This is a genomic window from Streptomyces sp. NPDC007907 (assembly GCF_042959365.1).
In the GTDB taxonomy this organism is placed as follows: Bacteria; Actinomycetota; Actinomycetes; order Streptomycetales; family Streptomycetaceae; genus Streptomyces; species Streptomyces indiaensis.
In genome coordinates, this window is the sequence record NZ_JBIBKR010000001.1 from 1,027,558 (window position 1) to 1,082,863 (window position 55,306).

At 67.8% G+C, this 55,306-nt stretch carries 63 protein-coding genes, 1 tRNA gene and 1 pseudogene (2 of these 65 running past the window's edge); 8 read left to right on the top strand and 57 right to left on the bottom strand.

The window, feature by feature from the left end; all coding sequences use genetic code 11:
* The 3 genes from glmS to ACFZDI_RS04670 all read right to left on the bottom strand — a co-directional run.
* Positions 1-1,249: the 5' portion of a glutamine--fructose-6-phosphate transaminase (isomerizing) gene (gene glmS, locus ACFZDI_RS04660; RefSeq protein ID WP_391247711.1), read on the bottom strand. The gene continues 599 nt to the left of window position 1, outside the view; 1,249 of the gene's 1,848 nt are visible here — the first part of the coding sequence; it begins with the start codon at positions 1,247-1,249; its stop codon lies beyond the left edge, outside the window.
* Between the two features lie 158 nt (positions 1,250-1,407).
* Positions 1,408-2,223, bottom strand: coding sequence for an ABC transporter permease (locus tag ACFZDI_RS04665; protein WP_391247713.1), 816 nt, complete (start codon positions 2,221-2,223; stop codon positions 1,408-1,410).
* Positions 2,220-3,227: an ATP-binding cassette domain-containing protein gene (locus ACFZDI_RS04670; RefSeq protein ID WP_234848882.1), complete on the bottom strand. Its 1,008-nt coding sequence runs from the start codon at positions 3,225-3,227 to the stop codon at positions 2,220-2,222. The genes ACFZDI_RS04665 and ACFZDI_RS04670 overlap by 4 nt, the downstream gene beginning before the upstream one ends.
* 191 nt (positions 3,228-3,418) lie before the next feature.
* Here ACFZDI_RS04670 and coaA point away from each other — a divergent pair, with 191 nt between their 5' ends.
* Both coaA and ACFZDI_RS04680 read left to right on the top strand, forming a co-directional pair.
* On the top strand, positions 3,419-4,387 hold the full coding sequence (gene coaA / locus ACFZDI_RS04675) for a type I pantothenate kinase (RefSeq protein ID WP_234848891.1): 969 nt from the start codon (positions 3,419-3,421) through the stop codon (positions 4,385-4,387).
* Positions 4,388-4,419: 32 nt separating this feature from the next.
* Entirely contained in the window at positions 4,420-5,352 is a 933-nt protein-coding gene (locus ACFZDI_RS04680) for a DUF389 domain-containing protein (RefSeq protein WP_391248045.1), read from the top strand.
* A 97-nt stretch (positions 5,353-5,449) separates the two neighbouring features.
* Here ACFZDI_RS04680 and glmM read toward each other — a convergent pair whose 3' ends face one another.
* The 4 genes from glmM to ACFZDI_RS04700 all read right to left on the bottom strand — a co-directional run bounded on the left by glmM (position 5,450) and on the right by ACFZDI_RS04700 (position 8,501).
* The gene (glmM, locus tag ACFZDI_RS04685; protein WP_391248047.1) at positions 5,450-6,808 is read right to left on the bottom strand and encodes a phosphoglucosamine mutase; all 1,359 of its coding nucleotides are present in this window, start codon (positions 6,806-6,808) and stop codon (positions 5,450-5,452) included.
* Positions 6,809-6,973: 165 nt separating this feature from the next.
* Positions 6,974-7,486 (bottom strand): 30S ribosomal protein S9, encoded by a 513-nt coding sequence (gene rpsI / locus ACFZDI_RS04690; RefSeq protein ID WP_004927169.1) that lies wholly within the window; start codon positions 7,484-7,486, stop codon positions 6,974-6,976.
* A 42-nt stretch (positions 7,487-7,528) separates the two neighbouring features.
* Positions 7,529-7,972 carry a 50S ribosomal protein L13 gene (gene rplM / locus ACFZDI_RS04695; protein WP_010036634.1) on the bottom strand — a complete coding sequence of 148 codons (444 nt, stop codon included), beginning with the start codon at positions 7,970-7,972 and terminating at the stop codon, positions 7,529-7,531.
* A gap of 217 nt (positions 7,973-8,189) precedes the next feature.
* Entirely contained in the window at positions 8,190-8,501 is a 312-nt protein-coding gene (locus tag ACFZDI_RS04700; protein WP_391247716.1) for a hypothetical protein, read from the bottom strand.
* A 74-nt stretch (positions 8,502-8,575) separates the two neighbouring features.
* Between ACFZDI_RS04700 and ACFZDI_RS04705 the strand changes: the two genes are divergently transcribed.
* Positions 8,576-9,442 (top strand): hypothetical protein, encoded by an 867-nt coding sequence (locus tag ACFZDI_RS04705; protein ID WP_391247718.1) that lies wholly within the window; start codon positions 8,576-8,578, stop codon positions 9,440-9,442.
* A gap of 7 nt (positions 9,443-9,449) precedes the next feature.
* Here the strand turns inward: ACFZDI_RS04705 and truA are convergent, their stop codons facing one another.
* The 33 genes from truA to ACFZDI_RS04870 all read right to left on the bottom strand — a co-directional run bounded on the left by truA (position 9,450) and on the right by ACFZDI_RS04870 (position 28,053).
* Complete coding sequence (truA, locus tag ACFZDI_RS04710) at positions 9,450-10,304, bottom strand: tRNA pseudouridine(38-40) synthase TruA (protein ID WP_234848879.1); 855 nt, start codon at positions 10,302-10,304, stop codon at positions 9,450-9,452.
* A 141-nt stretch (positions 10,305-10,445) separates the two neighbouring features.
* Positions 10,446-10,931, bottom strand: a complete 486-nt coding sequence (gene rplQ, locus ACFZDI_RS04715) for a 50S ribosomal protein L17 (protein ID WP_234848878.1) — start codon at positions 10,929-10,931, stop codon at positions 10,446-10,448.
* Positions 10,932-11,100: 169 nt separating this feature from the next.
* Positions 11,101-12,123: a DNA-directed RNA polymerase subunit alpha gene (locus tag ACFZDI_RS04720; protein ID WP_003966937.1), complete on the bottom strand. Its 1,023-nt coding sequence runs from the start codon at positions 12,121-12,123 to the stop codon at positions 11,101-11,103.
* Between the two features lie 154 nt (positions 12,124-12,277).
* Positions 12,278-12,682, bottom strand: coding sequence for a 30S ribosomal protein S11 (gene rpsK, locus ACFZDI_RS04725; protein ID WP_003956432.1), 405 nt, complete (start codon positions 12,680-12,682; stop codon positions 12,278-12,280).
* Between the two features lie 64 nt (positions 12,683-12,746).
* Positions 12,747-13,127 carry a 30S ribosomal protein S13 gene (gene rpsM, locus ACFZDI_RS04730; RefSeq protein ID WP_004984507.1) on the bottom strand — a complete coding sequence of 127 codons (381 nt, stop codon included), beginning with the start codon at positions 13,125-13,127 and terminating at the stop codon, positions 12,747-12,749.
* Between the two features lie 193 nt (positions 13,128-13,320).
* Complete coding sequence (gene rpmJ / locus ACFZDI_RS04735) at positions 13,321-13,434, bottom strand: 50S ribosomal protein L36 (protein WP_003974245.1); 114 nt, start codon at positions 13,432-13,434, stop codon at positions 13,321-13,323.
* Between the two features lie 67 nt (positions 13,435-13,501).
* Complete coding sequence (gene infA / locus ACFZDI_RS04740) at positions 13,502-13,723, bottom strand: translation initiation factor IF-1 (protein WP_003948620.1); 222 nt, start codon at positions 13,721-13,723, stop codon at positions 13,502-13,504.
* Positions 13,724-13,957: 234 nt separating this feature from the next.
* Positions 13,958-14,794, bottom strand: coding sequence for a type I methionyl aminopeptidase (gene map, locus ACFZDI_RS04745; RefSeq protein ID WP_234848877.1), 837 nt, complete (start codon positions 14,792-14,794; stop codon positions 13,958-13,960).
* Between the two features lie 132 nt (positions 14,795-14,926).
* Positions 14,927-15,589 (bottom strand): adenylate kinase, encoded by a 663-nt coding sequence (locus tag ACFZDI_RS04750; protein WP_361109437.1) that lies wholly within the window; start codon positions 15,587-15,589, stop codon positions 14,927-14,929.
* On the bottom strand, positions 15,589-16,902 hold the full coding sequence (gene secY, locus ACFZDI_RS04755; protein WP_234848875.1) for a preprotein translocase subunit SecY: 1,314 nt from the start codon (positions 16,900-16,902) through the stop codon (positions 15,589-15,591). The genes ACFZDI_RS04750 and secY overlap by 1 nt, the downstream gene beginning before the upstream one ends.
* A gap of 244 nt (positions 16,903-17,146) precedes the next feature.
* Positions 17,147-17,602, bottom strand: a complete 456-nt coding sequence (gene rplO, locus ACFZDI_RS04760; RefSeq protein ID WP_023547373.1) for a 50S ribosomal protein L15 — start codon at positions 17,600-17,602, stop codon at positions 17,147-17,149.
* A gap of 2 nt (positions 17,603-17,604) precedes the next feature.
* Positions 17,605-17,787, bottom strand: a complete 183-nt coding sequence (gene rpmD, locus ACFZDI_RS04765; RefSeq protein ID WP_003974250.1) for a 50S ribosomal protein L30 — start codon at positions 17,785-17,787, stop codon at positions 17,605-17,607.
* Positions 17,788-17,789: 2 nt separating this feature from the next.
* The gene (gene rpsE, locus ACFZDI_RS04770; RefSeq protein WP_009190144.1) at positions 17,790-18,395 is read right to left on the bottom strand and encodes a 30S ribosomal protein S5; all 606 of its coding nucleotides are present in this window, start codon (positions 18,393-18,395) and stop codon (positions 17,790-17,792) included.
* A 41-nt stretch (positions 18,396-18,436) separates the two neighbouring features.
* Positions 18,437-18,820, bottom strand: coding sequence for a 50S ribosomal protein L18 (gene rplR, locus ACFZDI_RS04775; RefSeq protein WP_003992369.1), 384 nt, complete (start codon positions 18,818-18,820; stop codon positions 18,437-18,439).
* Between the two features lie 3 nt (positions 18,821-18,823).
* The gene (gene rplF, locus ACFZDI_RS04780) at positions 18,824-19,363 is read right to left on the bottom strand and encodes a 50S ribosomal protein L6 (protein WP_003992368.1); all 540 of its coding nucleotides are present in this window, start codon (positions 19,361-19,363) and stop codon (positions 18,824-18,826) included.
* A gap of 24 nt (positions 19,364-19,387) precedes the next feature.
* Positions 19,388-19,786, bottom strand: a complete 399-nt coding sequence (rpsH, locus tag ACFZDI_RS04785) for a 30S ribosomal protein S8 (RefSeq protein WP_030839654.1) — start codon at positions 19,784-19,786, stop codon at positions 19,388-19,390.
* A 242-nt stretch (positions 19,787-20,028) separates the two neighbouring features.
* Positions 20,029-20,214, bottom strand: a complete 186-nt coding sequence (locus ACFZDI_RS04790; RefSeq protein WP_003948630.1) for a type Z 30S ribosomal protein S14 — start codon at positions 20,212-20,214, stop codon at positions 20,029-20,031.
* 5 nt (positions 20,215-20,219) lie between these two features.
* On the bottom strand, positions 20,220-20,777 hold the full coding sequence (rplE, locus tag ACFZDI_RS04795) for a 50S ribosomal protein L5 (RefSeq protein ID WP_033308965.1): 558 nt from the start codon (positions 20,775-20,777) through the stop codon (positions 20,220-20,222).
* A complete protein-coding gene (gene rplX / locus ACFZDI_RS04800) occupies positions 20,777-21,100 on the bottom strand; it encodes a 50S ribosomal protein L24 (RefSeq protein WP_003992365.1) in 324 nt (107 codons plus the stop codon). The genes rplE and rplX overlap by 1 nt, the downstream gene beginning before the upstream one ends.
* A gap of 2 nt (positions 21,101-21,102) precedes the next feature.
* Positions 21,103-21,471 (bottom strand): 50S ribosomal protein L14, encoded by a 369-nt coding sequence (rplN, locus tag ACFZDI_RS04805; RefSeq protein WP_003998823.1) that lies wholly within the window; start codon positions 21,469-21,471, stop codon positions 21,103-21,105.
* A 107-nt stretch (positions 21,472-21,578) separates the two neighbouring features.
* Positions 21,579-21,866, bottom strand: a complete 288-nt coding sequence (gene rpsQ, locus ACFZDI_RS04810; protein ID WP_030839660.1) for a 30S ribosomal protein S17 — start codon at positions 21,864-21,866, stop codon at positions 21,579-21,581.
* Positions 21,866-22,090: a 50S ribosomal protein L29 gene (gene rpmC / locus ACFZDI_RS04815; RefSeq protein WP_010036720.1), complete on the bottom strand. Its 225-nt coding sequence runs from the start codon at positions 22,088-22,090 to the stop codon at positions 21,866-21,868. Before rpmC ends, rpsQ begins: the two co-directional genes overlap by 1 nt.
* Positions 22,090-22,509, bottom strand: coding sequence for a 50S ribosomal protein L16 (gene rplP, locus ACFZDI_RS04820; RefSeq protein ID WP_003992362.1), 420 nt, complete (start codon positions 22,507-22,509; stop codon positions 22,090-22,092). The genes rpmC and rplP overlap by 1 nt, the downstream gene beginning before the upstream one ends.
* A gap of 5 nt (positions 22,510-22,514) precedes the next feature.
* Positions 22,515-23,339 carry a 30S ribosomal protein S3 gene (rpsC, locus tag ACFZDI_RS04825; RefSeq protein ID WP_086560684.1) on the bottom strand — a complete coding sequence of 275 codons (825 nt, stop codon included), beginning with the start codon at positions 23,337-23,339 and terminating at the stop codon, positions 22,515-22,517.
* A complete protein-coding gene (gene rplV, locus ACFZDI_RS04830) occupies positions 23,339-23,686 on the bottom strand; it encodes a 50S ribosomal protein L22 (protein WP_053674521.1) in 348 nt (115 codons plus the stop codon). Before rplV ends, rpsC begins: the two co-directional genes overlap by 1 nt.
* Positions 23,687-23,728: 42 nt before the next feature.
* Entirely contained in the window at positions 23,729-24,010 is a 282-nt protein-coding gene (rpsS, locus tag ACFZDI_RS04835; protein WP_053759516.1) for a 30S ribosomal protein S19, read from the bottom strand.
* Positions 24,011-24,022: 12 nt separating this feature from the next.
* Positions 24,023-24,859 (bottom strand): 50S ribosomal protein L2, encoded by an 837-nt coding sequence (rplB, locus tag ACFZDI_RS04840; protein WP_142193687.1) that lies wholly within the window; start codon positions 24,857-24,859, stop codon positions 24,023-24,025.
* Between the two features lie 40 nt (positions 24,860-24,899).
* Entirely contained in the window at positions 24,900-25,319 is a 420-nt protein-coding gene (gene rplW / locus ACFZDI_RS04845) for a 50S ribosomal protein L23 (protein WP_010036733.1), read from the bottom strand.
* On the bottom strand, positions 25,319-25,975 hold the full coding sequence (rplD, locus tag ACFZDI_RS04850; RefSeq protein WP_391247727.1) for a 50S ribosomal protein L4: 657 nt from the start codon (positions 25,973-25,975) through the stop codon (positions 25,319-25,321). The genes rplW and rplD overlap by 1 nt, the downstream gene beginning before the upstream one ends.
* Before the next feature lie 8 nt (positions 25,976-25,983).
* Complete coding sequence (rplC, locus tag ACFZDI_RS04855) at positions 25,984-26,628, bottom strand: 50S ribosomal protein L3 (RefSeq protein WP_033308969.1); 645 nt, start codon at positions 26,626-26,628, stop codon at positions 25,984-25,986.
* 17 nt (positions 26,629-26,645) lie between these two features.
* Positions 26,646-26,954, bottom strand: a complete 309-nt coding sequence (rpsJ, locus tag ACFZDI_RS04860; protein WP_003948644.1) for a 30S ribosomal protein S10 — start codon at positions 26,952-26,954, stop codon at positions 26,646-26,648.
* Between the two features lie 412 nt (positions 26,955-27,366).
* Complete coding sequence (locus ACFZDI_RS04865) at positions 27,367-27,768, bottom strand: hypothetical protein (RefSeq protein ID WP_391247729.1); 402 nt, start codon at positions 27,766-27,768, stop codon at positions 27,367-27,369.
* Positions 27,769-27,867: 99 nt separating this feature from the next.
* Positions 27,868-28,053, bottom strand: coding sequence for a hypothetical protein (locus ACFZDI_RS04870; protein ID WP_391247731.1), 186 nt, complete (start codon positions 28,051-28,053; stop codon positions 27,868-27,870).
* 188 nt (positions 28,054-28,241) lie between these two features.
* Between ACFZDI_RS04870 and ACFZDI_RS04875 the strand changes: the two are divergent.
* From ACFZDI_RS04875 to ACFZDI_RS04885, 3 genes and pseudogenes are all read left to right on the top strand, one after another.
* Positions 28,242-29,647, top strand: a pseudogene (locus tag ACFZDI_RS04875) (S41 family peptidase).
* A gap of 35 nt (positions 29,648-29,682) precedes the next feature.
* Positions 29,683-30,351 (top strand): histidine phosphatase family protein, encoded by a 669-nt coding sequence (locus ACFZDI_RS04880; protein ID WP_391247733.1) that lies wholly within the window; start codon positions 29,683-29,685, stop codon positions 30,349-30,351.
* Between the two features lie 98 nt (positions 30,352-30,449).
* Positions 30,450-31,469 (top strand): hypothetical protein, encoded by a 1,020-nt coding sequence (locus ACFZDI_RS04885; protein ID WP_391247735.1) that lies wholly within the window; start codon positions 30,450-30,452, stop codon positions 31,467-31,469.
* Between the two features lie 123 nt (positions 31,470-31,592).
* Here ACFZDI_RS04885 and tuf read toward each other — a convergent pair whose 3' ends face one another.
* From tuf to ACFZDI_RS04965, 16 genes are all read right to left on the bottom strand, one after another.
* Positions 31,593-32,786 (bottom strand): elongation factor Tu, encoded by a 1,194-nt coding sequence (tuf, locus tag ACFZDI_RS04890; protein WP_033308978.1) that lies wholly within the window; start codon positions 32,784-32,786, stop codon positions 31,593-31,595.
* 156 nt (positions 32,787-32,942) lie between these two features.
* On the bottom strand, positions 32,943-35,069 hold the full coding sequence (gene fusA / locus ACFZDI_RS04895) for an elongation factor G (RefSeq protein ID WP_234849657.1): 2,127 nt from the start codon (positions 35,067-35,069) through the stop codon (positions 32,943-32,945).
* A 39-nt stretch (positions 35,070-35,108) separates the two neighbouring features.
* Positions 35,109-35,579, bottom strand: a complete 471-nt coding sequence (gene rpsG, locus ACFZDI_RS04900) for a 30S ribosomal protein S7 (protein ID WP_003998848.1) — start codon at positions 35,577-35,579, stop codon at positions 35,109-35,111.
* A gap of 2 nt (positions 35,580-35,581) precedes the next feature.
* On the bottom strand, positions 35,582-35,953 hold the full coding sequence (gene rpsL, locus ACFZDI_RS04905; protein WP_003948652.1) for a 30S ribosomal protein S12: 372 nt from the start codon (positions 35,951-35,953) through the stop codon (positions 35,582-35,584).
* A 320-nt stretch (positions 35,954-36,273) separates the two neighbouring features.
* Complete coding sequence (locus ACFZDI_RS04910) at positions 36,274-36,795, bottom strand: DUF1707 and DUF4190 domain-containing protein (protein ID WP_234849658.1); 522 nt, start codon at positions 36,793-36,795, stop codon at positions 36,274-36,276.
* 452 nt (positions 36,796-37,247) lie between these two features.
* Complete coding sequence (locus tag ACFZDI_RS04915; protein ID WP_234849659.1) at positions 37,248-41,147, bottom strand: DNA-directed RNA polymerase subunit beta'; 3,900 nt, start codon at positions 41,145-41,147, stop codon at positions 37,248-37,250.
* 94 nt (positions 41,148-41,241) lie between these two features.
* Positions 41,242-44,727, bottom strand: coding sequence for a DNA-directed RNA polymerase subunit beta (rpoB, locus tag ACFZDI_RS04920; protein WP_234849660.1), 3,486 nt, complete (start codon positions 44,725-44,727; stop codon positions 41,242-41,244).
* Positions 44,728-45,299: 572 nt separating this feature from the next.
* A complete protein-coding gene (gene rplL / locus ACFZDI_RS04925) occupies positions 45,300-45,689 on the bottom strand; it encodes a 50S ribosomal protein L7/L12 (protein WP_033308983.1) in 390 nt (129 codons plus the stop codon).
* A gap of 114 nt (positions 45,690-45,803) precedes the next feature.
* Positions 45,804-46,334 (bottom strand): 50S ribosomal protein L10, encoded by a 531-nt coding sequence (gene rplJ / locus ACFZDI_RS04930; protein ID WP_234849661.1) that lies wholly within the window; start codon positions 46,332-46,334, stop codon positions 45,804-45,806.
* 310 nt (positions 46,335-46,644) lie between these two features.
* Positions 46,645-47,472 (bottom strand): DUF1396 domain-containing protein, encoded by an 828-nt coding sequence (locus ACFZDI_RS04935; RefSeq protein WP_234849662.1) that lies wholly within the window; start codon positions 47,470-47,472, stop codon positions 46,645-46,647.
* Between the two features lie 93 nt (positions 47,473-47,565).
* Positions 47,566-48,420 carry a hypothetical protein gene (locus ACFZDI_RS04940; RefSeq protein ID WP_391247739.1) on the bottom strand — a complete coding sequence of 285 codons (855 nt, stop codon included), beginning with the start codon at positions 48,418-48,420 and terminating at the stop codon, positions 47,566-47,568.
* Positions 48,421-48,548: 128 nt separating this feature from the next.
* The gene (rplA, locus tag ACFZDI_RS04945; RefSeq protein ID WP_234849665.1) at positions 48,549-49,274 is read right to left on the bottom strand and encodes a 50S ribosomal protein L1; all 726 of its coding nucleotides are present in this window, start codon (positions 49,272-49,274) and stop codon (positions 48,549-48,551) included.
* A 77-nt stretch (positions 49,275-49,351) separates the two neighbouring features.
* Positions 49,352-49,786 carry a 50S ribosomal protein L11 gene (gene rplK / locus ACFZDI_RS04950; RefSeq protein ID WP_003992325.1) on the bottom strand — a complete coding sequence of 145 codons (435 nt, stop codon included), beginning with the start codon at positions 49,784-49,786 and terminating at the stop codon, positions 49,352-49,354.
* A 166-nt stretch (positions 49,787-49,952) separates the two neighbouring features.
* Positions 49,953-50,777 carry a transcription termination/antitermination protein NusG gene (gene nusG, locus ACFZDI_RS04955; protein ID WP_234849667.1) on the bottom strand — a complete coding sequence of 275 codons (825 nt, stop codon included), beginning with the start codon at positions 50,775-50,777 and terminating at the stop codon, positions 49,953-49,955.
* A gap of 80 nt (positions 50,778-50,857) precedes the next feature.
* Positions 50,858-51,142 carry a preprotein translocase subunit SecE gene (secE, locus tag ACFZDI_RS04960; RefSeq protein WP_030839741.1) on the bottom strand — a complete coding sequence of 95 codons (285 nt, stop codon included), beginning with the start codon at positions 51,140-51,142 and terminating at the stop codon, positions 50,858-50,860.
* A gap of 108 nt (positions 51,143-51,250) precedes the next feature.
* Positions 51,251-51,323: transfer RNA gene (locus tag ACFZDI_RS04965), tRNA-Trp, on the bottom strand.
* Between the two features lie 306 nt (positions 51,324-51,629).
* Here ACFZDI_RS04965 and ACFZDI_RS04970 point away from each other — a divergent pair.
* Entirely contained in the window at positions 51,630-52,856 is a 1,227-nt protein-coding gene (locus ACFZDI_RS04970) for an aminotransferase class I/II-fold pyridoxal phosphate-dependent enzyme (RefSeq protein ID WP_391247741.1), read from the top strand.
* A 121-nt stretch (positions 52,857-52,977) separates the two neighbouring features.
* Positions 52,978-54,009 (top strand): adenosine deaminase, encoded by a 1,032-nt coding sequence (locus ACFZDI_RS04975; protein WP_391247743.1) that lies wholly within the window; start codon positions 52,978-52,980, stop codon positions 54,007-54,009.
* A 409-nt stretch (positions 54,010-54,418) separates the two neighbouring features.
* Here the strand turns inward: ACFZDI_RS04975 and ACFZDI_RS04980 are convergent, their stop codons facing one another.
* Positions 54,419-55,306: the 3' portion of a UDP-N-acetylmuramate dehydrogenase gene (locus ACFZDI_RS04980; protein ID WP_234849671.1), read on the bottom strand. 168 nt of this gene lie beyond the right edge of the window; 888 of the gene's 1,056 nt are visible here — the last part of the coding sequence; its start codon lies beyond the right edge, outside the window; the stop codon is at positions 54,419-54,421.

Sequence of the window (55,306 nt, forward strand, 5' to 3'; positions counted from 1 at the left end):
CCAGGTAGCAGGCCACGAGCTGCGTGAGGAACGCCTTGGTCGAGGCGACGGCCACCTCGGGCCCGGCGTGTGTGTACAGCACCGCGTCCGACTCGCGCGGAATCGTCGAGCCGTTGGTGTTGCAGATCGCCAGCACCTTGGAGCCCTGCTCACGGGCGTGCCGCAGCGCCATCAGCGTGTCCATGGTCTCGCCCGACTGGGAGATGGCGATCACCAGCGTCTGCGCGTCCAGGATCGGGTCCCGGTAGCGGAACTCGCTGGCCAGCTCCACCTCGCACGGCAGCCGCGTCCAGTGCTCGATCGCGTACTTGGCGATCAGCCCGGCGTGGAAGGCCGTACCGCAGGCGATGATGACGACCTTGTCGATCTCCCGCAGCACGCCCGGCGGGATCCGCACCTCGTCCAGCGTCAGCGAACCGGACCCGTCGATCCGGCCGAGGAGCGTGTCCGCGACCGCCTTGGGCTGCTCGGCGATCTCCTTGAGCATGAAGTAGTCGTAGCCGCCCTTCTCGGCGGCCGACGCGTCCCAGTCGACGTGGTAGGACCGCACGTCGGCCGGGCGGCCGTCGAAGCCGGTCACGGTCACGCCGTCCCGGCGCAGCTCCACCACCTGGTCCTGCCCGAGTTCGATCGCCGAACGGGTGTGGGCGATGAACGCGGCGACGTCCGAGGCGAGGAAGGCCTCGCCCTCTCCCACCCCGACCACCAGCGGGGAGTTCCGCCGTGCGCCGACCACCACGTCCGGCTCGTCGGCGTGCACCGCGACCAGCGTGAACGCGCCCTCCAGCCGCCGGCACACCAGCCGCATCGCTTCGGCGAGGTCCGCGCAGGAGGAGAACTCCTCGGCGAGCAGATGCGCCACGACCTCGGTGTCGGTCTCGGAGGACAGCTCGTGCCCGCGCTCCGCCAGCTCGGCGCGCAGCAGGGCGAAGTTCTCGATGATGCCGTTGTGCACCACGGCGACCCGGCCCGCGTTGTCGATGTGCGGGTGGGCGTTGGTGTCCGTCGGGGCGCCGTGCGTCGCCCAGCGGGTGTGTCCGATGCCCGTCGCGCCGGTCGGCAGCGGTCTGCCGTCCAGCTCCTTCTCCAGGTTGAGCAGTTTGCCGGCCTTCTTGGCCGTCGCCAGACCCCCGTCGGCCAGGACGGCGACGCCCGCCGAGTCGTATCCCCGGTACTCCAGCCGCTTCAGCCCGGCCATGACGACCTCGAGCGCGGACTGCGGCCCCACGTAACCCACGATTCCACACATGAGCCGCAGCCTACGGTCCGATGCTCTCGGAAAACCCCTGAAGCGTGCCCGGATTCGGAAATAATCCCGGCTTACAGGACCACCGCGACGGCGTCTTTCCGCCCTGACGCCTCCTCATGGGCACGCGCGGTGACGACTGACGGCGAGCTGACCGCGTCTCAGACCTTCGCCCGATAGGCCCGCATGGCCAGGGGATAGAACACCAGCGCGATGCCCGCGGCCCACACCAGCGACCACATCACCGGCTCCGCCACCGCCCCGCCCAGCAGCAGCCCCCGGAACGCATCCGACAGGTGCGTCACCGGATTGACGTCGCTCCATGCCTGGAGCCAGCCCGGCATCGTGTCGACGACGACGAACGCGCTGCTGGTGAAGGTGATCGGGAAGATGAGCGTGAAGGCGAACGCCTGGACCTTCTCGGCGTCACCCGCCAGCATCCCGATCAGCACCGCGCTCCACGACACGGCCGCGGCGAACACCATCACCAGCAGGGTGCCGAGCAGGAACCCGCCGAGCCCGCCGGTGACGCGGAAGCCGAGTGCCAGGCCGAGGCCGATCATCAGCAGCAGCGCCCACAGGTGCTTCGCGAGGTCGGCGGTGATCCGGCCGACGAGCGGGGCGGAGCGGGCGATGGGCAGGCTGCGCAGCCGGTCGAAGACGCCCTTGGTGAGGTCGGTGTTGAGCGCCATCGCCGTGTACATCGTCATGAACAAGGTGTTCTGCACGATGATCCCGGGCAGCGCGTACTTCAGATACGCCTCGGGCGAGCCGGCCATCTGCCCGCCGAGGACATAGGTGAACAGGAACACGAACATGATCGGCGTGATGCTGTAGTCGACCAGTTCGAGCGGGTTGTGCTTGACGGCGACCAGGCTCCGCCAGGCCATCGTGACGGTCTGCCGCAGTCCGGCGAGGGGCGGTACCCGGCCCGACGCGGTGACCGGCGCGTCGAGGGTGCCGGCGTCGGCGGTCATGACCGGCTCACCGCCTTCTCCAGTTCCTCGTCCTCCCGGACGGCCGCACCGCCGTCCCCCTCGGCCTGGCCCGGCTCGGCGCGGTGGCCGGTCAGGGACAGGAAGACCTCGTCGAGCGAGGAGCGGCGCAGGGCCAGCTCCCCGACCGCGATGCCCTCCCGGTCCAGCGCGCGCACCACGGCCGGCATCAGCTCGGGGTCCTTCACTGGGGCGGTGACCGTCTCGCCCTCGATCCGGGCCGCCGGCCCAGCGGCCCCGGCCACCAGCGCGTGCGCCCGCGCCAAGTCCTGCCCGGAGATCGGCCTGAGCTCCAGCACCTGGCCGCCGACCTGCGCCTTCAACTGGTCCGGTGTGCCCTCGGCGATCACCCGCCCCTTGTCGATCACCACGATGTCGTCGGCGAGGACATCGGCCTCGTTCAGATACTGCGTGGTCAGCAGGGCGGTCGCCCCGTCCGCGACCAGACCCCGCAGCAGGTCCCACAGCTCACCCCTGCTGTGCGGATCGAGGCCGGTGGTCGGCTCGTCGAGGAAGAGGATGCTGGGCCGGCCGACGAGGCTGGCCGCGAGGTCCAGACGTCGGCGCATGCCGCCCGAGAAGGTCTTCGCCGCCCGCCCGGCCGCGTGGGTCAGCTGGAACCGCTCCAGCAGTTCACCGGCCCGCGCCTTGGCCTCCCGCCTCGGCAGCCCCAGCAGCCGTCCGATGAGCAGCAGGTTCTCCGTGCCCGTCAGGTTCTCGTCGACCGCCGCGTACTGCCCGGTCAGCCCGACGAGGGAACGGACGACCCCGGCCTCCCGGACCACGTCGTGCCCGGCCACCCGGGCCGTCCCCCGGTCCGGGCGCAGCAGAGTCGCGAAGATCCGCACCGCGGTCGTCTTCCCGGCGCCGTTGGGGCCCAGCAGCCCGAGCACAGTGCCCTTGCGGGCCGCCAGGTCGACACCGGCCAGTGCCTCGGTCTCCCGGAACCGCTTGACCAGGCCTTCCGCCTCTATCGCGTACGTCATGGGTACTCCCGGGCGTTCGTGGACCCCGGACCGGGCCCACCCTTTCCACAACTGTGACGCACGCCACTGACATTCCACCCGAATCAGTTTTTCTCAGTCTGAAGCGGGGCGAACGAATCGCGTGACGGATCCCACCTCACCGTTCGTTCGTACTCCCGTAACAATGGACTGTGATCTCTCCGGTCTCCTCGATGCCCCGGAGCGCCCACCGGCCCCGCCCGGAGGCGACTCCCTACGTCGACCTCACCCGAGCCGAGTGGAGTGCGCTGCGCGACAAGACGCCGCTGCCACTGACGGCCGAGGAGGTCGAGAAGCTGCGCGGTCTCGGCGACGTGATCGACCTCGACGAGGTGCGGGACATCTACCTCCCGCTGTCCAGACTTCTCAACCTCTACGTCGGTGCCACCGACGGCCTCAGAGGCGCCCTGAACACGTTCCTGGGCGAACAGGGCTCCCAGTCGGGCACACCGTTCGTCATAGGAGTCGCCGGTTCGGTCGCCGTGGGCAAGTCGACGGTCGCCCGCCTCCTCCAGGCCCTGCTGTCGCGCTGGCCCGAGCACCCGCGCGTCGAGCTGGTCACCACCGACGGCTTCCTGCTGCCGACGAAGGAACTCCAGGCCCGCGGCCTGATGTCCCGCAAAGGCTTCCCGGAGTCCTACGACCGCCGGGCCCTGACCCGCTTCGTCGCCGACATCAAGGCCGGCAAGAACGAGGTCACCGCGCCCGTCTACTCCCACCTGATCTACGACATCGTCCCCGACAAGAGGCTCACGGTCCGCCGCCCCGACATCCTGATCGTCGAGGGCCTGAACGTCCTCCAGCCGGCCCTGCCCGGCAAGGACGGCCGCACCCGCGTCGGCCTCGCCGACTACTTCGACTTCAGCGTGTACGTCGACGCCCGCGTCGAGGACATCGAGACCTGGTACCTCAACCGCTTCCGCAAGCTGCGCGCGACCGCCTTCCAGAACCCCTCCTCGTACTTCCGCAAGTACACCCAGGTCTCGGAGGAGGAGGCCCTGGACTACGCCCGGACGATGTGGCGCACGATCAACCGGCCCAACCTGGTGGAGAACATCGCCCCCACCCGCGGCCGCGCCACCCTGGTGCTGCGCAAGGGCCCGGACCACAAGGTGCAACGGCTGAGCCTGCGCAAGCTGTGACTCCGAGCCGAAAGGCGGGTTAGATGAGCGCCATGCTCCATCTGCGCCTGATCACACCGTCCGACCGGACCGACGAAGTGGTGCTGCTGATCGAGAAGACGGTCGGCACCACCCACCTCGTCGTGCTGCCGGGCGCCGCCCGCGACCCCGCCGGGGACGTGGTGATGTGCGACGTAGCGCGCGAGGCGGGCGACGAGCTGCTCACCGGCCTGCGAAACCTGGGGATAGACACCACGGGCTCCATCGCCGTCGAGTCCATCGACCTGTCCCTGTCGAAGCGGGCGGACAAGGCCGAGGCGGACGCGCCCGGCGAGGCTTCCGACGCGGTCCTGTGGGAGCACCTGTCCGACGCGACGCACGAGGAATCCACCCTCTCGGTCACGTACCTGGCCTTCATCACGCTCGCCACCATGATCGCGGCCTGCGGCGTGGTCCTGGACAACTCGATTCTGATCGTCGGAGCCATGGCGGTGGGCCCGGAGTTCGGCCCACTCGCGGGAATCAGCACCGCGGTGGTCCGCCGCCAGCCGCGCCTCGCGGCGCGCTCGCTCATCGCCCTGCTGGTGGGCTTCGCGGCGGCGATGGCGGTGACGGTCGGCTTCAGTCTCTTCATGGACGCCGTCGGCCTCTTCACCGAGGCCCAGCTGGAAGCCGACCGCCCCAACACCGGCTTCATCTACGCCCCCGACCGGCTGTCCTTCGTCGTGGCGGTCCTGGCCGGCATCGCCGGCACTCTCTCGCTGACGTCGGCCAAATCGGGCGCCCTGGTGGGCGTGGCCATCTCCGTGACCACGATCCCGGCAGCGGCGAACGCGGCCGTGGCCCTGAGCTACGGCGACACGAAGCAGACCTGGGGATCCACGGAGCAGCTCCTGCTGAACCTGCTGGGCATCATCGTCGCGGGCACGCTGACGCTGCTGGCACAGAAGTGGTTCTGGGCCAGGCAGCCCAAGAACGCACCGTGAGGGCAACGCTCCTCAGGGGCGCGGGGAACTGCGCGACAAGCTACGACGGACGGTCAGCCGGCAGCCAACCGCAGCCCCCACCCCCCTGCCCGTTTCACTACCCGAGCGCGGACTTCACCGCGTCAGCCAGCCGACCCGCAACAGACCGAGCCTGCTCGATGTCGGCCGCCTCCACCATCACACGGACCAACGGCTCGGTCCCGGAGGGCCGCAGCAGCACCCGCCCGGTCTCCCCGAGCTCCCGCTCCGCGTCCGAGACCGCCGCCGACAGCTCCGCGGACGTCCCCACCCGCGTCCTGTCGACGTCCGGCACATTGATCAGCACCTGCGGCAGCCGCTCCATGACGGCGGCGAGATCCGCCAGCGCGCGCCCGCTCTGCGCCACCCGCGCCGCCAGCAGCAGCCCGGTCAGCGTCCCGTCGCCGGTCGTCGCGTGGTCGAGGATGATCACGTGCCCGGACTGCTCGCCCCCGAGGGCGAACCCGTGCTCCTTCATCTCCTCCAGCACGTACCGGTCACCGACGGCGGTCTGCACCAGCCGGATGCCCTCGCGCTCCATGGCGAGCTTGAACCCGAGGTTCGACATCACCGTCGCGACGACGGTGTCGGACCGCAGCGCGGAACGCTCCTGCATCGCCAGCGCGAGCACCGCGAGGATCTGGTCCCCGTCCACCTCCGCACCGGTGTGGTCGACAGCGAGGCACCGGTCGGCGTCACCGTCATGCGCGATGCCGAGGTCGGCCCCGTGCTCCACGACGGCGGCCTTGATCTTGTCCAGGTGCGTCGAACCGTAGCCGTCGTTGATGTTGAGCCCGTCGGGCTCGGCCCCGATCGTGACGACCTGCGCACCGGCCTGCCGGAACGCCTCCGGCGAGACCCGGGCGGCGGCGCCGTGCGCCTCGTCCAGGACGACCTTCAGCCCGTCGAGCCGGTTCGGCAGGACACTCAGCAGATGTGCGACGTACCGGTCGGCGCCCTCCTCGTAGGCGCGTACGCGGCCCACGCCGGACCCGGTCGGACGGTCCCACGGGGCACCGGTGCGGTGCTCCTCGTAGACGGACTCGATCCGGTCCTCCAGCTCGTCGGCGAGCTTGTGCCCGCCGCGGGCGAAGAACTTGATGCCGTTGTCGGGCATGGCGTTGTGGCTCGCGGAGAGCATCACACCGAGGTCGGCGCCGAGCTCCCCGGTCAGGTACGCCACGGCGGGCGTCGGCAGCACACCGACGCGCAGGACGTCCACGCCGGCGCTGGCGAGGCCCGCGACCACGGCGGCTTCCAGGAACTCCCCGGACGCACGGGGGTCACGCCCGACCACGGCCTTGGGCCGGTGTCCCTCGAACGTGCCCGCCTCGGCCAGTACGTGTGCCGCGGCCACGGAGAGGCCCAGGGCCATCTCCGCCGTCAGATCCGCGTTGGCGACACCGCGCACGCCGTCCGTGCCGAAGAGTCGTCCCACAGTGGTGTCCTCCGTATTGCTGAAGAGAATGCGGCTCACATTCCCGCGTACCTTCCCTGAGACTGTCCGGGACCGGTAGGGGTTGTGTAAACGAACCGCCCCGGCAGCACAACCGTGCCGCCGGGGCGATCGAGGCAAAGCCAGTCGCGAGGACGGGCGTCGCGATTAGCGCTTGCTGTACTGCGGCGCCTTGCGGGCCTTCTTCAGACCGGCCTTCTTGCGCTCGACCGCACGGTCGTCGCGCTTGAGGAAGCCGGCCTTCTTCAGCGGGCCGCGGTTGTTGTCGACGTCCGCCTCGTTCAGCGCACGGGCGACACCGAGACGCAGCGCACCGGCCTGGCCGGAGACACCGCCACCGGCGATGCGGGCGATGACGTCGTAGCGGCCCTCGAGCTCGAGAACCTTGAACGGCTCGTTGACTTCCTGCTGGTGCACCTTGTTCGGGAAGTAGTCCTCGAGGGTGCGACCGTTGATCTTCCACTTGCCGGTGCCCGGGACGATCCGGACGCGGGCGATGGCGTTCTTGCGACGGCCCAGGCCGGCGGCCGGCTGGGGCTCACCGAAGCGGGAGGCCATGGACTCCGAGGTGTACTCACCCTCGACGGGGACCTCGGACTCGGTGGTGTAGCTGTCGATGTCAAGCTCTTCGAGCGGCTGCTCGGCAGTGGTCTCGGCCACGATTCTCCTCAGATTCTGTTCAGTCTTAGGGGGTGGCCGGACTTACTGCGCGACCTGGGTGATCTCGTACGGCTGCGGCTGCTGCGCGCCGTGCGGGTGCTGGTCACCCTTGTAGACCTTCAGCTTCGAGAGCATCTGACGGCCCAGCGTGTTCTTGGGGAGCATGCCCTTGACGGCCTTCTCGATGGCCTTCTCGGGGTTCTTGTCGAGCAGCTCGTCGTAACGGACGGAGCGCAGACCACCCGGGTAGCCGGAGTGGCGGTACGCCATCTTCTGGGTCCGCTTGTTGCCGGACAGGTGCACCTTGTCCGCGTTGATGATGATGACGAAGTCACCAGCGTCGACGTGGGGGGCGTAGATCGGCTTGTGCTTGCCGCGGAGGAGCGTCGCGGCAGTGGTGGCGAGACGACCCAGGACAACGTCCTGAGCGTCGATGACGTGCCACTGGCGCGTCACATCGCCGGGCTTGGGGCTGTACGTACGCACGGTTCGTAGCCTTCGCTTCGAGTGAATGGTCCATAACTGGTCACCGAAACGATCACGACAGCCTGGACCGCACTGCGGCGACGCATACCGCGTACGTGGGGTCGCTGGTCATCGGCCCGGTGGACCGGTGTAAGGGCCCGTCCCGTGAGAATGAGCAAGCCAATACACAACGAACAAGCAGAATACCGGGGCTCACCACAAGGGTCAAAACGCGGTATCACCGCAGCCGCTCGGTCACCGACACGTACACGGCGGCACAGAGCGTGACGACCCTCCGCAGCGTCCGCCGCCGCGGTGCTCTTGCATACGGGAACACCGACGACACGACCACGTCCACCGCGACCGCGGCGCACCACCGCAGCACGGATCCACCCCGGCGTGGACGACGGAACGCACCCAGCGCCCCCACCACGACCGACGGCCACAGCCCGGCCGTGAGGACCGGCCAGGACAGCAGACACCACAGCAGCACCACAGCCGGCAGCAGTCGCCCCAACCACCCGCAGATGTCGCCTTTGCCCGTGCGCATGGGAGGAACGCTAGGGGCTCCGGTGCCCAACCGGGCGGACCAGCACGCCCCTTGTCCCGTCTAAGATGCGCCCCATGAGCTTTGGGCAGGGGGGACCTCAGTCCCAGTGGGATCCCTGGAAACCGCAGTCGCAGCAGCCCTGGAACAGCGGGGGCGGCCAGTCTCCGGACTGGGCAGCGCTCGCTGAGGCCTCCGAGGCCCGCCACAAACGACGCCGGGTGCTGCTGATCGGCGGCGGCGCGCTCGCCACCGTCGCGATCGGCACCGCCGTCGCGGTGGCCGTCGTGTCCGCAGGCGGAGACAACAAGGGCAACCCGGCCTCGCTGCCCTCGTCCGAGATCCCGAGCCAGTCCGCCTCGGCGCCGTCCTTCGCCCCGACCAGCGCTCCGCCGCCGCTGGACCCGAAGGACTTCATCGCCAGCGCGAAGAAGGACAAGGCCCCGCTCAGCCCGGAGACGCTCTTCCCGGGCACCCAGCTCACCGTCGGCGAGACGGTCTACAAGAAGGGCCCCACCGCCGACACGAGGAACTGCGCCTCGGCGGCCGGCGGCACCCTCGCCAAGATCCTCACCGGCAACGACTGCACCCGCCTGATACGGGTGACCTACGTCAAGGACGGCATCGCGGTGACGGTCGGCGTGGCCGTCTTCGACACCGAGGCGCAGGCCGCCAAGGCCAAGGGCCAGACCACCAAGAAGAGCTTCGTCAAGTCGCTCTCCGGCGGCGGTGTGAAGGCCTTCTGCGAATCCGGCTTCTGCCGCACGACGAGCAACGCCTACGGCCGCTACGCCTACTTCACCAACGCCGGCTTCACCAGCGGCAAGGACGTGACGACGAAGGACACCGAGGTGTTCGCCACGGGCGACAACCTCCAGCAGTTCACGTTCAACCAGATCCGCCGCCGCGGCGAGGCCCAGGCCTCGGCCGCGGCCGACGAGTGACCGGACGTCAGCAGCAGCCGGCCGACGGCAGCGACCGCTTGTTCCGCGCTTCCCTGCTGCGCGCGGCGAGCAGTTCGTCGGCCGGGTAGCCGACCTCCTCCAGCGTCAGCCCGTGCGGCCGTACGACGTGCACGGCCGAGTCGCGCACACCGGCGGCCAGCACCTTGCCCGGCCAGTCGGCGGGCCGGTGCCCGTCCCCGACGAACAGCAGCGCCCCGATGAGCGAGCGCACCATGTTGTGGCAGAAGGCGTCGGCCCGCACGGTCGCGGTGACGATGCCGTCCTCCCCGCGCACCAGGCTCAGCTCCTGGAGCGTGCGGATGGTGGTCGCCCCCTCCCGCTTCTTGCAGTAGGCGGCGAAGTCGTGCTCGCCCAGCAGCCGCCGCGCGGCCTCGTTCATGGCGTCGACGTCCAGGGGCCAGTCGTGCCACAGCACGTGGTTGCGCAGCAGCGGGTCGACACCCCCGGGATTGTCGGTGACCCGGTACGCGTACCGCCGCCAGACCGCCGAGAAGCGGGCGTTGAAGCCGCTGGGCGCCTCCCTGAGGGCCCAGACCCGTACGTCCCGGGGCAGCCGGCCGGCGAGCCGCTTCAGCAGCTTCTGGTGGTGCTCGGCCCACACCTCACGCGGCAGATCGACGTGGGCGACCTGCCCCCGTGCGTGCACCCCGGCGTCGGTGCGTCCCGCGACGGTCAGTTCGTACGTCTCCCGCGACCGCGTCACTGTCCGCAGGGCGTCCTCGACCTCCCCCTGCACGGTCCGCCGCCCTCCGGCCTGCTTGGCCCACCCGGAGAACTCACTCCCGTCGTACGACAGATCGAGCCGGACACGAACGTAACCCGCTGCTGCTTCATCACTCACGTACAGATCCTCTCAGCAACACAAAAGCGGGCCCGTCCCTGAAAAGGAACGGACCCGCCAACGCCCCTCAGGGGCGCGGGGAACTGCGCGACGAGCCACCACGAACCCGCGGCCGCAAGCGCACAGTCCCCGGCAGAACGCTTACGCGTCCTTGGACTCCTCGGCGTCCTCGGCCTTGGTCGTGTCGACCTGGGCCTCGGCAGCCTCGGCGTCCTTCGCGGCGCGCTTGGTCGCGGCCTCGGCCTCGCCCGTCGCCTCCTGCGCCACCGTCAGCGCCTCGACCAGCTCGATGACAGCCATGGGCGCGTTGTCGCCACGGCGGTTACCGATCTTGGTGATGCGGGTGTAGCCACCCGGACGGTTCTCGTAACGCGGGCCGATCTCGGTGAAGAGCGTGTGCACGATGCTCTTGTCCGTGATGACCTGGAGAACCTGACGGCGGTTGTGAAGGTCGCCCTTCTTCGCCTTGGTGACCAGACGCTCGGCGTACGGCCGCAGACGGCGGGCCTTCGCCTCGGTGGTGGTGATGCGACCGTGCTCGAAGAGCGACTTCGCGAGGTTCGCGAGCATCAGCTTCTCGTGCGCGGCGCTGCCGCCCAGACGGGCACCCTTGGTGGGCTTCGGCATGGTGTTTCTCCTAGGTGTCTGCCCCGGCCGTATCAGGTACCGGGGTCAGTATCTGAGCAGACGGTTGCCTGTCAGAGATCCGGGCGCCCTTTCAGACGCCCGGAAGGATCCGCGCCCCGTCAGGGACGCGGGGAACTGCGCGACCAGCCCCGACGGACCGGCAGCCGAATCAGTACTGCTCGGTCTCCACGAAACCGGCGTCAGCATCGTCATCGGCACCGAACGCGTCGGCAGCGGCGGTCGGGTCGAACCCGGGAGGCGAGTCCTTGAGCGCCAGGCCCATACCCGCCAGCTTCGCCTTGACCTCGTCGATCGACTTCGCACCGAAGTTGCGGATGTCGAGCAGGTCCGCCTCGGAACGGGCGACGAGCTCACCCACGGAGTGGATGCCCTCGCGCTTGAGGCAGTTGTACGACCGAACGGTGAGCTCCAGCTCCTCGATCGGCAGCGCCAGGTCGGCGGCCAGGGCGGCGTCCGTGGGGGACGGGCCCATGTCGATGCCCTCGGCGTCGATGTTGAGCTCGCGGGCCAGACCGAACAGCTCGACCAGGGTCTTACCGGCGGACGCCATGGCGTCACGCGGGCGCATGGCCTGCTTGGTCTCGACGTCGACGATCAGCTTGTCGAAGTCGGTCCGCTGCTCGACACGCGTGGCCTCGACCTTGTACGTGACCTTGAGCACCGGCGAGTAGATCGAGTCGACCGGGATCCGGCCGATCTCCTGGCCGACCTGCTTGTTCTGCACGGCGGAGACGTAACCGCGGCCGCGCTCGACCGTCAGCTCCATCTCCAGCTTGCCCTTGCCGTTGAGCGTGGCGAGGACCAGGTCGGGGTTGTGCACCTCGACACCGGCCGGGGGCGCGATGTCGGCGGCGGTGACCAGACCCGGGCCCTGCTTGCGCAGGTACATCACGACCGGCTCGTCGTGCTCCGAGGAGACGACCAGCTGCTTGATGTTGAGGATCAGGTCGGTGACGTCCTCCTTGACGCCCGGCACGGTGGTGAACTCGTGCAGCACGCCGTCGATGCGGATGGACGTGACCGCCGCACCCGGGATCGAGGAGAGGAGGGTCCGGCGCAGGGAGTTGCCGAGGGTGTAACCGAAGCCCGGCTCCAGCGGCTCGATCACGAACCGGGAGCGGAACTCGTCGACGACCTCTTCGGTCAACGAGGGACGCTGAGCGATCAGCATGTGTGGATCAGATCCTTCTTTCGTGGACGCCCGCTATTTGACGCCCGACGGAAACCGCACCGGGAAAAGCGCGGGTACTGCAAGGGTACGGGCGATACGGCCCTTTTCGGAGCCGTACCGCCCGGAACCATGGTCTGCGAGAAGCAGCCTCGCGTCAGACGCGGCGGCGCTTCGGCGGACGGCAGCCGTTGTGGGGGGTCGGGGTGACGTCCTGGATGGAGCCGACCTCGAGGCCCGTGGCCTGCAGGGAGCGGATCGCGGTCTCACGACCGGAACCCGGGCCCTTCACGAACACGTCGACCTTGCGCATGCCGTGCTCCTGGGCGCGGCGGGCAGCCGACTCGGCGGCCATCTGCGCGGCGAACGGCGTGGACTTCCGGGAGCCCTTGAAGCCGACGTGGCCGGCGGAGGCCCAGGAGATCACGTTGCCGGACGGGTCCGTGATCGAGACGATCGTGTTGTTGAACGTGCTCTTGATGTGCGCGTGGCCGTGAGCGACGTTCTTCTTTTCCTTGCGGCGCACCTTCTTGGCAGCGCCCTGACGACCCTTGGGGGGCATCTATAACTCCTACGGGAGGTGGTCGGTCCTACAGCGAAGACCGTGGACAGGCGTCCGCTGTGGACTACTTCTTGCCCGGCTTCTTCTTGCCGGCGATGGCGCGACGCGGACCCTTGCGGGTACGAGCGTTGGTGCTGGTGCGCTGACCGCGGACGGGCAGACCACGACGGTGACGCAGACCCTGGTAGGTCCCGATCTCGACCTTGCGGCGGATGTCGGCCTGGATCTCGCGACGGAGGTCACCCTCGGTCTTGATGTTGTTGTCGACGTACTCGCGGATCGCGACCAGCTGCTCCTCGGAGAGGTCCCGAACACGGGTGTTCGGGTCCACGCCGGTGGCGGCCAGCGTCTGCTGGGAGAGGGTCCGGCCGATGCCGAACACGTAGGTGAGGGCGATCTCCACGCGCTTTTCGCGCGGGATGTCAACACCGGAAACGCGTGCCATTCAATGGCTCCAGTTACTTGTCGGAGGTCTTCCGCAGAACCGACTCCCAGCCGCCGTACCAGGTACGAACTGGGTCCCCAGCCTCCGAACCGGGGGTGTCAGACGAACGGGGTCCGCCTGGATCCTGCGTATGAACATATTCAGCTCGCGTCGCGCGAATCTCTGCGATGGATGCAGAGGGATCGGTCGTGCGTCAGCCCTGGCGCTGCTTGTGGCGCGGGTTGTCGCAGATGACCATGACCCGACCGTGACGGCGGATCACCCTGCACTTGTCGCAGATCTTCTTGACGCTCGGCTTGACCTTCATGGGTGTGAGGTTCTCCGGGTCAGTGCCGGCAGCCCCACCGCCCAGGGCGGCGGGGCACAGGCAAGATCTACTTGTAGCGGTAGACGATCCGGCCACGGGTCAGGTCGTACGGAGACAGCTCCACCACGACCCGGTCGTCAGGGAGGATGCGGATGTAGTGCATGCGCATCTTGCCGCTGATGTGTGCCAGGACCTGGTGGCCGTTCTGGAGCTCGACCTTGAACATGGCGTTCGGAAGAGACTCGACGACAGTGCCCTCGATCTCGATGGCACCTTGCTTCTTGGCCACGCTTCGCCCTTCGAATCGACTACCTTGATCGACTCTGTGCGGGCGCATGCAGGCATGCGGGTACACAAGAGCCGACGAGTCAGTCTACGTCAGGCCCCTCAGAAACACGAATCGAGGAAGTCTGCCCCAGCGTGCAGATCTTTAAGCGCCCCTCCAGGGGCGCGGGGAACTGCGCGACGGGCGCCCACGCCCCCGCAGCCGCCGTCGGGCAGGACGACCCGCCCCGGAAGGCGCTCAGGCCAGCGGATCCGGCGCAGCGACGATGCCCAGCTCGGCGAGCTTCGCCTTCCCCCCGTCGGGAGACGTCAGCACGAGCGGCCCCTCCTCGGTCAGAGCCACCGAGTGCTCCCAGTGCGAGGACCACGTACCGTCCGTCGTGATGACCGTCCAGTCGTCCTCGAGGACCTCGGTCTTCGGCGTGCCGAGGGACACCATCGGCTCGATCGCCAGGCAGAAACCGGGCACCAGCTTCGGCCCCTTGCCCCGGCGCCGGTCGACGTAGTTCAGCAGGTGCGGGTCCATGTGCATCTCGGTGCCGATGCCGTGGCCGCCGTAGTCCTCGATGATCCCGTACTTGCCGCCGCCGGGCTTCGGCTGGCGGCGGATGTACGTCTCGATGGCCCGGGAGACGTCGACGAGCCGGTTGCCCTGCTTCATCGCGGCGATGCCGGCCCACATCGACTCCTCCGTCACCCGGGAGAGCTCGACGAGCTCCGGGGCGTGACCGGAGCCCACGAACGCCGTGAAGGCCGCGTCGCCGTGCCAGCCGTCGATGATCGCGCCGCAGTCGATGGAGATGACGTCGCCGTCCTTGAGGACGACGTCGTCGGAGGGGATGCCGTGGACGACGACCTCGTTCACGGACGTGCAGATCGTCGCGGGGAAGCCGCCGTAGCCCAGGAAGTTCGGCTTGGCGTTGTGCTCGGCGAGCACCTTGCGCGCCACTTGGTCCAGATCCCTCGTCGTGGCCCCGGGCACGGCTGCCTCGCGGGTCGCCGCGTGGATGGCCGCGACGACCAGCCCCGCCTCACGCATCTTGGCGATCTGCTCGGGGCTCTTGATCTGCACCATGGGAGCTACGGCCTTTCTGGACCTTCGACGACGGCGAACGCCTTCAACGATACGGGGCCGAGCGGCCGGCCCCACCCACACAGCGGCCGCGGCTCCCCGAGGGGAACCGCGGCCGTAGCTGCGTACGGACGACTACTTGTCGCCCTCGCCACGCTTCAGCGCCTCCATGGCGCGGGTCGTGACGTCCTCCACCTTGCCGAGCGCCGAGATCGTGACGACCAGGCCCTGGGCCTTGTAGTAGTCGATGATCGGCTCGGTCTGGGTGTGGTAGACCTCCAGCCGCGTGCGGACCGTCTCCTCGGAGTCGTCGTCCCGCTGGTACAGCTCGCCGCCGCAGACGTCGCAGACGCCTTCCTTGGCCGGCTGCTTGTACGTCACGTGGAAGACGTGCGAGGAGTCGTTGCGGCAGATGCGCCGGCCGGCGATCCGCTTGACGACCTCGTCCTCCGGGACCTCCAGGTCCAGCACCGCGTCCAGCTGCATGTTCTCGGTCTCGAGGAGCTCGTCGAGCGCCTCGGCCTGGGAGACGTTGCGCGGGAAGCCGTCCAGCAGGAAACCGTTCTCGGCGTCCGGCTGCTCCATGCGGTCCTTCGCCATCGCGATGGTGACCTCGTCGGGCACGAGGTTGCCCGCGTCCATGTAGGACTTCGCCAGTTTGCCGAGTTCCGTCTGCCGGCTGATGTTGGCCCGGAACAGGTCGCCCGTGGAGATGTGCGGGATCGACAGGTTCTTGGCCAGGAACGCGGCCTGCGTTCCCTTACCGGCACCCGGCGGCCCGACGAGGACGATACGCATCAGCGGAGGAACCCTTCGTAATTGCGCTGCTGGAGCTGGCTCTCGATCTGCTTCACGGTCTCGAGACCGACACCCACGATGATCAGGATGCTGGTCCCGCCGAACGGGAAGTTCTGGTTTGCCCCGAACCCAACCAACGCCATCGTCGGTACGAGAGCGATCAGTCCCAGATACAGCGAACCCGGCCAGGTGATCCGGTTGAGTACGTAGCTCAGGTACTCAGCGGTCGGTCGGCCAGCCCGGATGCCCGGGATGAAGCCACCATACTTCTTCATGTTGTCGGCGACTTCCTCGGGGTTGAAGGAGATCGCCACATAGAAGAACGCGAAGAAAACGATCAGCAGGAAGTACGAAATGATGTAGTACGGGTGGTCGCCCTTGACGAAGTGTTGCTCGATCCAGGTCTTCCACTCGGACTTGCCACCGGCGAACTGGGCGATCAGCGCCGGGATGTACAGCAGCGACGAGGCGAAGATGACAGGGATCACACCCGCCTGGTTCACCTTGAGCGGGATGTAGGTGGACGTACCGCCGTAGGAACGGCGGCCGATCATGCGCTTGGCGTACTGCACCGGGATGCGGCGCTGGGCCTGCTCGACGAAGACCACCAGGCCGACCATGACGAGGCCCACCAGGATCACGGTGCCGAACTCGATCCAGCCGCCGGCCAGGGAGCCCTGCTTCTTGATGGCCCACAGCGCGGACGGGAAGGTGGCGGCGATCGAGATGAACATCAGGATCGACATGCCGTTGCCGATACCGCGGTCGGTGATGAGCTCACCGAGCCACATCACGGCCGCCGTGCCGGCGGTCATCGTGATGACCATGGTGATGGTGACGAAGATCGACTGGTCGGGGACGATCTGGCTGGCCACCGGGCAGCCCGAGAAGAGGGCGCCGCTGCGGGCGGTGGCGACGAGGCCGGTGCCCTGGAGAATGGCGAGGGCGATCGTCAGGTAGCGGGTGTACTGCGTGATCTTCGCCGTACCGGCCTGGCCCTCCTTCTTCAGGGCTTCCAGGCGCGGGATCACCACGGTCAGCAGCTGCAGGATGATGCTCGCCGTGATGTACGGCATGATGCCCAGCGCGAAGATCGTGATCTGCAGCAGCGCGCCGCCGGAGAACATGTTGACCAGGCCGAAGAGACCCTGGTTGGCCTGGGCGTTGTCGATACAGGTCTGAACGTTCCGGTAGTCGACGCCTGGGATCGGAATGTGCGTGCCGACCCGGTAGACCACGATGATGCCGAGCGTGAAGAGCAGCTTCTTGCGCAGGTCGGGCGTCTTGAACGCCCGGGCGAACGCGGTGAGCACGGTGCCTCCTGCGACCCCCGCGCAACTGCGTCAAGGGTGACGTCTTGAGAGTCCAATAGAACAACGACATGGGTAACGGTCAACTGCCGCCGAGAGTGCCCGAAGTGAAGCACCCTGTGAAAAGTGGGCAGTGCAGGCCACCTTACCGGCGAGACTGCCGCCCTAGGAACGACCAACCGGGGATACCCCATTTGTGGGGCATCCCCGGTCGGGATCGCTCAGGTCATCGAGACGCCTGTGGTGTTCAGACGAGCTCGGTGACAGTACCGCCGGCGGCGGTGATCTTCTCCTTGGCGGAGCCGGAGACGGCGTCGACCGTCACCTGCAGCGCCACGGAGATCTCGCCCTGGCCGAGGACCTTGACGAGGCTGTTCTTGCGAACGGCCCCCTTGGCCACCAGACCCTCGACGGTGACCTCGCCACCCTCGGGGTAGAGCGCGGCCAGCTTGTCGAGGTTCACGACCTGGAACTCGGTCTTGAACGGGTTCTTGAAGCCCTTCAGCTTCGGGAGACGCATGTGGAGGGGCATCTGGCCACCCTCGAAGCGCTCCGGAACCTGGTAACGGGCCTTCGTGCCCTTGGTACCACGACCGGCCGTCTTACCCTTCGACGCCTCACCACGACCGACACGGGTCTTGGCGGTCTTGGCGCCGGGGGCGGGACGGAGGTTGTGGATCTTGAGCGGGTTCTGCTCCGCCATGATCAGTCGACCTCCTCGACCGTCACGAGGTGGCGGACGGTGTGCACCATGCCGCGGAACTCGGGGCGGTCCTCCTTGACGACCTGCGTGTTGATGCCCTTGAGACCAAGGGAACGCAGGGTGTCACGGTGGTTCTGCTTGCTGCCGATGTAGGACTTGACCTGCGTAATCTTGAGCTGCGCCATGATTACGCACCCGCCCCGGCACGCGCACGCAGGAGAGCCGCGGGGGCGACGTCCTCGAGGGGCAGACCACGGCGGGCCGCGATCTCCTCGGGACGCTGCAGGCCCTTCAGGGCCTCCACGGTCGCGTGCACGATGTTGATCGCGTTGTCGGAGCCGAGCGACTTCGACAGCACGTCGTGGATACCGGCGCACTCGAGCACGGCACGCACCGGACCACCGGCGATCACACCGGTACCGGGCGACGCGGGCTTCAGGAGCACGACGCCGGCAGCCTTCTCACCCTGGATGGGGTGCGGGATGGTGCCCTGGATGCGGGGGACCTTGAAGAAGTGCTTCTTGGCCTCCTCAACGCCCTTGGCGATGGCGGCCGGCACCTCCTTGGCCTTGCCGTATCCGACACCCACGGTGCCGTCACCGTCGCCCACCACGACCAGCGCGGTGAAGCTGAAGCGACGACCACCCTTCACAACCTTGGCGACGCGGTTGATCGCGACGACGCGCTCAACGTACGCGGTCTTCTCGGCGGCAGCAGCGCCGCCGTCACGGCCCTTCCGGTCCCGCCGCTCGCCGCCACCGGCACCGCCACCGCGGCGCTGGGGTCCAGCCATTGGAATTACCTCTCTCTGTTTCCGCTAGCTACGGAACCGACTCAGAACTTGAGTCCGGCCTCGCGGGCGGCGTCCGCCAGGGCGGCGATGCGCCCCGCGTACTGGTTACCACCACGGTCGAACACGACGGCCTCGACACCGGCGGCCTTGGCGCGCTCGGCGACCAGGGCGCCGACCTGCTTGGCCTGCGCGGACTTGTCGCCCTCGCCACCGCGGATCGAGCTGTCCAGGGTGGACGCCGACGCAAGGGTGTGACCCTTGATGTCGTCGATCACCTGGGCCACGATGTGGCGGTTCGAGCGGGTAACGACCAGACGCGGACGCTCCGCCGTACCGTTGATGTGCTTACGGATACGGATGTGGCGGCGCTTGATCGCGGCGCGCTTGTAGGCGTCGCCCTTAAGGATCTTCTGCCCGTATGCCATGGCTTACTTACCCGCCTTTCCGACCTTGCGGCGGATGACTTCGCCCTCGTACTTGACGCCCTTGGCCTTGTACGGGTCGGGCTTGCGCAGCTTGCGGATGTTGGCCGCAACCTCGCCGACCTTCTGCTTGTCGATGCCCTCGACCGAGAAACGGGTCGGGGACTCCACCTTGAAGGTGATGCCCTCGGGGGCCTCGACCAGGATCGGGTGGCTGTAGCCCAGGGAGAACTCCAGGTTGGAGCCCTTGGCCACGACACGGTAACCGACACCGCTGATTTCGAGCTTCTTGACGTATCCCTGGGTCACACCGGTGATCATGTTCGCCACCAGCGTGCGGGACAGGCCGTGCAGGGCCTTGCTCTGCCGCTCGTCGTTGGGCCGGAGCACCTGAAGGGTGCCGTCCTCGGCCTTCGCGATGTCGATCGGCGCGATGACGGTGTGGGTCAGTTCGCCCTTGGGGCCCTTGACCGCGACCGTACGGCCGTCGATGGTGACGTCCACGCCGGCGGGAACCGGGATGGGGAGCTTGCCGATACGCGACATTGCTGTCTCTCCTCCGTTCCCGAATTACCAGACGTAGGCGAGGACTTCCCCACCCACGCCCTTCTTCTGCGCCTGCTTGTCGGTCAGGAGCCCGTGGGACGTGGAGATGATCGCCACGCCCAGGCCGCCCAGGACCTTCGGCAGGTTGGTGGACTTCGCGTACACCCGGAGACCGGGCTTCGAGATCCGCTTGATGCCCGCGATGGAGCGCTCACGGTTGGGGCCGAACTTCAGCTCCAGGACGAGGTTCTTGCCGACCTCGGCGTCCTCGACCTTCCAGCCCGTGATGAAGCCCTCCTGCTGGAGGATCTCCGCGATGTGCGACTTGATCTTGGACGCCGGCATCGTCACGGAGTCGTGGTATGCCGAGTTCGCGTTCCGCAGACGCGTCAGCATGTCTGCGATCGGATCAGTCATGGTCATGAATTGGCCTTCGGCCTCTCTCGCCGGGGTTTCCTGGTGCGCCATCCCTCTCCCCGATCCGAGACGGGACGGGTGCGGCGCGGTGGACCTACGGCGTAGTAAGCATGCAATGAGCGGACTGCTGTCCGCGGGCGTAAGGGCGGCGGCAGACGCCCAACCCCACAAGCCTAAGGCATGTGGGCCGGGCGTCCTGCCACCCTTACGTGCTTACCGAGAGCCCTGCGAATCCCTGATTTAGGGGATTACCAGGAGCTCTTGGTCACGCCCGGCAGCTCGCCACGGTGAGCCATCTCACGAAGGCACACGCGGCAGAGGCCGAACTTGCGGTACACGGAGTGCGGGCGGCCGCAGCGCTGGCAGCGGGTGTAGCCACGCACACCGAACTTGGGCTTGCGAGCAGCCTTAGCGATCAGAGCCTTCTTCGCCATCTCGCTCACGCCTCCTTGAAGGGGAAGCCGAGGTGACGAAGGAGCGCGCGGCCCTCAGCGTCGTTGGTCGCCGTGGTCACCACGGTGATGTCCATACCCCGGGTGCGGTCGATCTTGTCCTGGTCGATCTCGTGGAACATGACCTGCTCCGTGAGACCGAAGGTGTAGTTGCCACGGCCGTCGAACTGCTTGGGGGACAGGCCGCGGAAGTCGCGGATGCGCGGCAGCGCGAGCGACAGGGTGCGGTCCAGGAACTCCCACATGCGGTCGCCACGAAGCGTGACGTGGGCACCGATCGGCTGGCCCTCACGCAGCTTGAACTGCGCGATGGACTTGCGAGCCTTGGTGACGGCCGGCTTCTGACCGGTGATCGTGGTGAGGTCGCGAATGGCGCCCTCGATCAGCTTGGAGTCGCGGGCGGCGTCGCCCACACCCATGTTGACCACGATCTTGACGAGACCGGGGATCTGCATGACGTTCTCGTACTTGAACTCGTCACGCAGCTTGCCCGTGATCTCCTCACGGTACTTCTGCTTCAGACGCGGAGTGGTGGTGGTAGCCATCAGATGTCCTCACCCGTCCGCTTGGCAACGCGGATCTTGTTGCCTTCGTCGTCGAAGCGGTAACCGACGCGGGTCACGACCTTGTTGCCGTCCTTCTCCACGACCAGCTGGACGTTGGAGACGTGGATCGGCGCCTCGGTGGTGACGATGCCGCCGGCCTGCGAACCGCGAGCCGTCGGACCGGCCTTGGTGTGCTTCTTGACCCGGTTGACACCCTCGACCAGGACGCGGTCCTCACGGGGGAAGGCCGCGATGACCTTGCCCTGCTTGCCCTTGTCCTTACCGGTGATGACCTGGACCAGGTCGCCCTTCTTGATCTTCATGCTCACAGCACCTCCGGCGCGAGGGAGATGATCTTCATGAACTTCTTCTCGCGCAGCTCACGGCCCACCGGGCCGAAGATACGGGTGCCACGAGGGTCGCCGTCGTTCTTGAGAATGACAGCGGCGTTCTCGTCGAAGCGGATGTACGAGCCGTCCGGACGGCGGCGCTCCTTGACGGTGCGAACGATGACCGCCTTGACGACGTCACCCTTCTTCACGTTGCCACCGGGGATCGCGTCCTTGACGGTGGCGACGATGACGTCACCGATACCCGCGTAGCGGCGACCGGAGCCGCCGAGCACACGGATGCAAAGGATCTCCTTCGCACCAGTGTTGTCGGCGACACGCAGTCGCGACTCCTGCTGGATCACGTCTATCTCCTGATTGTCTGCCGGTTCCCGGGGCGGGCTCGCGCTTGCAGGCGCGATCCCGCCCCGAGCCTGGCGGAACGATGCCTAGGGGGTCCCCCTAGGAGGGATTACTTGGCCTTCTCGAGGATCTCGACGACGCGCCAGCGCTTCGTCGCGGACAGCGGCCGGGTCTCCATGAGGAGGACGCGGTCGCCGACACCCGCGGCGTTCTGCTCGTCGTGGGCCTTGAGCTTGCTCGTACGGCGGATGACCTTGCCGTACAGCGCGTGCTTGACGCGGTCCTCGACGGCGACGACGACGGTCTTGTCCATCTTGTCGCTGACGACCAGACCCTCGCGGGTCTTGCGGAAACCGCGGTCCGTCTTGGTCTCTTCAGTCACGTTGCTCTCGCTCATCAGGCGCTCTCCACCGTCTCGATGCCCAGCTCGCGCTCACGCATCAGGGTGTAGATCCGCGCGATGTCCTTACGGACGGCCTTGAGCCGGCCGTGGTTCTCGAGCTGGCCCGTCGCCGCCTGGAAGCGGAGGTTGAACAGCTCTTCCTTGGCCTCGCGGAGCTTGTTGAGAAGCTCCTCGTTGCCCAGCTCGCGCAGCTCGGACGCCTTGGTACCGGCCGACATCACGCTTCACCTGCCTCGCGCTTGACGATCTTGCACTTCATCGGCAGCTTGTGAGCCGCACGGGTCAGGGCCTCGCGCGCGATCTTCTCGTTGGGGTACGACAGCTCGAACATCACGCGTCCGGGCTTGACGTTGGCGATCCACCACTCAGGAGAACCCTTACCGGAACCCATGCGGGTCTCGGCGGGCTTCTTGGTGAGGGGGCGGTCCGGGTAGATGTTGATCCAGACCTTGCCGCCACGCTTGATGTGGCGGGTCATGGCAATACGGGCGGCCTCGATCTGGCGGTTCGTCACGTACGCCGGGGTCAGCGCCTGGATGCCGTACTCGCCGAACGCGACCTGCGTGCCACCCTTGGACATGCCGTTGCGCTTGGGGTGGTGCTGCTTGCGGTGCTTGACCCTACGGGGGATCAGCATGACGGTCAGGCCTCCGTTCCGGTGCTCTCAGCCGGAGCGGCGGACGCGGGAGCCTCGGCCTTGGGGGCCTCGGCGCCGGCAGCCTGCTGCGGCTTGCGACCGCGCCGCTCGCCACCGCGGCCACCACGGGCCGGGCGGTCGGCACCACCGCGGGCCGGGCGGTTACCCGCACGGGCAGCGGCGTTCTCGGCGCGGACCTCGGCGATGTTCTTGACGTCGCCCTTGTAGATCCAGACCTTCACGCCGATGCGGCCGAAGGTCGTCTTGGCCTCGAAGAAGCCGTAGTCCACGTTCGCGCGGAGCGTGTGCAGGGGCACGCGGCCCTCGCGGTAGAACTCCGAGCGGGACATCTCGGCGCCGCCGAGGCGGCCACCGCACTGGATCTTGATGCCCTTGGCGCCGGCCTTCATCGCCGACTGCATGCTCTTACGCATGGCGCGGCGGAAGGAGACGCGGGAGGAGAGCTGCTCGGCAACGGCCTGGGCAACCAGCTGAGCGTCGGTCTCGGGGTTCTTGACCTCGAGGATGTTCAGCTGGACCTGCTTGCCCGTGAGCTTCTCGAGGTCACCGCGGATGCGGTCGGCCTCGGCGCCACGGCGGCCGATGACGATGCCCGGACGAGCGGTGTGGATGTCCACACGCACGCGGTCACGGGTGCGCTCGATCTCGACCTTGGAGATGCCGGCGCGCTCCATGCCGGACGTCATCATCCGACGGATGGCGACGTCTTCCTTGACGTAGTCCTTGTACAGCTTGTCGGCGTACCAACGCGACTTGAAGTCGGTCGTGACACCGAGCCGGAACCCGTGCGGGTTTACCTTCTGGCCCATTACCGGGTTCCTTCCTTGCTGCTGACGACCACGGTGATGTGGCTGGTCCGCTTGCGGATCCGGTAGGCACGGCCCTGGGCGCGCGGACGGAACCGCTTCAGGGTCGGGCCCTCGTCGACGTAGGCCTCGGAGACGAAGAGGCTGTCGACATCGGTGTGGTCGTAGTTGTGCGCGGCGTTGGCGATGGCGCTGTCCAGCACCTTGCCGACCGGCTGGCTCGCGGCCTGCGGGGCGAAACGCAGGACCGCCTGAGCCTCCGTGGCGTCGAGGCCACGGATGAGGTCCACCACGCGGCGGGCCTTCATGGGCGTGACGCGGATGTACCGCGCCTGGGCCCTGGCTTCCATGGTTGTCCTTCCAGTGTCTGTCATGGTCATTCCACCCCGCGCTTAGCGGCGCTTCGACTTCCGGTCGTCCTTGACGTGACCCCGGAAGGTGCGGGTCGGCGAGAACTCGCCGAGCTTGTGGCCGACCATCGACTCGGTGACGAACACCGGAATGTGGGTCTTGCCGTTGTGCACCGCGAGCGTGTGGCCGAGCATGGCCGGCACGATCATCGAGCGACGGGACCAGGTCTTGATGACGTTCTTGGTGCCGGCTTCGTTCTGGGCGTCCACCTTCTTCATCAGGTGGTCGTCGACGAAGGGCCCCTTCTTCAAGCTACGAGGCATCTCAACCCGTCCTTAGCGCTTCTTGTTCGTCTTGCGGCGGCGGACGATGTACTTGTTCGACGCCTTCTTGGGCGAACGAGTACGGCCTTCCTTCTTGCCCCACGGGGACACCGGGTGGCGACCACCGGAGGTACGGCCCTCACCACCACCGTGCGGGTGGTCCACCGGGTTCATGACCACACCACGCACGGTCGGGCGGACGCCCAGCCAGCGCTTACGGCCCGCCTTACCCCAGTTGATGTTGCTCTGCTCGGCGTTGCCGACCTCGCCGACGGTGGCGCGGCAGCGGACGTCGACCAGGCGGATCTCACCGGACGGCATGCGCAGGTGGGCCATCTGGCCCTCCTTCGCGAGCAGCTGCACCGAGGCGCCGGCGGAGCGGGCGAACTTGGCGCCGCCGCCCGGCCGCAGCTCGATGGCGTGCAGCGTGGTACCGACCGGGATGTTGCGCAGGGCAAGGTTGTTGCCCGGCTTGATGTCGGCCCCGGGACCGTTCTCGACGCGGTCGCCCTGGTTCAGGCCACGCGGCGCGAGGATGTAGCGCTTCTCGCCGTCCGCGTAGTGCAGGAGCGCGATGCGCGCGGTGCGGTTGGGGTCGTACTCGATGTGCGCGACCTTCGCCGGCACGCCGTCCTTGTCGTGACGACGGAAGTCGATCACGCGGTAGGCGCGCTTGTGGCCACCACCCTGGTGGCGGACGGTCACACGACCGGAGTTGTTACGGCCACCCTTGCTGTGCAGGGGGCGGACCAACGACTTCTCCGGCGTGGACCGCGTGACCTCGACGAAGTCGGCAACGCTGGAGCCACGACGGCCCGGCGTAGTCGGCTTGTACTTGCGGATTCCCATTTCTCAGTCCTCGTCCGATATCGGACGATCCGGACCGCCCTTAGGCGGTCGGACCGCCGAAGATGTCGATACGGTCGCCCTCAGCGAGGGTCACGATCGCGCGCTTGGTGGACGCGCGCTGGCCGAAGCCGGTGCGGGTCCGCTTGCGCTTGCCCTGGCGGTTGATCGTGTTGACCCCGGTGACCTTGACCGAGAAGACCGCCTGGACGGCCTGCTTGATCTGGGTCTTGTTGGCGCTCGGGTCCACGATGAACGTGTACTTGCCCTCGTCGAGAAGCGCGTAGCTCTTCTCGGAGACGACCGGCTTGAGCAGCACGTCACGGGGGTCCGTGAAGGACTTGCTCAGCGGGGTCTCGACGGTGTTCTTGCCCTCGGCGGCGTGGCGGCGCGCCTTGGCGACGCGAGCGGCCTTGGCCTTCTTCGCGGCCTTGGAGGCGATTGCGGGGTGACGGATGGCCATCAGACCTCGCTCCCTTCGGTGTCATTGGCCTTCGGGCCGGACACGAAGGACTCGAAGGCGGCCTTGGTGAAGACCACGTCGTCCGAGACGAGAACGTCGTACGTGTTCAGCTGGCCCGGCTCCAGGATGTGGACCTGGGGCAGGTTGCGGGCGGACAGCCACGCGGCCTCGTCGGCGCGGTCGACGACCAGGAGCAGGTTCTTGCGCTCCGAGATCTTGCCGAACAGCGTCTTGGCGGCCTTCGTCGACGGGTTCTCACCCTCGACGACGCCGGAGACGACGTGGATGCGGTTGTGGCGGGCCCGGTCGGTGAGGGCGTGACGCAGGGCGGCAGCCTTCATCTTCTTCGGGGTCCGCTGCGAGTAGTCACGCGGCACGGGACCGTGCACGACGCCACCACCGGCGAACTGCGGCGCGCGGGTCGAACCCTGACGGGCGCGACCGGTGCCCTTCTGGCGGTACGGCTTCTTGCCACCGCCGCGGACCTCGCCACGGGTCTTGGTCTTGTGCGTGCCCTGACGGGCCGCGGCCAGCTGCGCGACGACGACCTGGTGGATCAGCGGGACGCTGACCTTCTCGACGTCGAAGATCTCCGCGGGGAGCTCGACGGAACCGGCCTTGTCGCCCGCCGGCGAAAGGATGTCAACAGTGCTCATCGGTTACCTCAGGCCCCCTTGGCCGCGGTGCGGACCAGGACGAGGCCGCCGTTCGGACCGGGAACCGCGCCCTTGATGAGCAGCAGACCCTTCTCCGCGTCAACGGCGTGGACGGTCAGGTTCTGGGTGGTGACCCGCTCGTTGCCCATGCGACCCGCCATGCGGAGGCCCTTGAACACACGGCCCGGGGTGGCGCAGCCACCGATGGAACCGGGGGAGCGGTGCTTGCGCTGGGTGCCGTGTCCGGCGCCGAGGCCCTTGAAGTTGTGACGCTTCATGACACCGGCGAAGCCCTTGCCCTTGCTCTTGCCGGTCACGTCGACCTTGATGCCGGCCTCGAACACCTCGGCGGTGATCTCCTGGCCGAGGGTGTACTCGCTGGCGTCAGCGGTACGGATCTCGACGAGGTGGCGGCGGGGAGTGACGTCGGCCTTGGCGAAGTGGCCCTTGAGGGGCTTGTTCACCTTGCGCGGGTCGATCTCGCCGAACGCGATCTGGACGGACTCGTAGCCGTCGACGTCGTTCGTGCGGACCTGGGTGACGACGTTGGGGCCGGCCTTGACGACGGTGACCGGAACAACACGGTTGTTCGCGTCCCACACCTGCGTCATGCCGAGCTTCTCGCCCAGGATGCCCTTGATCTGCTTAGCCATCGTTCAGATCACCGGCCTCAGAGCTTGATCTCGATGTCGACACCGGCCGGGAGGTCGAGTCGCATCAGAGAGTCAACGGTCTTGGGGGTCGGGTCGAGGATGTCGATCAGGCGCTTGTGCGTGCGCATCTCGAAGTGCTCGCGCGAGTCCTTGTACTTGTGCGGCGACTTGATGACGCAGTACACGTTCTTCTCAGTGGGCAGCGGCACCGGGCCCGCGACCGACGCACCAGTGCGGGTCACCGTCTCGACGATCTTCTTCGCCGAGGAGTCGATGACCTCGTGGTCGTAGGCCTTGAGCCGGATGCGGATCTTCTGTCCCGCCATGGCTACTCAGTAGTCCTGTCTCTCTTACGCTCTGGAACCCGGTGGATTCCTTCTGCTGCCTTCGTTTCTCCGACCCACGCGGTCGGGCGTGTCGCACTCTCGCTGACACAGATGCCCCTTGTTCGAACATCCCTGCGGGATTGCGCACGGCCCTTCCGGAACCGCAAGCCGAGGACGAAGGCCCACCGGGTGCCTGGCCAGTGCCGCACCGCACTTCCCGAAAGATTCCCGTACGTCCGCCCCAGCGCTGCCGTGTGGCAGTTAGGGCGACGAGTACTGTGGGACTCGCTTCCGGTCCCCCCGGCGGGAGGCGCGCAGCATCAACACTCGACCGAGCAACTCCGACAGTCTGCCATATGGGGCAGGGCCGACGCCAATCGAGCCGGAGAGAATACCCCGGGGGTGATGTAGATCAAACCCGGGCGGTCGAGGGCCCTCCGAAGGACGCCAGGAAGTCGTTGACAACACTCCTGGAGAACGGGTCCGTGCCTGGATCCTCCGGGGTGACGATGCTGACGGCGTAGTACTCGGACAGCAGGAGCCCCGTCCCTTCGACGGCTGCCGCGTCCTCCTGGGAGGAAGCGTGGATCCCGGAAACAGTCGTCGCGTGCAGAGGCTGCGCGTGATGCCGGTAGAAGACGGCGTACGGCCCTTGCCCCTCGGCATCGAGCGCGTAGCCGTGCTCTTCCCAGAAGTCCTCCATCTCCTGGCCGGAGCTGAACGTGACGATGCCCGAGAAGCCGTCGTCCTCCGGTTCGGGCAACCCCCAGTCGGCCGGGGCGCCGGGCGGAAGGGGTTCCCCGTACAGGAACATCCCCGGCCACACGCTGTCTGCCGAGTCGGACGAAACGACGCATGCCCTCGGGGAACGACGCGTCCACGACGAAGTCGGTCGAGTGGCCGGTGAGATCCATCAGAGTGCCTCGCGATGGTGTACGGACATGTCGTCGATGCCGGTGTCCGGGTCCGGCCATTCGTTCTCGACCTGCCGATACCAGGGCGCGAACTGCACCTCCACCAGGCCGTCGCCCTGATTCACGCGTACGCGACGTCCCGACGCCAGGTCATCGTCCGTTTCTTCGCCGGACTCCTGCGTCAACCGCCTACGGAACCCGTCCCGGGGCGTCGCGAGCCGGTTCCGACGTCATGCTCCAGTGTCCCGGCCTGCATTGAGGCGACCCGAACGGGGGCTGCCCCCAACTTGCGTCCACCAGCCCGCCGGATGGCCCACCCCCCGCTCCCCCAGCCACCGTGATGGCACACGACCACACCACGGGGGAACCCACCATGCGCACCATCACAGCCACCGCCCTCGCCCTGGCCCTCGTCACAGCCACGGCGACGGCAGCCGCAGCACCCACCGCCGCGGCCACCGCCGACAGACCCGGCGCCGAGGGCCTCTGGCGTATGGACGGTTACGGCACCGTCCTCTCCCTTCGCGGCGACACCCTGCAGGAGTACCAGACGACGTCCGTCAGCTGCCTCAAGGGTGACAACGCCCGGCGGACCGGCGTCGGTGAGTACACGGACGCGTACGGCACCGTGCAGACCGTGCGCCCGGGCCCCCGCCGGGACCGGGCGACCCTGCGCCCCGAACCCTCCGTCGGGCACCGCACGCTGCGGCGGATCCACGAACTGCCCGCCGACTGCACCCGCCTCGCCCCGGAAGACCCCCGCACCTCCTTCGACGTCTTCTGGCACACCTTCGCCGAGAACTACCCCTTCTTCGCCGCGAAGGGCGTCGACTGGCGAGAGGCCCGGGACCATTACCGGCCCCGGGTGCACAACGACACCACCCGCGAGCAACTCTTCTCGATCTTCAGCGACATGGTGCGGCCCCTCTACGACGCCCACGTCGCCGTCCAGGACGGGAAGCGCGTCTTCGCCCAGGTCCGTCCCGGCACCCAGATGCCCAGCCCTCAACTGGACGAAAGAGCCAAGAAGTTCGTCATCGGCCGGGACCTCGTGGGTGCCCCCTACCGTCGGGACTTCGCAGGCGGCCGCATCACCTACGCCGACCTCCCCGGCCACGCCGACCAGGGCTACCTCCGCATCTCCGGCTTCGCCGGCTACGCCCCCGGCAACGCCCCGTACGCCGCCCACCGCGCCGAGCTCGACAAGGCCCTGGACACCATCCTCACCGAGCACCGCACCGATCGCCTCAAGGGCCTGATCATCGACCTGCGCATCAACGGCGGCGGCTCCGACGCCCTCGGCATCCACATCGCGGAGCGTCTGACGGACAAGGCGTACGTCGCCTACTCCAAGCGGGTCCGGAACCACCCCACCGACCCGGGCCGGCACACCCGCCCCGAGCCGATCCGGTCCTCCCGGCGGACGGGCCCCGCTACACCGGGCCGATCGCCGTACTGACCGGGGGTACGACCGTCAGCGCCGGTGAGACCTTCACGCAGGCCTTGATCGACCGCCCGGGCGGCACCGTCCGCATCGGACAGGCCACCCAGGGCGTCTTCTCCGACGTCATGGAACGCCGCCTGCCCAACGGCATGACCGTGATCCTGCCGAACGAGGAGTTCCTCAACCGCTCCGGCCGGACCTACGACGGCACGGGCATCCCGCCCCACCTGACCGAACCGGTCTTCACCGAGGACGAGTTCGCGAAGAAGCGGGACTCGGCGTTCGACCGCGCGGTCGGCGTTCTGCGGGAACTTGGCGCAGCCGCCGCCCACTGACTCGGACGACGAGCCAGGGTGCCAGAGTGGGGGGCATGCGCCTGCTCCTCATCCGCCACGGCCAGACCCCTTCCAACCTCAAGCACCTCCTGGACACCGCGGCGCCGGGACCGGCGCTGACCCCACTGGGGCAGCAGCAGGCGGCGGCCCTTCCGGCGGCGCTCGCGGGCGAGGAGATCGGCGCCCTCTACGCCTCCACCCTGCTCCGCACGCAGCTCACCGCCGCGCCGCTGGCGGCCCGGACAGGGCTGGAGGTCCGTGTGCGGGACGGCATCCGGGAGCTGTCCGCCGGCGACCTGGAGATGCGCGGCGACGACCTCGCCATCGAGACGTATCTGAACACCGCCTTCGCCTGGTCCGCGGGCGAGACGGAGCTTCGCATGCCGGGCGGGGAGAACGGGGTGGAGGCCCTCGGACGTTTCGACTCCGTGGTCGAGGAGGCCTCGGGTACGGGGGCTGGGACGGTGGCCCTGGTCAGCCATGGTGCGGTCATCCGTATGTGGGTGGCGGCACGAGCCGGGAACATCGACGTCGACTTCGCGTCCACGCACCAGCTACAGAACACCGGAGTCGTCATCCTCACCGGCACTCCTGCCGAGGGCTGGCAGGTACGGGAGTGGGCCGGCCGTTCCATCGGCCCCCAGTCCGGCGCCCCGCAGGAGAGCGGCCCCGCGGGAGAAGCCGTGGATCACACCGAGTTCTAACGCCCCCACTCCGGGACGCCGGAAAGAGCGCTCCCACGGGAGAAGCCCTCGACGACACCGTCGCCCAGCGTCCCAGTTCCAGGACGTACCCTGCGGCCATGCCCCGCACCACCCCACCCCGCCCCCTCGACGTCACCGGTCTCTTCCCCGAGCTGGCCCCGCTCGCCCGCACCGCCGTACGGCTGCACCCCCGGGCCGGTGCGCCGACCGCGAATGACAGTTCCCTCGGCGGGCCCCTGCTATGGCCGGCCGATGAACCCTGGCCCGGCTGCCCCGAGCACACCGGCCCCTGGCACCGCGGGCTCGACCCCGTCGACGTCCGGCTCCGGCGGCGCATCCTCGCGGAGGCCTGGGCCCGCCCGCGCGCGCAGGGAGAGAAGCTGCTGACCGACGAGGAGCGGGTGATCGTCGACCGGGCGACGAAGGAGACCCGCATATCGCAGGACGGGCCCGTCCCCCTGGTGCCCGTCGCCCAGCTGTACGCCCGGGACGTTCCGGGCCTGCCCTGCCCGGAGGGAGCCGACCTGCTGCAGGTGCTGTGGTGCCCCTTCGACCACGCCCCGGACGCTCTGCCGTACACGGAGTTGCGCTGGCGTGCCACGGCCGACGTGGCGGCCTCTCTCACCGACATCCCGCAGCCGTCCGTCATCGGCAACGACGGCTACCTGCCCGAGCCGTGCGTCCTGCATCCCGAGCCGGTCACCGAGTACCCGGCACCGCACGAGCTGCCCGGGGAACTCGCCCACCGGATCAGCGCGTGGGAAGAAGAGAACGAGGAGGAGGCCGACGAGGAAGAGGCCGACGTCTGCTACCAGTACGACCTCGCGGTCGCCCCGGGCAGCAAGGCCGGCGGTCACGCTCCCTGGAGCTTCTCCGATCCGTTCCCGATGTCCTGCCCCGAGTGCGGCGGGCCGGTTCGCCCCCTGCTCACCCTCGACGGCACGGAGTGGGACGGCGGCAGCGGAAGTTGGCGGCCGGTCGAGGACGCGGGCTACGACGGCCACCACTTCCTCGGACCTGCATGCGACACACAGTTGGAGATCGGCCGGAGTTACAGCTTGCAGCTCTATGTCTGCCGGGCGTCCTCGGACCACCCGCACGTCCAGAACATGCAGTGACCGCCGGGAAGCCGCCCGCTCAGTCACCCGGCCCCGGACACGGCAAAGGGACCCGCACGACCGAAGTCGTACGGGCCCCTTCGAGCCACTCAGGTCAGTAGACCCTCAAGCCAGTCCGGAGACTCACTTGTTGATCTTGGTGACCTGGCCGGCGCCCACGGTCCGGCCACCCTCACGGATGGCGAACTTCAGGCCCTCCTCCATGGCGACGGGCTGGATGAGCTCCACCTTCATCTCGGTGTTGTCACCCGGCATGACCATCTCGGTGCCCTCGGGGAGGGTCACCACGCCGGTCACGTCCGTCGTACGGAAGTAGAACTGCGGGCGGTAGTTGTTGAAGAACGGCGTGTGGCGGCCACCCTCGTCCTTGGACAGGATGTAGGCCTGCGCCTCGAACTCGGTGTGCGGGGTGACCGAGCCCGGCTTGATGATGACCTGGCCGCGCTCGACGTCCTCGCGCTTGATGCCACGGAGGAGCAGACCGACGTTCTCACCGGCCTGGCCCTCGTCGAGGAGCTTCCGGAACATCTCGATGCCGGTGACCGTGGTGGTGGTCTTCTCGGTCTTGATGCCGATGATGTCGACGGTCTCGTTGACCTTGAGGACACCACGCTCGATACGGCCGGTGACGACCGTACCGCGACCGGTGATCGTGAAGACGTCCTCGATCGGCATCAGGAACGGCTTGTCGACGTCACGCTCGGGCTCGGGGATCGCCGTGTCGACGGCGTTCATGAGCTCGAGAACCGAGTTGCCCCACTCCTTGTCGCCCTCAAGGGCCTTCAGAGCGGAGACCTTGACGACGGGAACGTCGTCGCCCGGGAACTCGTACTCGGAGAGGAGCTCACGGACCTCGAGCTCGACGAGCTCCAGGATCTCCTCGTCGTCCACCATGTCGGCCTTGTTCAGGGCGACGACGATGTACGGAACGCCGACCTGGCGGGCCAGGAGCACGTGCTCCTTGGTCTGCGGCATCGGGCCGTCGGTGGCGGCGACCACGAGGATGGCGCCGTCCATCTGCGCCGCACCCGTGATCATGTTCTTGATGTAGTCCGCGTGACCGGGGCAGTCGACGTGGGCGTAGTGACGCGTCTCGGTCTGGTACTCGACGTGCGCGATGGAGATGGTGATACCGCGCTGGCGCTCCTCAGGAGCCTTGTCGATCTGGTCGAAGGCCGAGGCCTCGTTCAGGTCCGGGTACGCGTCGTGCAGCACCTTGGTAATGGCGGCCGTGAGGGTCGTCTTACCGTGGTCGATGTGACCGATGGTGCCGATGTTGACGTGCGGCTTAGTCCGCTCGAACTTCGCCTTCGCCACTGGGGTCCTCCTGTGGAGTGGTTCTGGTACGCCTTACTCATCGGCGCCAGGTGATCTTTGCTGGAAAGCCCGGGCCCCGGGGCATTCTCACCGCGATTGCGGCGGAATGCCCCTCAAGGCTCCGGAGTCAAGCCTACGGCGTGTAGACGCGGTGCGTTACTCGCCCTTGGCCTTCGCGATGATCTCCTCGGCGACGTTCCGCGGAACCTCGGCGTAGGAGTCGAACTGCATGGAGTAGCTCGCACGGCCGGACGTCTTGCTGCGCAGGTCGCCGACGTAACCGAACATCTCCGAGAGGGGCACGAGGCCCTTCACGACGCGGGCACCGGCCCGCTCCTCCATGGCCTGGATCTGACCACGGCGGGAGTTGATGTCGCCGATGACCTCACCCATGTAGTCCTCGGGCGTGGTGACCTCGACGGCCATCATCGGCTCGAGCAGCACGGGGCTGGCCTTGCGCGCGGCCTCCTTGAAGGCCTGCGAACCGGCGATCTTGAACGCGAGCTCGGAGGAGTCCACCTCGTGGTAGGCACCGTCGAGCAGCGTCACGCGCACACCGGTCATCTCGTAACCGGCGAGGATGCCGAACTGCATGGCCTCCTGCGCACCGGCGTCCACCGAAGGGATGTACTCCTTCGGCACACGGCCACCGGTCACCTTGTTGATGAACTCGTACGAGGCGTCGCCACCCTCGATGGGCTCGATCGCGATGATGACGCGAGCGAACTGGCCGGTACCACCCGTCTGCTTCTTGTGGGTGAACTCGACCTTCTCGACGGCCTTGCGGATCGTCTCACGGTACGCGACCTGCGGCTTGCCGACGTTGGCCTCGACCTTGAACTCGCGCTTCATGCGGTCCACGAGCACCTCGAGGTGAAGCTCGCCCATACCGCCGATGACGGTCTGGCCGGTCTCCTCGTTGGTGTGCACCTGGAAGGAGGGGTCCTCCTCGGCCAGGCGCTGGATCGCGACGCCGAGCTTCTCCTGGTCGCCCTTCGACTTGGGCTCGATGGCGACCTCGATGACCGGCGCCGGGAAGTCCATGGACTCCAGGATGACCGGGTTCTTCTCGTCCGCCAGCGTCTCACCGGTGGTGGTCTGCTTCAGGCCCATGACGGCGACGATGTCGCCGGCGCCCACCGACTCGATCTCCTCACGCTTGTTGGCGTGCATGCGGTAGATCTTGCCGATGCGCTCCTTGCGGCCCTTGACCGAGTTCAGCACGGCGGTGCCGGACTGCAGACGGCCGGAGTACACGCGGACGAAGGTGAGCTTGCCGAGGTGCGGGTCGCTCATGATCTTGAACGCCAGCGCGGCGAGGGGCTCGTCCTCCGACGGCTTGCGCGCGATGACCTGCTCCGGGTCCTTCACGTCGTGGCCCTCGATGGCCTCGACGTCCAGGGGGGTGGGCAGGTAGCGCACGACCGCGTCGAGCAGGGGCTGAACGCCCTTGTTCTTGAACGCGGTGCCGCAGAACACGGGGGTGACGGTGGTGCCGCCGCCCTTGCCGGACGCGATGGTGATACGACGGATCGCGGCGTAGAGCTGCTCCACGGTGGGCTCGGTGCCCTCCAGGTACAGCTCCATCAGCTCTTCGTCGTTCTCGGCGACGGCCTCGAGCAGCTTGCCGCGGTACTCCTCGGCAGCCTCGGCGTGGGTGTCCGGGATGTCGACGGTGTCGTACATCTCGCCCTTGGTCGCCTCGGCCGACCAGACCAGGGCCTTCATCGTCACGAGGTCGATGACGCCCTTGAAGTCCGCCTCCGCACCGATCGGCAGCTGCATGACCAGCGGCTGCGCGCCCAGGCGGTCCGAGATCATGTCCACGCAGCGGTGGAACTCGGCGCCGGTACGGTCCAGCTTGTTGACGAAGCAGATACGCGGCACGCCGTAGCGGTCGGCCTGACGCCACACCGTCTCGGACTGCGGCTCGACACCGGCGACACCGTCGAACACCGTCACGGCACCGTCGAGCACGCGCAGGGAGCGCTCCACCTCGACGGTGAAGTCGACGTGACCCGGGGTGTCGATGATGTTGATGGTGTAGTCGTTGTCCTCGAGCGGCCAGTGACAGGTGGTCGCAGCAGACGTGATCGTGATGCCACGCTCCTGCTCCTGCTCCATCCAGTCCATGGTGGCGGCGCCGTCGTGGACCTCACCGATCTTGTACGACACGCCGGTGTAGAACAGGATCCGCTCGGTGGTGGTCGTCTTGCCCGCGTCGATGTGGGCCATGATCCCGATGTTGCGGACCTTGGCCAGGTCAAGTGAAGTGGTAGCCATAAGGCTTCAGTCTTCTCTCGGTCTCGATGTGGGTAGCGACTACCAGCGGTAGTGCGCGAAGGCCTTGTTGGACTCGGCCATCTTGTGGGTGTCCTCGCGCTTCTTCACGGCCGCACCGAGGCCGTTGGAGGCGTCGAGAAGCTCGTTGAGGAGACGCTCGGTCATGGTCTTCTCGCGACGGGCGCGGGAGTAACCGACCAGCCAGCGCAGCGCCAGGGTGTTGGCGCGGCCGGGCTTGACCTCGACCGGCACCTGGTAGGTGGCGCCACCGACACGGCGGGACTTGACCTCGAGGGTCGGCTTGATGTTCTCAAGAGCGCGCTTCAGCGTGATGACCGGGTCGTTGCCGGTCTTCTCGCGCAGGCCCTCCATGGCGCCGTAGACGATGCGCTCGGCGGTGGAGCGCTTGCCGTTCAGCAGCACCTTGTTGATGAGCGACGTGACCAGAGGAGAACCGTAGACCGGGTCGATGATGACCGGGCGCTTCGGGGCGGGGCCCTTACGAGGCATTCTTACTTCTCCTTCTTGGCGCCGTAGCGGGAACGGGCCTGCTTGCGGTTCTTGACACCCTGGGTGTCGAGGGAGCCACGGATGATCTTGTAGCGAACACCCGGCAGGTCCTTCACACGGCCGCCGCGCACGAGCACGATGGAGTGCTCCTGCAGGTTGTGTCCCTCACCCGGAATGTAAGCGGTGACCTCGATCCCGCTGGTCAGACGCACACGCGCGACCTTACGCAGGGCCGAGTTCGGCTTCTTCGGGGTGGTCGTGAACACACGCGTGCAGACGCCCCGGCGCTGAGGGGAACCCTCGAGTGCGGGCGTCTTGTTCTTCTCGACCTTGTCCTGCCGGCCCTTACGGACCAGCTGCTGGATCGTAGGCACTACTTCTCCGGTTTCTGTGTGCCGAATGGTGAAGCTAACCTGGAACATCGCCGACCCACGCGGTCGGGTGTGTCGAATCCCGCGGACTCCCGCCGCCAGGCAGAAACAGCGCAGATTGCGGTGGCCGGTGTCAGCTCGCCGTGCGGTTCATGGCACACACGCGAGCCAGGGCACACCCCAGGCACAAGGTCTGAGCGTACCTACCGCATTCGCTGCGGTCAAAACAAATGGGCACCGCCCGCATCGCCATGCGGGACATGTCAAGCCCCCCGGCCGTTGTCGATCTTCAATTCGACGGCGACTGTCCGTTTTGCATACCTTCACGATGCTACGACGGACACCACCGTGAGCAACACCAGAACGAGTGCCCAAGCCGCCGTGGACAACCACCCGAGCACCAGACCGGTCAGCGCGAGCCCGTCCCCCAGCTCGCCCCGGCTGCGGATCTCGGCCCGGGCCACATGCCCCAGCACGACGGCCGGAATGCCGGTCAGCCCCATGGTCGGCACGCACAGCAGCCCGCACACCCCGGCCGCGACGGCCTTCCCGTTGGTCCGGGGCCGCGGCACCGGCAGGAACGTCCCCGGCATGGGCAGGACCGAGGCCGGCTGCGGCAGCGGCCCCTGCGGCAGGTCCGCGACGAGCAGCGCCAGCTCCCCCACCGTCCGCGCCGCGTACGCCCGCCCGACCCGCTTCTCGAACTCGCCCCGCTCCATCCGCCCCTCGCCGTATCCGGCTCTGAGCACGTCCACGGCCCGCTCCCGGTCGGCGTGCGACGCGAGCATCGACGGAGCACCGGAGCCCTGCCAGGGCTGCCAGGACGGATAGTGCGGCTGCGACACGGAGCACCTCCCCGGTGGCCGGAGTCCTTCCATGATGCGCCGAAGCGGCGGTTCCGGCACCGGTGCGTGGGCCACAGGGCGCCGCTATCGGCCAGACGGCCCGCCGCAGCAGGATCAACGACACCGACCCGTCAGGGAGGGGCGCAGCATCAGCCCGGACAGCCGCGCCGAAGCAGGAGCTCCGGTACCGGTTCGCCGGGGGCGGGGCCCTGCATCCGGCCAGGCGGCCGCCAGACGCCCTCCCACACGCGCACGTGCCTCGGTCGCCCAGAGTCGCCCCGCCCGCCCGTCGAAGCCTCGGTGAGGCTGCGTAGCGGGTGCTTCCCACCCGGTCCCCCAGCCGGGAACGCCCAAGAGGCCCTCAGCCCGGGAACGCCGACGAGTCCCCGGCCCGGGAACGCCGAAGGGCGGCCACCCCGCAGGGTGGCCGCCCTTCGACTCAAGCGACTCGCTTACTGGTTGTACGGACCGTAGTCGTAGTCCTCCAGCGGAACGGCCTGGCCGGAGCCCGTGCCGAACGGCGAGTAGTCGATGTCGTCGTAGCCGACGGCCGAGTACATCGCGGCCTTGGCCTCCTCGGTCGGCTCGACCCGGATGTTGCGGTAGCGGGACAGACCCGTACCGGCCGGGATGAGCTTACCGATGATGACGTTCTCCTTGAGGCCGATGAGGCTGTCGGACTTGGCGTTGATCGCCGCGTCCGTCAGGACTCGGGTCGTCTCCTGGAAGGAGGCGGCCGACAGCCAGGACTCCGTCGCCAGCGAGGCCTTGGTGATACCCATGAGCTGCGGACGACCCGAAGCCGGGTGACCGCCCTCCTGGACCACACGACGGTTCTCGTGCTCGAACTTCGAGCGCTCGACCAGCTCACCGGGCAGCAGCTCGGCGTCGCCGGACTCGATGATCGTCACGCGGCGCAGCATCTGCCGGATGATGATCTCGATGTGCTTGTCGTGGATCGACACACCCTGCGAGTTGTAGACCTTCTGGACCTCGCCGACCAGGTGGACCTGGACGGCACGCTGGCCCAGGATGCGCAGCACGTCGTGCGGGTTGGTGGCACCCACGGTGAGCTTCTGGCCCACCTCGACGTGCTCGCCCTCGCTGACCAGGAGACGGGCACGCTTCGAGATCGGGAACGCCGTCTCGTCGCTGCCGTCGTCCGGGGTGACGACGATCTTCTTGGTCTTCTCGGTCTCCTCGATCCGCACGCGGCCCTGGGCCTCGGAGATCGGGGCGACACCCTTCGGGGTACGGGCCTCGAAGAGCTCGACGACACGCGGCAGACCCTGGGTGATGTCGTCACCGGCCACACCACCGGTGTGGAAGGTACGCATCGTCAGCTGGGTACCGGGCTCACCGATGGACTGGGCGGCGATGATGCCGACCGCCTCACCGATGTCGACCAGCTTGCCGGTGGCCAGCGAACGGCCGTAGCACATCGCGCAGGTGCCAACGGCGGACTCGCAGGTCAGGACCGAGCGGGTCTTGACCTCCTCGACACCGCGCTGCACGAGCTCCTCGATGAGGACGTCGCCCAGGTCGGTGCCGGCCGGGGCCAGCACCTGACCGTCGACCACGATGTCCTCGGCGAGGCAGCGCGCGTACACGGACGTCTCGACGTCCTCGGTCTTGACCAGACCACCCTCGGCGTTCCGGTCCGCGATCTTGAGGCGCAGACCGCGCTCGGTGCCGCAGTCCTCCTCGCGGATGATGACGTCCTGGGAGACGTCGACCAGACGACGGGTGAGGTAACCCGAGTCGGCGGTACGCAGAGCGGTGTCCGCCAGACCCTTACGGGCACCGTGCGTGGAGATGAAGTACTCCAGCACGGACAGGCCCTCACGGAAGGACGCCTTGATCGGACGCGGGATCGTCTCGTTCTTCGCGTTCGACACCAGACCACGCATACCGGCGATCTGACGCATCTGCATCATGTTGCCTCGTGCACCCGAGTTCACCATCATGAAGATCGGGTTGGTCTTCGGGAAGTTGTCGTTCATCGCCTCGGCGACCTCGTTGGTCGCCTTGGTCCAGATCGCGATGAGCTCCTGCGTGCGCTCGTCCTTGGTGATCAGACCGCGCTCGTACTGCTTCTGGACCTTCTCGTCCTGCGCCTCGTACCCGCGGACGATCTCCTTCTTCGCCTCGGGGACGACGACATCGGAGATGGCCACGGTGACGCCGGAGCGGGTCGCCCAGTAGAAGCCGGCCGCCTTCAGGTTGTCGAGCGTCGCCGCCACGATGACCTTCGGGTAGCGCTCGGCGAGGTCGTTGACGATCTCGGAGAGCTGCTTCTTGCCGACCTCGTAGTCGACGAACGGGTAGTCCTCGGGCAGCAGCTCGTTGAAGAGCGCACGGCCCAGGGTGGTGTTCAGCCGGAAGCTGTCACCCTGCTGCCACTCGGGCTCGCCCTCCTCACGCGCCGGCGGGGTCCAGCCACGCGGCGGGATGGTGCCGACCGGGAAGCGGACGTCGATCTTCGACTGGAGCGACAGCTCGCCTGCGTCGAAGGCCATGATCGCCTCGGCGACCGAGGCGAAGGAACGGCCCTCGCCCTTGAGGTCGCGCATCTCGCCGTCGGTGGTGAGGAAGAACAGACCGAGGACCATGTCCTGGGTCGGCATCGTCACCGGGCGGCCGTCGGCCGGCTTGAGGATGTTGTTCGAGGACAGCATCAGGATGCGGGCCTCGGCCTGCGCCTCCGCGGACAGCGGCAGGTGCACGGCCATCTGGTCACCGTCGAAGTCCGCGTTGAACGCGGTGCAGACGAGCGGGTGGATCTGGATGGCCTTGCCCTCGACCAGCTGCGGCTCGAAGGCCTGGATGCCGAGGCGGTGCAGCGTGGGCGCACGGTTCAGCAGAACCGGGTGCTCCGCGATGACCTCTTCCAGCACGTCGTACACGACCGTGCGGCCGCGCTCGACCATGCGCTTGGCGCTCTTGATGTTCTGCGCGTGGTTCAGGTCGACCAGGCGCTTCATCACGAACGGCTTGAAGAGCTCCAGCGCCATCGCCTTCGGCAGACCGCACTGGTGCAGCTTCAGCTGCGGACCGACGACGATCACGGAACGCGCGGAGTAGTCCACACGCTTACCGAGCAGGTTCTGACGGAAGCGGCCCTGCTTGCCCTTCAGCATGTCGCTGAGGGACTTCAGCGGGCGGTTACCGGGACCGGTGACCGGACGGCCACGGCGGCCGTTGTCGAACAGCGCGTCCACGGCCTCCTGGAGCATGCGCTTCTCGTTGTTCACGATGATCTCGGGCGCACCGAGGTCGAGAAGCCGCTTCAGGCGGTTGTTGCGGTTGATCACACGGCGGTACAGGTCGTTCAGGTCGGAGGTCGCGAAGCGGCCACCGTCCAGCTGCACCATCGGACGCAGGTCCGGCGGGATGACCGGCACGCAGTCGAGCACCATGCCCTTGGGGCTGTTGCTGGTCTGCAGGAACGCCGAGACGACCTTCAGGCGCTTGAGCGCACGGGTCTTCTTCTGGCCCTTGCCGGTGCGGATGATCTCGCGGAGCTTCTCGGCCTCCTCGTCGAGGTCGAAGGACTCCAGGCGCTTCTGCAGCGCCGCGGCACCCATCGAGCCGTCGAAGTACGTGCCGAAGCGGTCACGCAGCTCGCGGTAGAGCAGCTCGTCGCCCTCGAGGTCCTGGACCTTGAGGTTCTTGAAGCGGTTCCACACCTCGTCGAGGCGGTCGATCTCGCGCTGCGCACGGTCGCGCAGCTGCTTCATCTCGCGCTCGGCACCCTCGCGCACCTTGCGGCGCACATCGGCCTTGGCGCCCTCGGCCTCCAGCTCGGCCAGGTCGGTCTCGAGCTTCTTGGCGCGGGCCTCCAGGTCGGCGTCGCGGCGCTGCTCGATCTGCTGGCGCTCGACGGAGACGTGGGCCTCCAGCGAGGGCAGGTCGCGCGTACGGCGCTCCTCGTCGACGTACGTGATCATGTACGCCGCGAAGTAGATGACCTTCTCGAGGTCCTTCGGCGCCAGGTCGAGCAGGTAGCCCAGACGCGACGGAACACCCTTGAAGTACCAGATGTGCGTGACGGGCGCGGCCAGCTCGATGTGGCCCATCCGCTCACGGCGCACCTTGGCGCGGGTCACCTCGACGCCACAGCGCTCACAGATGATGCCCTTGAAGCGGACGCGCTTGTACTTGCCGCAGTAGCACTCCCAGTCCCGGGTCGGACCGAAGATCTTCTCGCAGAAGAGTCCGTCCTTTTCGGGCTTGAGGGTGCGGTAGTTGATGGTCTCGGGCTTCTTGACCTCGCCGTGGCTCCACTGACGGATGTCGTCAGCGGTGGCCAGACCGATCCGGAGCTCGTCGAAGAAGTTGACGTCGAGCACTATGCGTCAATCCCTCTCAGGGTTGTAAGTCATGGGGTCTGATACGGGGGTCCTGGGGCCGGCGGCCTTCATGACGAAGGCCGCCGAACTCCCGTCAGACCTCTTCGACGCTGCTCGGCTCTCGCCGGGACAGGTCGATGCCAAGCTCCTCCGCAGCGCGGAAGACGTCCTCGTCGGTGTCGCGCATCTCGATGGACATGCCGTCCGAGGACAGCACCTCCACGTTGAGGCACAGGGACTGCATCTCCTTGATGAGCACCTTGAAGGACTCGGGGATGCCGGGCTCGGGGATGTTCTCGCCCTTGACGATGGCCTCGTAGACCTTCACTCGGCCGGTGACGTCGTCGGACTTGATGGTCAGCAGCTCCTGGAGGGCGTACGCGGCGCCGTAAGCCTCCAGCGCCCACACCTCCATCTCACCGAAGCGCTGGCCACCGAACTGGGCCTTACCACCCAGCGGCTGCTGGGTGATCATCGAGTACGGACCGGTCGACCGGGCGTGCAGCTTGTCGTCGACCAGGTGGTGCAGCTTGAGGATGTACATGTAGCCGACGGAGATCGGCTCCGGGAACGGCTCGCCGGAACGGCCGTCGAACAGCGGCGCCTTACCGGTCGGGAGCACCATGCGCTCGCCGTCGCGGTTCGGGATGGTGTGGTTGAGCAGACCGGCCAGCTCGTCCTCACGCGCACCGTCGAAGACGGGGGTGGCGACGTTGGTGCCCGGGGCGACCTGGTCGGCCTCGATGGCCTGCAGGCGCTGCGCCCAGTCGTCCGCGAGGCCGGAGACGTCCCAGCCGCGGCTGGCGAGCCAGCCGAGGTGGATCTCCAGGACCTGTCCCGGGTTCATTCGGGACGGCACACCGAGCGGGTTGAGGATGATGTCGACCGGGGTGCCGTCCTCCAGGAACGGCATGTCCTCGATCGGCAGGATCTTCGAGATGACGCCCTTGTTGCCGTGACGGCCGGCGAGCTTGTCACCGTCGGTGATCTTGCGCTTCTGCGCGACGTAGACGCGCACCAGCTGGTTCACACCGGGGGGAAGCTCGTCGCCCTCCTCGCGGTCGAAGACGCGGACGCCGATGACCTTGCCGGTCTCGCCGTGCGGCACCTTCAGCGAGGTGTCACGGACCTCACGGGCCTTCTCACCGAAGATCGCGCGCAGCAGGCGCTCCTCGGGGGTCAGCTCGGTCTCACCCTTGGGGGTCACCTTGCCGACGAGGATGTCTCCGGCGATGACCTCGGCACCGATGCGGATGATGCCGCGCTCGTCGAGGTCGGCGAGGACCTCCTCGGAGACGTTCGGGATGTCCCGGGTGATCTCCTCGGGGCCGAGCTTGGTGTCACGGGCGTCGACCTCGTGCTCCTCGATGTGGATCGAGGAGAGGACGTCGTCCTGCACGAGGCGCTGCGACAGGATGATCGCGTCCTCGTAGTTGTGACCCTCCCACGGCATGAACGCCACGAGCAGGTTCTTGCCCAGCGCCATCTCGCCGTTCTGGGTGGCCGGACCGTCGGCGAGGACCTGGCCCTCGATGATCCGGTCGCCCTCGTTGACGATGACCTTCTGGTTGACCGAGGTGCCCTGGTTGGAGCGGGCGAACTTGGCCAGGCGGTACGTGATGTACGTGCCGTCGTCGTTGGCGGTGGTGATGTAGTCCGCGGAGACCTCCTGGACCACACCGGGCTTCTCGGCCTTGACCACGTCGCCGGCGTCGACCGCGGAGCGGTACTCCATGCCGGTGCCGACGAGCGGCGCCTCGGACTTAATCAGCGGCACGGCCTGACGCATCATGTTCGCGCCCATGAGGGCACGGTTGGCGTCGTCGTGCTCGAGGAAGGGGATCATGGCGGTCGCGACCGACACCATCTGGCGCGGCGAGACGTCCATGTAGTCCACGTCCTCGCCACCGACGTAGTCGACCTCGCCGCCCTTGCGGCGGACCAGCACGCGCGCCTCGGCGAAGCGGAGGTCGTCGGTGAGCGGCGCGTTGGCCTGCGCGATGACGAAGCGGTCCTCCTCGTCGGCGGTCAGGTAGTCGACCTCGTCGGTGACCTGGCCCTCGAACACCTTGCGGTAGGGGGTCTCGACGAAACCGAACGCGTTGACCCGGCCGTAGGAGGCGAGCGAGCCGATCAGACCGATGTTCGGGCCTTCGGGCGTCTCGATCGGGCACATGCGGCCGTAGTGCGAGGGGTGCACGTCACGGACCTCGAAGCCGGCCCGCTCACGGGAGAGACCACCCGGGCCAAGCGCCGACAGACGGCGCTTGTGGGTGAGACCCGACAGCGGGTTGTTCTGGTCCATGAACTGCGACAGCTGGCTGGTGCCGAAGAACTCCTTGATGGAGGCGACGACCGGCCGGATGTTGATCAGGGTCTGCGGCGTGATCGCCTCGACGTCCTGGGTCGTCATCCGCTCGCGGACGACACGCTCCATACGCGCCAGGCCCGTACGGACCTGGTTCTGGATGAGCTCGCCGACGCTGCGCAGGCGGCGGTTGCCGAAGTGGTCGATGTCGTCGGTCTCGACGACGATGTTCGTACCGCTGTCGCCGACCGTCTCGGTCTCGCCCGCGTGCAGCTTCACCAGGTACTTGATGGTCGAGATGATGTCCTCGACGGTCAGGATGCCCGCGTCGAGCGGAGCGTCCGCACCCAGCTTCTTGTTGACCTTGTAGCGGCCGACCTTGGCCAGGTCGTAGCGCTTGGGGTTGAAGTAGAGGTTCTCGAGCAGCGTCTGCGCGGCCTCACGCGTGGGGGGCTCGCCCGGACGCAGCTTGCGGTAGATGTCGAGCAGCGCGTCGTCCTGGCCCTGGGTGTGGTCCTTCTCCAGGGTGGCGCGCATGGACTCGTACTCGCCGAACTCCTCGAGGATCTGCTCGGTGGTCCAGCCGAGCGCCTTGAGCAGGACGGTGACGGACTGCTTGCGCTTGCGGTCGATGCGCACACCGACCATGTCGCGCTTGTCGATCTCCATCTCCAGCCAGGCACCCCGGGACGGGATGATCTTGGCGGAGAAGATGTCCTTGTCGGACGTCTTGTCGATGGAGGAGTCGAAGTAGACACCGGGCGAACGGACCAGCTGCGACACCACGACACGCTCGGTGCCGTTGATGACGAAGGTGCCCTTGTTCGTCATGAGCGGGAAGTCGCCCATGAAGACCGTCTGGGACTTGATCTCGCCGGTCTCGTTGTTCGTGAACTCAGCGGTGACGAAGAGCGGGGCCGCGTACGTGAAGTCGCGCTCCTTGCACTCGTCGATGGAGTTCTTCGGCGGCTCGAAGCGGTGGTCGCGGAAGGTCAGCGACATCGACCCGCTGAAGTCCTCGATCGGGGAGATCTCCTCGAAGATCTCCTCGAGCCCGGACTTGGTGGGGACGTCCTGACCGTTCTCGAGAGCCTCCTCGACCCGACTCTGCCAAGCGGTGTTGCCGAGGAGCCAGTCGAAGCTCTCGGTCTGCAGCGCGAGCAGGTTCGGAACCTCAAGAGGCTCCTTGATCTTTGCAAAAGAGATGCGCAGCGGGGCAGTGCTGGCGGCGTTGTTCGTATTCGCGGTCGAGGCGTTGCGCGAGGCGGCCAAGAGGGGGTCCTTCCGAGGGCTCGGACTCACTACGCGCGTACCGGCCCCTCTCCCGTACATGGAGACAAGCTGTGCCGTGGGGGCCGAAAGGCCAGGTCAGGCATGTCTTGTCATCGATGCTCGGGCGAGGGCAGACCCCTGGTGACGGGCAGGGGACAGCTAACAGGCAGCGCAAAGGGTCAGTGTAGCCACTTGGCACACTGATGTCCAGTGCGGGTTCTGGAACCCGTGTTCACCCTCGTTGTTCCACTCCTGCGACAAGGCGCTGCCCTCAACGCACGTTGATACTGCCCTCTTCGTCGCCGATCCATGCCTCGGATTCGGATCCTGTGACGACGCGTCCTGAGAATTGCGCGCTGCGTGCGGTTCGTCAAGGCCCCTCTGCCCGATCCGGGGCCGCCCGGAGACACGACGAAGATCACCATACCCCCCGTCACCGGGGCTTCAAGGCAACCGTGGCCCGCCCCCGAGAACGCCGAAGAGCGACCACCCGGATGGATGATCGCTCTTCCGCGCTTACGCGTTACACGTCCAGCGGGACGTGCCGTGGATCCTGACGGATCCGGAAGGTCTTACTTGACCTCGACGGAGGCGCCGGCGCCCTTGAGGGACTCGGCGGCCTTCTCGGCGGCGTCCTTGGCGACCTTCTCGAGAACGGGCTTCGGGGCGCCGTCCACGAGGTCCTTGGCCTCCTTCAGACCCAGGGAGGTCAGCTCACGCACGACCTTGATGACCTGGATCTTCTTGTCGCCGGCACCGGTGAGGATGACGTCGAACTCGTCCTGCTCCTCAGCGGCCTCGGCAGCGGCGCCACCAGCGGCACCACCGGCGACGACGACCGGCGCGGCAGCGGCGGCGGTGACGTCGAACTTCTCCTCGAACGCCTTCACGAACTCGGAGAGCTCGATGAGGGTCATCTCCTCGAACTGCGCGAGCAGGTCTTCCTGGCTGAGCTTCGCCATGATGGCGGTCCTTCCACTAATTCGGCAGGTGCCGGATGTACATGTGAGGCGGGCGTACTACTGGCCCGCTACGGTCGCCGCGTTCAGGCAGCGGCGGCCGGGATGCGAGCCGAGTTACTCGGCACCGCCCTGCTCGTCCTGCTTGGCACGGAGCGCGTCCACGGTGCGGACGAGCTTCGACGGCAGCGCCTGGAAGACGGAGGCAGCCTGGGACTGCTTCGCCTTGAAGGCACCGGCCAGCTTGGAGAGCAGAACCTCGCGGGACTCGAGGTCCGCAAGCTTCTTGATCTCATCGGCGGACAACGCCTTGCCGTCAAGGACGCCGCCCTTGATGACGAGGTTGGGGTTGTCCTTGGCGAAGTCACGGAGACCCTTCGCCGCCTCGACCGGGTCACCGGTCACGAAGGCGACGGCCGACGAACCCGCAAAGAGGTCGTCCAGCGTCGTGATCCCGGCCTCGTTGGCCGCAATCTTGGTCAGCGTGTTCTTCGCCACACGGTACTGAGCGTTCTCACCGAGTGAACGACGCAGCTGCTGGAGCTGCGCGACGGTGAGACCGGTGTACGCGGTAACGACAGCAGCGTTGGAGTTGCGGAACTTGTCCCGCATCTCCTCGACGGCATCGACCTTGTCAGGCCTCGCCATGAGCCTCGGCCTCCTTCCGGGTGATTCGGACCGCGCGGACCCGAAGGAGGACTGGGGAAAACGAAACGCCCCGGCGCAAGCGCACGGGGCGTAGCTCGACCGGCTTCACGCACGCACGAGGCGGCGCGCTCCGGGAGCTTCTCCTGTGTCACCTGCGCGGGCCGTCCGCCGTTTCAGCGGATCCTTCGGCCACCGCGCCCTCTGATGAGCGCGCGGTAAACGACCAGCGGTCTTTGGCTTCTGTAGGAGAGTACGGGAACGGATCGCCGTCAAGCAAATCCGCCCGTACGGCTGATCAGCGCGGGGCGGTTCAGCCCTCGTCCAGCTCCTTGAACATCTCGCTCAGGTCCGCGACGTCCTTGGCCGGCGGGGCCGTGACGGTGACCGGCTTGTTGTAGTCGAGGAAGGTGATGGTCATGTCCATCGGACCCTTGTCGGCCTGGCCCTTCATGCGGAACTGCTTGGTGTGGTCCTCGCCGTCGACCCACATGTCCATCGTGAACTTGTCGATGCCGAGCTTCTCGTACTGCTTGATGCTCTTCTCGCGCTGCTTGCGGGTCTCCGCCTTCTCGTCCTTGAGCGAGGCGCGCAGGTCGTCCAGGGTGACCGTGCCCGAGTAGTGGGTGGTCTCGACGCCCTCGACCTCCTCGCTGCCGACCTTCTTCACGTCCTTGGCGCCCGTGAGGAAGGTGGACTCGGCCGCCGGGTTCTGTTCGGCCTGGGTCGGCGACCCCATCTTGTCGATCTCCTTGGCCGCGTCGGAGCCGGAGAGATCGAACTTCAGCCACTTCTTGCCGTCCATCTCCTTGGCCATCTCGGCTCCCCCACCGAGATACATGGCCTTGTCGACGAGACGGATCTCCACGGACTCACCGGCGGCCTGATCGGGCGCCTGCATCTTCATGCTCATGGCGATCGTGGGCTTGAGGCGCATGGACGCCTCACCCTCGACGCGGCCCGACTCCGGGACCGTGCCCTTCATGCGGTACTGGAGGGACGTGATGTCCTCCGTGTTCTTCGCCGCCTTGGCGACGGCCGCGGCGGGCGTCATCTCCGGCGACTTCTCGGATCCGCAGCCGACGGCACCGGCGGCGAGAAGCAGGGCGCACGCGCCGGCGGCAGGTATGGATGTCCTCATCGATTCCCCCCAAGGAATACATGCTCGCTTCACAGCAAGGCGGCGAGCCTATCCCAGTGGGGCACACGTGATCTATCCGAATTCGACGCCGGGTCAGGGCGCGACGGACTGCTTGCGCACCAGATCCTCGAAGTCGCCGGTGTCGGACGCCGGGGGCCGCTCGGCCCGGACCGGCGCGCCGTAGTCGGCGTAGTGCGCGGTCTGGGTCAGCCGACCGGTGGTCGTCCGCGCCTTCTCGACCTTCTTGATCAGCAGGTTCCGCCGGTCGACCCAGATGTCGACGGTCTCGGTGGTGACACCGGCCTCGGCGAGCTGCTTGCGCAGGGCGGCGTCGGTGACGTCGGCGGCCGCCACCGTGCCGGACCAGTGCGTCGCGGTCCGGCCGCGGACGGTCTCCTCGCCGACCTTCCTGACGTCGCCGGAGGACAGCAGCAGCTTCACGGACTGGTTGGGCGTGGTGCTGCGCATCTGGTCGCCGAGGTGGGCACCGGAGCCGCCGGCGAGGGCGTCGAGGTCCTCGTACGCGTACCGGATCCAGCGCTTGCCGCCGGTCTGCTCGGCGAACTTCTCGCCCAGCCGCGCGTAGTACGCCTCGGGCAGGTAGCGGGCCTCCATCGACGTGGTGCCGAGCCGGCGCATGGTGTCGGCGACGGTGCCGCCGGTGTACCTGATGGTGAGGGTGCCGGTGATGCCCTCGCTCCAGCCGAGGGTGCCGTCGGCCGTCATGGACATCAGCGAGCCCATGGTCGTCGTGGACTCGACCCGGGCGGAGCGGGCCGAGTCGGTGGCGCGCTCGGCGGAGCGCAGGGCGGCCAGGGCCCGGCCACGGGCGGCGCGGTCGTCCCGGCCGGGACTGTCGGAGGAGTCCTGGGACGTGCAGGCGGTCACCCCCGTCAGTGTGGTCATCGCGAGCACCAGGCCCACCCGGCGCACGGTCGTGCCCTGCATACGTCCCCCCCGATCCCATCCGGTTCCCGCACGTTAACCCAGGCCACCGGCGTACGTACCGGAAAAGGGAACGGGCCCCGCACCTGTAAGAGGTGCGGGGCCCGTGACCGGTTGGGTGAGCCTCAGGCTCAGACCGCAGCCGGGTCCTCCTCGACGAGGAGGTTGCGGGTGCGGTTGGAGTCGACCGGAATGCCGGGGCCCATCGTGGTGCTGATGGCGGCCTTCTTGATGTAGCGACCCTTGGCGGCGGACGGCTTCAGACGGAGGATCTCCTCCAGAGCCGCGCCGTAGTTCTCCACCAGCTTGGTGTCGTCGAACGACGTCTTGCCGATGATGAAGTGCAGGTTCGCGTGCTTGTCGACACGGAACTCGATCTTGCCGCCCTTGATCTCGGTGACGGCCTTGGCGACGTCGGGGGTGACGGTGCCGGTCTTCGGGTTCGGCATCAGACCACGCGGACCGAGCACGCGGCCGAGGCGGCCGACCTTGCCCATGAGGTCCGGGGTGGCGACGACGGCGTCGAAGTCCAGACGGCCCTTCGACACCTCGTCGATCAGCTCGTCGGCGCCGACGATGTCGGCGCCCGCGGCACGCGCGGCCTCGGCACGGTCACCGGTCGCGAAGACCAGGACCCGGGCGGTCTTACCGGTGCCGTGCGGAAGGTTCACGGTGCCACGGACCATCTGGTCGGCCTTGCGCGGGTCGACACCCAGGCGGAAGGCGACCTCGACGGTGCCGTCGAACTTGGTCGTGGAGGTCTCCTTGGCGAGACGGACGGCCTCGAGCGGGGCGTAGAGCTTCTCCCGGTCGACCTTGGCGTCCGCAGCGCGAAGGGACTTGCTGCGCTTGCTCACTACTGCTCCTGTGGATTCTTAGGAGTCGTGGTCCGGGCCGAGCAGGCCCCGCCACTACTGCTGGTGGTGGTTGGGGCTCAGCCCTCGACCGTGACGCCCATGGAACGGGCGGTGCCGGCGATGATCTTCTCGGCGGCGTCCAGGTCGTTGGCGTTGAGGTCGGGCATCTTGGTCGTGGCGATCTCACGGACCTGGTCACGCGTGATCTTCGCGACCTTGGTCTTGTGCGGCTCGCCGGAGCCCTTCTCGATGCCCGCGGCCTTCAGGATCATCTTCGCGGCCGGCGGCGTCTTGGTGATGAAGGTGAAGGAACGGTCCTCGTAGACCGTGATCTCCACCGGGATCACCCAGCCACGCTGCGACTCGGTCGCGGCGTTGTAGGCCTTGCAGAACTCCATGATGTTCACGCCGTGCTGACCCAGCGCGGGGCCGACCGGCGGGGCCGGGTTGGCGGCACCGGCCTGGATCTGGAGCTTGATGAGCCCCGTGACCTTCTTCTTCTTGGGAGGCATAGCTCTCCGGGTCCTTTCGATTCGGGTCCTGCCCACGCCCGGGGACCACCCGGATGCAGGCATACCGCACAACGATAACGGGTATGGATGCGCGGCTGAAAACCGAGCAGGTCAGGCAAGCGCCGGAGCGATCGCCTGACCTGCGCGGAAGCGGTGAGTCCGGAAGTCAGTTCTTCTGGATCTGGTCGAAGGAGAGCTCGACCGGCGTCTCGCGGCCGAAGATCTCGACGAGGCCCTTGACCTTCTTCGAGTCGGGGTTGATCTCGTTGATGGTCGCCTGCAGCGTGGCGAACGGACCGTCGGTGACGGTGACCGAGTCGCCGACCTCGAAGTCCAGCACCTGGACCTCGACCTTGCGCTGCGGGGCCGGCTTGCCCTCGGCCTCGGCGGCGTCGCGGGCCGCCTTCTCCTCGGCCTCGGGGGCGAGCATCTTGACGATCTCGTCCAGGGTCAGCGGGTACGGGTCGTAGGCGTTGCCCACGAAGCCGGTGACGCCGGGGGTGTTGCGGACGACGCCCCAGGACTCGTTCGTCAGGTCCATGCGGACCAGGACGTAGCCCGGAAGCTTGTTCTGCTTGATCGTCTTGCGGTCGCCGTTCTTGATCTGGACGACCTCTTCCTGCGGCACCTCGGCCTGGAAGATGTAGTCCTCGACGTTCAGCGAGACGGCGCGCTGCTCGAGGTTGGTCTTCACGCGGTTCTCGTAGCCGGCGTAGGTGTGGATGACGTACCACTCGCCGGGCAGGACCCGCAGTTCATCGCGGAGCTTCTCGATCGGGTCGCGGTCGTCCTCGGGCTCTTCCTCGAGTTCTTCCGCGGCCTCTTCGGCGTCCTCGGTCTCCGCCTCGGCGGCGTCGTCCGCGACGGCGTCGGCAGCCTCGACCTCGGCGGAGGCCTCGGTGTCCTCGCTGTCCGCGCCCTCGACGATGTCGAGCTCGTCCTCGACGGACTCGACCGGCTCGATGGCGTCGTTCACGTTCGGGTCAGACACGGTGGCTGCTTCTTCCTGGATACATAGGGGTGGAACATGCGAAAGGAGCGCCGGGTACCTCGGCGCTCTTCGCGGACTGCTCAGCCGAACACGTACTTCGCGGCGTTGCTGAGCCCATAGTCAATCACGGTGACCAGGCCGATCATGATGACGACAAAGATGATCACCACGGTCGTGTAGGTCGTCAGCTGGTTGCGGGTCGGCCAGACGACCTTGCGCAGCTCTGCGACGATCTGGCGGTAGAAGAGGGCGAGCCGCTTGAGCGGGCCCTTCTTGCCGCGCTTGCCGCCCTTGCGGGTCTTCTTGGACTCCGGCGCCTCGTCCTGGGCATCAGGCATGTCGATGGAGCCCACGGCGTCCGTCACTCGTCCTCACCTGATTCCGGGTCGTGGCCGTGCCGCGCCCGGTCTGAGCCGCACGGCGGTGCATTGCTGTACGTACATGCGCACACATCCTGGCGAAGGTGTGTGTAGCAGGGCCGGAGGGACTTGAACCCCCAACCGCTGGTTTTGGAGACCAGTGCTCTACCAATTGAGCTACGACCCTTTGTGTGTCCCCCAACGTACCGCATCCATCCGGATGCTTGGTGTGCACCGAACGGGCGCGGCCTGCGGAAGGCCAACGAGGTGAGAGTGTACGTGCTCCGCGGCCGGTCGTCGAACAGAAAGGGCCCGCGGGAGGGCTCGTTGGCGGAAGATCGCCTCGCGGGCGGGGACCGGACTGACGTGAATCAGTTGAAGATCGCGCAGGCCGAGCGGGCGATCCGCACGGTTGTTCAAGGGTTTGCCCGACGTTGTTCAGTCTGTGAAACCCCCGTGCCGCGCGCGTTTCCGGTCTGGAACGATGGGGCCCATGAGCGCTGCAACCCCTCCCACCGAGCGCCGGGTCTCCGCCCGAGTCGGCGCGATCTCCGAGTCCGCCACCCTCGCCGTGGACGCCAAGGCCAAGGCCCTCAAGGCCGCCGGGCGGCCGGTGATCGGCTTCGGCGCCGGTGAGCCCGACTTCCCGACCCCGGACTACATCGTCGAGGCCGCGATCGAGGCCTGCAAGAACCCGAAGTTCCACCGCTACACGCCGGCCGGCGGCCTCCCCGAGCTGAAGGCCGCGATCGCCGCGAAGACGCTGCGCGACTCGGGCTACGAGCCGGACGTCTCGGAGATCCTCGTCACCAACGGCGGCAAGCAGGCCATCTACGAGGCCTTCGCCGCGATCCTCGACCCGGGCGACGAGGTCATCGTCCCCGCGCCGTACTGGACGACCTACCCGGAGTCGATCCGGCTGGCCGGGGGTGTCCCGGTGGAGGTCGTCGCCGACGAGACGACCGGCTACCGGGTGTCCGTCGAGCAGCTGGAGGCGGCCCGCACCGAGAAGACGAAGGTCGTCCTCTTCGTCTCCCCGTCGAACCCGACCGGCGCGGTCTACAGCGAGCAGGAGACCGAGGCGATCGGCCGCTGGGCCGTCGAGCACGGCCTGTGGGTGATGACCGACGAGATCTACGAGCACCTGGTCTACGGCGACGCGAGCGCGGTGTCGCTGCCGGCGGTGCTGCCCGAGCTGCGCGACAAGTGCGTCGTGGTGAACGGTGTCGCGAAGACGTACGCGATGACCGGCTGGCGCGTGGGGTGGATCATCGGCCCGAAGGACGTCGTCAAGGCCGCGACGAACCTCCAGTCGCACGCCACGTCCAACGTGTCCAACGTCGCCCAGGCCGCCGCGCTGGCCGCCGTCGCCGGTGACCTGGACGCCGTGGCGAAGATGCGCGAGGCCTTCGACCGGCGCCGCAAGACCATCGTGCGGATGCTGAACGAGATCGACGGCGTGGTATGCCCGGAGCCGGAGGGCGCGTTCTACGCGTACCCGTCGGTGAAGGCGCTGGTCGGCAAGGAGATCCGGGGCCGGCGGCCCAAGGACACGGTCGAGCTGGCCGCGCTGATCCTGGAGGAGTCCGAGGTCGCGGTGGTGCCGGGTGAGGCGTTCGGCACGCCCGGTTATCTGCGGCTGTCCTACGCGCTGGGTGACGAGGACCTGGTCCAGGGTGTGAGCCGGATCCAGAAGCTGCTGGCGGAGGCCAGGGACTGACGCCTGCGTCTGGTCTGGGGCACATACCGGTTCCGGTATGTGCCCCATTTGTTTGTGCGAGCAAGACCACTAAAGGGGAAACGGCTACCGGGACGGCTGAGACGTACGGCAGGATCCTGGGATGGAGCGTGAACGTGATGTCTCTGAGCTGCCGAAAGCCCATCTGCACCTGCACTTCACCGGGTCGATGCGGCCCTCGACCGTGCTGGAACTGGCCGACAAGTACGGGGTGCGGCTGCCCGACGCGCTGACCGAGGCGCTGGTCGGCGGGGAGCCGCCGAGACTGCGGGCGACGGACGAACGGGGCTGGTTCCGCTTCCAGCGGCTGTACGACGCGGCGCGCTCGTGCCTGCGGAAGCCGGAGGACATCCAGCGGTTGGTGCGGGAGGCCGCGGAGGAGGACCTGCGGGACGGGTCGGGGTGGCTGGAGATCCAGGTCGACCCGACGTCGTACGCGCCGCGGCTGGGCGGGCTGATCCCGGCGCTGGAGATCATCCTGGACGCGGTGGAGACGACGTCGCGGGAGACCGGGCTCGGGATGCGGGTGCTGGTCGCGGCGAACCGGATGAAGCACCCGCTGGATGCGCGGACGCTGGCGCGGCTGGCGGCGCGGTACGCGGACCGGGGGGTCGTCGGGTTCGGGCTGTCGAACGACGAGCGGCGGGGGATGGCGCGGGACTTCGACCGGGCGTTCGGGATCGCCCGGGAGGCCGGGCTGTTGTCGGCGCCGCACGGGGGTGAGCTGGCCGGGCCGTCGTCGGTGCGGGACTGTCTGGACGACCTGGGGGCGCACCGGGTGGGGCACGGGGTGCGGGCGGCGGAGGATCCGCGGCTGATGAAGCGACTGGCGGACCGGCAGGTGACGTGCGAGGTGTGTCCGGCGTCGAACGTGGCGCTGGGGGTGTATGAGAAGCCGGAGGACGTGCCGCTGCGGACGTTGTTCGAGGCGGGGGTGCCGTTGGCGCTGGGCGCGGATGATCCGTTGCTGTTCGGATCGCGGTTGGCGGCGCAGTACGAGATCGCTCGGCGGCATCACGGGTTCACGGACGCGGAGCTGGCGGAGGTGGCGCGGCAGTCGGTACGGGGGTCGGCGGCGCCGGAGGATGTGAAGACGAAGCTGCTGGCGGGGGTGGACGACTGGCTGGCGTCGTAGCACGGGTGCGGGTGCCCGCGCCTGACGCCGGGTGCTGGGTCCCTGCCGCGCCGTACGCCTGCGCCTGACGCTGGGTGGTGCGTCCTGCCTGCGCCTGACGCCGGGTGGTGCGTCCCGCCTGCGCCTGACGCCGGGTGGTGCGTCCCGCCTGCGCCTGACGCCGGGTGGGGGTCGGGGCCGCGTCGGGGGGTGTCCGTCCTCGGAACGGCGCGATGGGCTTGCGCGCCGACTGACTGTTCGTTGACGCGCCAACCGCTGCGGGCGGACACCCCCCGACACGTCCCCTTCTCGCCGTACGCGGGTGCGGGTGCGTCGGGGCTCGCCCTGGCTGCGGGCATGCGTGCCGCTGCGGGCGGCACGGGTGGGCGCGTTGCGGACCCACCCGGCCTCCGGACCGACGCCGCCGTACCTACAGGCTGACTCCGACCGTCACCGGCTCGTTGACCAGCGTGATGCCGAACGCCTCGTGGACTCCGGCCACGACCTCGCGGGCCAGGGTGAGGAGATCCTCGGTGGTCGCACTCCCCCGGTTCGTCAGCGCCAGCGTGTGCTTCGTCGAGATGCGCGCCGGTCCCTCGCCGTAGCCCTTCGTGAAGCCCGCCTTGTCGATCAGCCAGGCCGCGGAGGTCTTGGTACGGCCCTCGCCGGCGGGGTAGGCCGGGGGCTCCGCCTCGTCGCCGAGCCGGTCGCGGACCCGTGCGCGGAACGTCTCGAAGTCCGTGTCCGTGAGGATCGGGTTGGTGAAGAAGGAGCCCGCCGACCAGGTGTCGTGGTCCTCGGGGTCCAGGACCATGCCCTTGCCGGCGCGCAGCTTGAGCACCGTCTCGCGGGCCTGCGCGAGGGGCACGCGGTCGCCCGGTTCCACACCGAGGGCGCGAGCCGTCTCGGCGTACCGGAGGGGGGCGGACAGGCCCTCGGCGTCCTCCAGGGAGAAGCGGACGCGCAGGACGACGTAGCGCTCGGGGTCCGACTTGAAGCGGCTGTGCCGGTAGGAGAAGGCGCACTCCTCGTTGGAGAGCGTGACCGTCTCGCCGGTGCGGCGGTCATAGGCGACGACCTCGGTGATCGTCGCGGAGACCTCCTGGCCGTACGCCCCGACGTTCTGGATGGGCGTCGCGCCCGCCGAGCCGGGGATGCCGGCCAGGCACTCGATGCCGGCCAGGCCCGCCTCGACCGTGCGGGCGACCGCGTCGGTCCAGATCTCGCCGGCCGCGAGCTCCAGGCTCGTGCCGTCGAGGGAGAAGCCCTTCGTGGCGATCAGGAGGGCGGTGCCGTCGAAGCCCTTGTCGCCGATGAC

Coding starts and splice junctions, on each gene's coding strand:
- ACFZDI_RS04665 (WP_391247713.1), bottom strand. CDS start 2,223: ATGACCGCCGACGCCGGCACCCTCGACGCGCCGGTCACCGCGTCGGGC.
- ACFZDI_RS04670 (WP_234848882.1), bottom strand. CDS start 3,227: ATGACGTACGCGATAGAGGCGGAAGGCCTGGTCAAGCGGTTCCGGGAG.
- coaA (WP_234848891.1), top strand. CDS start 3,419: ATGCCCCGGAGCGCCCACCGGCCCCGCCCGGAGGCGACTCCCTACGTC.
- ACFZDI_RS04680 (WP_391248045.1), top strand. CDS start 4,420: ATGCTCCATCTGCGCCTGATCACACCGTCCGACCGGACCGACGAAGTG.
- ACFZDI_RS04700 (WP_391247716.1), bottom strand. CDS start 8,501: ATGCGCACGGGCAAAGGCGACATCTGCGGGTGGTTGGGGCGACTGCTG.
- ACFZDI_RS04705 (WP_391247718.1), top strand. CDS start 8,576: ATGAGCTTTGGGCAGGGGGGACCTCAGTCCCAGTGGGATCCCTGGAAA.
- rplQ (WP_234848878.1), bottom strand. CDS start 10,931: ATGCCGAAGCCCACCAAGGGTGCCCGTCTGGGCGGCAGCGCCGCGCAC.
- ACFZDI_RS04720 (WP_003966937.1), bottom strand. CDS start 12,123: ATGCTGATCGCTCAGCGTCCCTCGTTGACCGAAGAGGTCGTCGACGAG.
- rpsK (WP_003956432.1), bottom strand. CDS start 12,682: ATGCCCCCCAAGGGTCGTCAGGGCGCTGCCAAGAAGGTGCGCCGCAAG.
- rpsM (WP_004984507.1), bottom strand. CDS start 13,127: ATGGCACGCGTTTCCGGTGTTGACATCCCGCGCGAAAAGCGCGTGGAG.
- rpmJ (WP_003974245.1), bottom strand. CDS start 13,434: ATGAAGGTCAAGCCGAGCGTCAAGAAGATCTGCGACAAGTGCAGGGTG.
- map (WP_234848877.1), bottom strand. CDS start 14,794: ATGGTGCAGATCAAGAGCCCCGAGCAGATCGCCAAGATGCGTGAGGCG.
- ACFZDI_RS04750 (WP_361109437.1), bottom strand. CDS start 15,589: ATGCGTATCGTCCTCGTCGGGCCGCCGGGTGCCGGTAAGGGAACGCAG.
- rplO (WP_023547373.1), bottom strand. CDS start 17,602: ATGGCGGAGCAGAACCCGCTCAAGATCCACAACCTCCGTCCCGCCCCC.
- rpmD (WP_003974250.1), bottom strand. CDS start 17,787: ATGGCGCAGCTCAAGATTACGCAGGTCAAGTCCTACATCGGCAGCAAG.
- rpsE (WP_009190144.1), bottom strand. CDS start 18,395: ATGGCTGGACCCCAGCGCCGCGGTGGCGGTGCCGGTGGCGGCGAGCGG.
- rplR (WP_003992369.1), bottom strand. CDS start 18,820: ATGGCATACGGGCAGAAGATCCTTAAGGGCGACGCCTACAAGCGCGCC.
- rplF (WP_003992368.1), bottom strand. CDS start 19,363: ATGTCGCGTATCGGCAAGCTCCCCATCCCGGTTCCCGCCGGCGTGGAC.
- rpsH (WP_030839654.1), bottom strand. CDS start 19,786: ATGACCATGACTGATCCGATCGCAGACATGCTGACGCGTCTGCGGAAC.
- ACFZDI_RS04790 (WP_003948630.1), bottom strand. CDS start 20,214: ATGGCGAAGAAGGCTCTGATCGCTAAGGCTGCTCGCAAGCCCAAGTTC.
- rplE (WP_033308965.1), bottom strand. CDS start 20,777: ATGGCTACCACCACCACTCCGCGTCTGAAGCAGAAGTACCGTGAGGAG.
- rplX (WP_003992365.1), bottom strand. CDS start 21,100: ATGAAGATCAAGAAGGGCGACCTGGTCCAGGTCATCACCGGTAAGGAC.
- rpsQ (WP_030839660.1), bottom strand. CDS start 21,866: ATGAGCGAGAGCAACGTGACTGAAGAGACCAAGACGGACCGCGGTTTC.
- rpmC (WP_010036720.1), bottom strand. CDS start 22,090: ATGTCGGCCGGTACCAAGGCGTCCGAGCTGCGCGAGCTGGGCAACGAG.
- rplP (WP_003992362.1), bottom strand. CDS start 22,509: ATGCTGATCCCCCGTAGGGTCAAGCACCGCAAGCAGCACCACCCCAAG.
- rpsC (WP_086560684.1), bottom strand. CDS start 23,339: ATGGGCCAGAAGGTAAACCCGCACGGGTTCCGGCTCGGTGTCACGACC.
- rplV (WP_053674521.1), bottom strand. CDS start 23,686: ATGGAAGCCAGGGCCCAGGCGCGGTACATCCGCGTCACGCCCATGAAG.
- rpsS (WP_053759516.1), bottom strand. CDS start 24,010: ATGCCTCGTAGCTTGAAGAAGGGGCCCTTCGTCGACGACCACCTGATG.
- rplB (WP_142193687.1), bottom strand. CDS start 24,859: ATGGGAATCCGCAAGTACAAGCCGACTACGCCGGGCCGTCGTGGCTCC.
- rplW (WP_010036733.1), bottom strand. CDS start 25,319: ATGGCCATCCGTCACCCCGCAATCGCCTCCAAGGCCGCGAAGAAGGCC.
- rplD (WP_391247727.1), bottom strand. CDS start 25,975: ATGAGCACTGTTGACATCCTTTCGCCGGCGGGCGACAAGGCCGGTTCC.
- rplC (WP_033308969.1), bottom strand. CDS start 26,628: ATGGCTAAGCAGATCAAGGGCATCCTGGGCGAGAAGCTCGGCATGACG.
- rpsJ (WP_003948644.1), bottom strand. CDS start 26,954: ATGGCGGGACAGAAGATCCGCATCCGGCTCAAGGCCTACGACCACGAG.
- ACFZDI_RS04865 (WP_391247729.1), bottom strand. CDS start 27,768: ATGTTCCTGTACGGGGAACCCCTTCCGCCCGGCGCCCCGGCCGACTGG.
- ACFZDI_RS04880 (WP_391247733.1), top strand. CDS start 29,683: ATGCGCCTGCTCCTCATCCGCCACGGCCAGACCCCTTCCAACCTCAAG.
- ACFZDI_RS04885 (WP_391247735.1), top strand. CDS start 30,450: ATGCCCCGCACCACCCCACCCCGCCCCCTCGACGTCACCGGTCTCTTC.
- fusA (WP_234849657.1), bottom strand. CDS start 35,069: ATGGCTACCACTTCACTTGACCTGGCCAAGGTCCGCAACATCGGGATC.
- rpsG (WP_003998848.1), bottom strand. CDS start 35,579: ATGCCTCGTAAGGGCCCCGCCCCGAAGCGCCCGGTCATCATCGACCCG.
- rplL (WP_033308983.1), bottom strand. CDS start 45,689: ATGGCGAAGCTCAGCCAGGAAGACCTGCTCGCGCAGTTCGAGGAGATG.
- rplJ (WP_234849661.1), bottom strand. CDS start 46,334: ATGGCGAGGCCTGACAAGGTCGATGCCGTCGAGGAGATGCGGGACAAG.
- ACFZDI_RS04935 (WP_234849662.1), bottom strand. CDS start 47,472: ATGAGGACATCCATACCTGCCGCCGGCGCGTGCGCCCTGCTTCTCGCC.
- ACFZDI_RS04940 (WP_391247739.1), bottom strand. CDS start 48,420: ATGCAGGGCACGACCGTGCGCCGGGTGGGCCTGGTGCTCGCGATGACC.
- rplK (WP_003992325.1), bottom strand. CDS start 49,786: ATGCCTCCCAAGAAGAAGAAGGTCACGGGGCTCATCAAGCTCCAGATC.
- ACFZDI_RS04970 (WP_391247741.1), top strand. CDS start 51,630: ATGAGCGCTGCAACCCCTCCCACCGAGCGCCGGGTCTCCGCCCGAGTC.
- ACFZDI_RS04975 (WP_391247743.1), top strand. CDS start 52,978: ATGGAGCGTGAACGTGATGTCTCTGAGCTGCCGAAAGCCCATCTGCAC.